Raw genomic sequence first — 54,593 nt, 5'->3', positions numbered from 1 at the left:
GGCGGAGGTGGAACCCGCGATTTTCGGGACGCTGTTCGAGCAGAGCCTGGACGCCGCGACCCGCAGTAAGCGCGGCGCGCACTACACGTCCGTCCCGGACATCCTGCGCGTCACGGACCCGGTCGTCATGCAGCCGCTGCGGCGCGAGTGGGCGAAGGTGAAGGCGGACGCGGAGGTGCTCGCTACGAAACGCGGCGGTCGACGTGCGGCGCTGGACGCCCTGCAGGCCTTCCATGCGCGCCTGGGGGACGTGACCGTCCTGGACCCCGCGTGCGGGAGTGGGAATTTCCTGGTCGTGACTCTGGGGCAGCTGCTTGACCTGGAGCACGAGGTGCGGCTGCTGGCGTTCGAACTGGGGGCGGGGCCGTTCGATCTGCCTCCGCGCGTTCACCCCCGGCAGTTGCGGGGCCTGGAGATCGAGCCGTTCGCGCATGAGCTGGCGAGCGTGTCCGTGTGGATTGCGTACTTTCAGTGGAAGTCCGCGCACGGCGGGGAGTGGGACACGCCGGTCCTGCAGCGCCTCCCGGAGATCCGCCAGGGGGACGCGCTGCTCACGGCGGTGGCAGGTGAGGACGGGCAGGTCGGGTACGTGGAGACGGTCTGGCCGGCAGCGGAGTTCATCGTGGGGAATCCACCCTTCCTGGGCGAGAAGAAGCAGGGTCCCCGCCTGGGCCTGCCGTACCTTCAGCAGCTGCGGGCCGCTTACCAGGGCCGCGTGGCGGCGAGCAGTGATCTGGTCTGCTACTGGTTCGAGAAGGCCCGCGCGGCGATTGAGGGGGGCGTGACCCGCCGGGCGGGGCTGATCAGCACGAACAGCATCAACATGCTCGGGAACCGGCAGGTGCTGGAGCGGATCGGTGAGACGGGAGCGATTTTCCGGGCGTGGCCGAACCTGCCGTGGTTGCAGGACGGCGCGGCGGTGCGGGTGGCAGCGGTGTGCTTCGACGGCGGGCAGGAACAGGAGCGGCTGCTGGGGCACCTTGAGGGGGAGCGGACGCCGCAGGAGCGAGAGGTGCTGGTGAGCGTCCCGGCGATCCACGCGAACCTGTCGGCCGGGGCGGATGTGACGCAGGCGGTGCGCCTGCCGGAGAACGCCGGGCTGAGTTTCCAGGGCGTGAAGCTGGCCGGGGCGTTCGACGTGACGGGGGACGTGGCGCGGGCGTGGCTGGCGCTGCCGAATCCGGGCGGGGTGAGCAACGCGGACGTGCTGCGGCCCCTGCTGAACGGGGATGACCTGATGGACGTGCGGGGCGACACGTGGGTGATCGACTTCGCGTCCCGGAGTGAGGAGGAAGCTGCGCAGTACCTTGTGCCGTTCGCGCATGTCGTTGAACACGTGAAGCCGGTGCGGGCGACCAATAACCGGAAATCCAGGCGTGAGCGGTACTGGCAGCTGGGGGAAGTGATGCCTGCCATGCGTCGTGCGCTGGCGCCACTCTCCCGGTACCTGGGAACATCGATCGTGGCGAAGCACCGGGCGTTCGTGTGGTGCGAGGCGCGGGACCTGCCGTCAGGGCGATTGGTGGTCGTGGCGAGTGATCAGGACTGGATGCATGGTCTGCTGAACAGCCGCGTGCATATTCTTTGGGCGCAGAAGGCAGGAAGTACCCATGAGGATCGACCGGTCTACACCTCGACGACATCCTTTGAGACGTTCCCGTTCCCCGTGTGGACGCCGGCGAGCCAGGAGGCGGTGGCGGCGGCCGGGCGGTTCGTGGAGACGGCCAGGGACGGGATGCGCGCGCAGGGGTACACGCTGACGGGGATGTACAACGCCCTGGGAGCGGTGGAGGGCACGACCAGTCCGGCCTACACGTTGAAGCTGGCTCATGAGCGGTTGGATCAGGCGGTGGCCGCCGCCTACGGCTGGGAGTGGCCGCTGAGCGAGGATGAGGTGCTCGCCCGACTGCTGGCGCTCAACCTGGAACGGGCAGGGCGCGCGCCCTGAGCGTGGGACGCACCCTGCCCGGATGACGTTTACCCCTGGCCGCCCCCTCCGTCCGACCCGCAGAGCACGCAGGAACGCACCCTGTAGCACGCGCCCATGTAATCCGGAGAGGTGGGGAAGCATGACCCGCGAGAGCGGTACGCGGCAATTGGCGGCAGCTGCGCGGGGAAGGGCCGGGTGCACACGACAGTGGCGGCTGGGATGACCCGCAGGCGTGGCTTCAGCGATGAACGCAGGACGGTCCGCACCGGGATCTCCGGGTATTCCGGCTGCCTCGTATCATTCAGAGGCGGTTGCTTTTCTGCAGGTTGCAGCGGCGGCAGAGGAGCTGAAGGTTGTTGACGGTACTCGCACCCCCCTTGCTGTGAGGGATGACGTGATCGAATTCCAGATAGTTGCTATCTCCACACTCGACGCATTTGCCCTGATCACGCTGCCAGACCTCAAGTTTGACCTTCTGAGGAATGCTGCGGCTGGCCCGCTCCGTCTGCGGCATCATCAGCAGGCGCTTGTTGATGCGGACCAGTGCGTCCAGGGTGGCCCCGAGCAGCACGGGTTGGCGCACCTCGTGGTAGTACCCGTTGCCTTTCTTCACGCCGAGCGCCAGATTGACTCCATCCGGTAGTTCCTCAATCTGCAGGACCTTTGCATACTGGATGTTCCAGCCTCCTTCAGTGGGACTGAGGAAGTGTACCTGCCTGTTTGTGACCACGAGCTTGCCGGGGATGTCTCGGGTGCGGGTGCTCGTAACGTGCCGGTACGTGGCAGTGCATTCCAGATGGGCAATTTCTCCTGCCTCAAGCATGATGCTGCTACGGATGGCGGGCAAGTTTCCGGCACGCAGCTGCGCGGCCTGCTTGAGTTCTTCCAGTTCCCGCTGCAGGTGGCTGACCATGGTAGTGGGCACTTCAAGGTGCTTGACCATCCAGTTAAATGTGGTTTCCTCTTCCTGGGTGATCTGTCCGTCTGCTCGGGCAAGCGCGAACATTCGCTCCAGGAAGCGCAGGGCGTCAGAGCGGACGAATTCCAGCGCCCGGTGGGCACTGAGGCGTTCCCGGTCGATAACAGCTTGCAGGTCCTGCCACTCGCTGTACTCCATGACGCTGTCGGCACAAGCATCAACGAACCTCAGACGGAATTGGCGTAGGCCTTCGGCCACTTCTCGCTGGCAGCGCCCGCAGATGCCCTGGGTGTCGAGTCGGTTCAGAAGATTACTTCTGACTTGGCAGCGGCGGCAGGTGGTGCCGGTAGGCGGGAAGAGGGGCACGGACTTGAGGGCAGGCCACTGCTGGATGGGCAGTGGGCTGCTGGATTGCGGAGGGACCGGAAGCCCAGGCGGTGTCGGGGGGTCATTGACCACCTCTCCGCCCATGGATTCGAGCAAGGCCTGTAAACCACCGTTGAAACCCTGTCCAACGGCCGCGACCCTCCATTCGCCCTGGTAACGGTAGAAATCCAGTAGGAGTACAGCTTTTTCTGCCTGGAAGACGTTGCCCTGTACTTTGAAGGTAGCTTTCACTCCCGCCGGATCACTCAGGTGCACTTCCCCTGCGCCCAGTGCTGCGAACGTCTGGTTATCCGAGGTGGCAGCCACCGTGAGTCGGTGAATGCTGGGGGGGAGACGGTCCAAATGAATATGGAATTCCGAGCGTCGCAGATCCAGGCTGAGAGCCCGTTCCGGACTGCTGAGCTGGTTGTAGAAGATGAAATATCGGTCGTCCGCTAGGCGACGCTGCTCGTTAATTCCGAACAGGCTGAGGTCCGCTTCATTCATGCCTGGCAGGTTGACCTGGACGGTCAGGCTGCGCTGCGCGGTGAGCGCGGCCAGGGGGATACGCTGCCCTCGCTGCAGGTGCTCAGGGATAGGTGCGGACATAGGTCAATAGTGTCAGCTCAATGCGGACTTTGTGCCGCACTTGCCTCGCGGCTCTGAGTTGCGCGTAGGTATGGATGAGCTGATACACGATCAAGGGGGTGGCAGGGGCCTGACAGCTGATGCCTCTCTGAATGGGTGGGGTCGCTGGGCACATCGGCTCATTTAACTGACCTGACCCTGTTCAGCCGAACCGAACGAGACCGTCTGAGACGGTCTTTTTTCGTTTCTTCTGACTTTACTTCGGATCGTCCGACGTTCAGACTGCAGACATCCGAGGAACGGGAAAACACCGTCCCAGACGATAAGGAGACGATTATGACCAAAGCAATGACGGCCGCCCAGAAAGACCAACTCCTCGCCGAAGCGAAGGCCGCGGGCCTGTACGTGACCCGCACCAGCACCGACTTCCACCTGACCACCAACGACGGCAAGACCCGCGTGACGCCCGGCGAGCTGCGCCGCCTGATCGCCCAGGCTGAGGAGATGGGCCGGGACGAGGCGTTCGAAGCGGCCGCCGAGATCCGCGCCGAACTGGGAGCGAACGCCGATCAGGGCGAGCCGGACACCCTGGAGGATGCCCTGGAAACGGCCCTGGACGGCGCAGCAGCCCCTGCCCCCGAGGGCGAAGTCGTGGAAGCGCCCGCCGCCCCCGCAGAGCCCGAGCAGACGACCGCAGAGCCCGCCCCGGCCAGAGAGGCGACGCCCGCCAAGGCCAAGCGCGCCGCGAAGCCCAAGGCCGACACGACCGACAAGCCCGCTCGCGCAGTGATCAAGTACGGCCCGCCCTGCGGCGGTGACGTCAGCGCCCTGGCGGTGGCCACCAGCGACGAGGCCCGCAACCCACTGATGCACCTCGACGCGAAACCCCAGGCCGTCTACGCGAGCAAGGATCTGGCCGCTGCCGCCGGGCGTGCACTGAGCAAGGGGACCGCGTGGCTGGCATTCCTGGCGGCCACGCCGGACGGCGAGACGTTCTGGGCACTGGTGACTGTCGAGGGCGGTCAGCTGGTGCTGGACGGGCAGGCGGTGACGGTCACGCTGCTGGACGGCGGGGCGGCGGACGACGCCCGTGCGCGGGTCGTGCAGGGCCGCCTGAAGGCCAAGGCGCAGTGGCAGGTGAGCCGGGCGGCGTGACCGACCAGACCAGCGGCGGGGGCTCAGGCCTCCCGCTTTTTTTTGTTCAGCCGAACCGAACGCGAACGTCTGGGACGGCATTTTCGGCCAAATCCGACTTTACTTCCCAGGGTCCGACCTTCAGACTGAGGGTAGCTAAAAACACCGTCCCAGACGATCAGGAGCGTACTTTATGACCGAATCCAGCATCCCCGCAACCCGCCCCGCCGCCCGCAGCTTCGACCTCACCCACTGGGGCGTCCTGGACTCGTTCCGGCGCGTGCAGGTCAGCGGTCCCCACAGCCTCACCAACGAGCTGGTCAAGGCGTACCCGCACCTGACCTACGGGCAGGCGCGTGAACTGGCTCAGGGCGCCTGGGACGGCGAGCAGCCCTGCGTCGCAGACGTGACCGCCGAGGTCAGCTGGGGGTGAGTCCCCGAACCGTAGCAGCAGCGCCCCCAGGACTGACCTAGGGGCGCTGCTCGTGGTGCGGTTACTCCGGAATCGGGCGGCCCTACAGGTCCTCGGCGTACTCGCAGGTCAGGCACTCCCGTCCCATCGACTCGCCGGTGAAGTCGTGCGACAGCAGCGGGAACGCGCCGCCGCAGCGGGGGCAGTCTGCCTCATGCGCGGCGTGCAGCGTCTCGCTGAGGTAGGCGTCAGGCGTCCCGGTCTGCGGGTGCCGGGCCGCCCACCTCTGCCGGTGGGCCCACGAGCTGGCAGGCGAGGAGGTGCAGGTCGAGTTGCGCGAGGGCGTGGTCGTGGCGGTCGAGGGCGTCTCGGGTCTGGTCATGGGTGCTCAACTCCTGCCGCAGCGCGGCGATCAGTTCTCGCTGGGTCTTGGTGGCGCTGGCCACCCGCTGCTCCAGGGCGAGCAGGCGGCCAACGACGGTCGCGGGGGTGCCGAGTTTCACTCCGGCTGCGGCTGCGGTTCAGTCCAGGGTTTGACCTCGTGGGGCGGCGCGGCCCACTGCCAGCCGACGGTCGCGCCGGTCAGCTGCTGGAGCTTCAGGTTGACGCGCCCCACGCTGACGACCTGGCACTTGCCCCAGCGCTTGTGCTGCACGATGTCGCCTTTCTTGTAGGCGGTCACCGGCGCGAACGGCTCGGGGTTCAGGCTGGCCAGCCTGCCCTCCTCGAACGCGATCCGCAGCGTCAGGTGCTCATGCCAGCGCCCGGCGTACCGGTTGTCCGGGGCCTGGGCGAGGGTCCGCTCGTGGACGCGCAACTGCTCCTGCAGGCGGCCAATCCGGCGGCGCACGACGCCAGGGTCAGACTTCTGCCGGGCGCGGCGTTCGGCCCCCAGGGCGCGGCCGCGCCAGTAGTCGGCCAGCTTGTCCTCCTCCAAGGCCTTGCGCATGTTCTGGTCGCTGCGTTCGATGGCGCGGCGGTGACGGCCCTCGCTGTGGTGGCCCACCTTGATCGGTTCGCCGCCGGGCGGGAGGCCCTGCGTGGCCGCCGTAACGCGCTGCTCGGACCTGCTCACCGCCGCCGCCGCGTGACCGGCGAAGCGCTGCACGCGGGCCTGCGGGTCATCCGGGTCCGCCTCGTGCGTGATCTCCTCCACGCGGGCCAGCAGGTGATCCTCGCGGCCGGGCGTCCAGGTGGCTACCCAGGCCCCGGTGCGGCCCCACCACTTGAATCCGGCGGCCTTGGCCAGGGCGTACTCGTTGGCGTCTAGGCGCTCGTCCGGGGTCCAGCGGAGCGTATCGTCATCGAGGTTGTAGACCGCCGTGCCGTTCGTGACCGGGCCGGTCACCGCTCCACCGCCACGGCCGCGAGCAGCAGCCCGCCCCCGCGGTCCACGGTGACGTTGATCCGGTGGCCCATGATCGACTGGAGGCTCACGGCCTCGCCGATCTGCAGGTCGGTTCCCTCAGCGGCCACCAGTTGCAGGACCTCGCCCTCGCGCGTGGTGACGGTGACTCCCCAGATCGGGGTCACGTTGGCGGGCGTGGCCAGCTGCACGTCGAGTAACTCCTCGCTGTCGCCTGTGTCGCGCGGGAGCTGCCGCCGGAGCACGACGACCAGCCCCGCCGCGTCGAGCGCAGCGAGGGTGTCGTCACCGTTCGGGCCGAGCGCCTCGACGGCGATCTGCCGGGCGCGGTACAGGTCGATCTTCATGCGCTCACCTCCAGCCCCTCACAGTGGAAGCACAGCTCGTCGGGCGTGCCGACGACGGGCGCCCCGCAGCCCGCGCAGGGCATGTCGCGGGGGCCACTGCGTTGCCGCTCAAGCAGAGCCAGATCCGCCTGGACGATGAACAGCGCCTCCGTGCCGGTGGTGGACGGTTCGAGCGGGTAGCAGTCGCCGTCGGTGCCAGTGATCGCGCTGTCCTCCGGGTGGACGGCGTGAACGGTCGCGCGGAAGTCGCGGCGGCCGCTGCGGGGCGTGAAGGTCACGCCCACCACCTCCCAGGTGACTTCGTCCATGCGGCGCAGTTCCCAGTGCTGCACGACGGGGTTCACTCGCGCCTCCGACCGGCGTTCTCAGACAGCCCGAACTGGTGCTCGGGGGCGAGGGCGGCGCGGTGGCCAGCCGTGATGGCGTCGAGTTGAGCGAGTTCGGCGGTGAGGACGGCGCGGCGCTGCTCGATGGCCTGGAGGGCGCGGGTGCGTTCCTCGGGCGTGAGGGGGGCGGCGGCGCAGCTGGCGGTGAGGTGTTCGAGGGCGGTCATGCGGCGGCCTTGATGCGGGGGAAGGTGAAGGTGAGAAAGTCCCACACGGCGCGGGCGTCGGGTTCGGTGAGGGCGGCGAGGCTGTGAACGGCGCGGTCGAGCGCGGCAGCGGCGAAGGCGTAGTGCTGGCCGCTGACGACGCCGGCGCGGGCCATGAGGCGGTGCAGGCGGGCGGCGCGGGCCTTGCCGATCGGCGCGGCTTCCAGGACTTCGTGGGTGACGGTGGTGGTCGTGGCGCCGCGCAGGATGTTGATGGCGTGGCGCAGGTCGCAGGTCTGGCCGTCCACGACGGCTTCGATGCCGGCGGCCGTGCGGGTCAGGGTGACGGTGTGCTTGCGGATCTGGATGACAGCGCCGTCCATGCGGTCGTGGGTGACGGTGTTCCAGGTGCGGGTGGTGGCGCGGGGTGCGGTATCTTGCATGGCGATCCTCTGTGATGGGGGATTTCAGGTGGGGGGCGCTCTTTCTTCGCGGGAGGTTGCGCCCCTTTTCTGATACCTCAGTGTATACACCTACCGTCTACATGTCAACACTTAACGCCTACGGTCTGCTACAGTAGTCGGCATGAGCGCCGACCCCACCCCTCACGCTGTTGAACTGGTCGAACAGGCCCTGAAGGAACAAGGTAAGACCCGCTCAGACCTCGCACGCGATCTGAACATCTCCCGCCAGCAGATCACGCGCACGCTCAACACCACCGCGCTGATCAATCCCAGGTCGGAACACTGGCTCCCCATCCTCGACGCCCTCGGCTTAGAGATCATCGTCAGGCACAAAGAAACCTGAAGCGGGACCACCTCGATCAGAGGTCAGTCCCGCTTCAGGGCGTATGGTCTCTCCTACTCAGCCAGCCTTACCCATCGGCCCATGGCGAGCAGCGCTCCTGGCGTCCTCGAGCGCACGGGCCAGGGCGCGCTGGTGCACCGCGAGGCGCAGGTGCCGGTCCGCCGTCGCCATCAGCGCGTCCCGCACCGCCGGGAAAGCATCCGCCTCACTCCCCGCCTGCGCACGCAGCGAGAAGGCGATGGTGTCGTTACGGCGGGCATCCGTCCGGAGCGCCTGCACGGCCTCAGGGGAAAAATCGAGTGTCACGTGTACATCCTGCCGCCGCATCAGCCTGGCCTGCCGTAGGAAACCTCATACCAGTAACGGAAGCGCGACATCCACCATCCAAGCCATGCCTACGAAAAAACCAGCGTGACTGAGTAACGGCTACGAGGCTGGCGGTCTTGACGCCCACGCCGGGCAGGTCCGTCAGCACCTTCAGGGCGTCCCTAACCGGCAGGTCGCGCAGGTGCTCCAGGTCGTACCCGCCGGGCGAGTCGCGCAGCGCGGCCAGGGTCGCCTGGATGCGCGGGGCCTTGCTCTCGGGGTAGTTGCTGCGGCGGATGGCGTGCGCCACGGCCTCCACGGGCGCGGCGATGATGGCGTCCCAGTCGCCCAGCGTCCGCAGTTCCCGGTACGCGGCCTCCTCGTCGGCGTGCGTGGTCCGCTGCGAGAGGATCGTGCTGATCAGCTCGTGCAGCGGCTCCCGCCGGGGGTTCAGGGGCCGCTCGCCGTACTCGGGCCGCAGGGTGTCTTTCATCCACACGAGCAGCGCGGCCCGCTCGTCGTCCGGGCGGGCCACATTCAGGGGGGCTTCTGTCGTCACAGCCTCAGGACTGGCTGGGGGCGCTGCCTTCCACCTCGTCCCGGCCCCCCTCGGCGGGTTCGGGTTTCGCGGCGGGGTCGATGTTCGGGTCCTTCCCTTTGGCCGCGTCGGGAATGGCGCGGCTCTGACCCTCGGCGGGACTGGTGTTCGCGGGGTCGTAACCGGTCTTCTGCTCGTCGCTCATGCCCTCAGCTTGCGCGTGTGGCGGCGCGGTTGGATGGCGCGCACATCAGGACGCCTTAACGCAGCCCCGGCACGCCTGCGCCTGAAACAAAAAATCCGCCCTGCGGGGCGGCTTCGGCGGTGTACCTTGATTTCTTTAATGTAGCGCGGAATGCACGGGGTGTCAATCCTATGCGGGCCCTCCGAAAAGCGCCCTCCAGCACAGCTTTTTACAGGCAAGCGCAGGGGAGGATCATGCAGTCGGGGGAGAGGCCCGCACCCGCCGGTCCCCTCCCCCACCCGCAGCCGGGTTCAGCTGTGCGTCATGTCGAGCGGCACGACCCACTCGTCGAACTCGGCGTCCGTGACGTACCCGAGGGCCAGCGCGGCCTCTTTCAGGCTCCTGCCTTCCTTGTGCGCCTTCTTGGCAATCGCGGCGGCCCTGTCGTACCCGATGTGCTTGTTCAGCGCCGTGACCTGCATCAGGTTCACCGAGAGGTTGTGCTCGATCTTCTCGATGTTCGGCTCGATCCCGACCGCGCAGTTGTCGTTGAAGGCCAGGCAGGCATCGGCAATGAGGCGGATGCTTTCCAGCACGGCGTGCACCATCACGGGCTTGAACACGTTCAGCTGGAAGTTCCCCTGAGACCCCGCGAACGCCACGGTCGCGTCGTTCCCGAACACGCGGGTGGCGACCATCGTCATCGCCTCGGACTGCGTGGGGTTCACCTTGCCGGGCATGATGGAACTGCCGGGCTCGTTCTCGGGAATGGTGATCTCGCCGATGCCGTTGCGGGGGCCGCTCGCCAGCCAGCGCACGTCGTTCGCCATCTTCATCAGCGCGCCCGCCAGGGTCCGCAGGGCCGCCGACGTCTGCACCAGCGCGTCGTGCGCGCTCAGGGCCGCGAACTTGTTCTGGGCGCTGCGGAACGCGAAGCCCGTCTCCTCGGCGTACTTCTTCGCGGCCAGATCACCGAACTGCGGGTGCGCGTTCAGGCCCGTCCCCACCGCCGTGCCACCGATCGCCAGTTCCAGCAGGCCCTCACCGGCGTGCCGCACCTGCTCCAGCGCGTAATCCAGCTGCGCCACCCAGCCGCCGATCTCCTGCCCCAGCGTGATGGGCGTCGCGTCCTGAAGGTGCGTGCGGCCCACCTTCACCAGCCCCGCATGCTCCTGCGCCTTGGCGTGCAGCGTGTCACGCAGCCTGCCCACGCTGCCGTACAGCCGCTCGTTCAGTTCCAGCACCACGGCGATGTGCATGGCGGTCGGGAAGGTGTCGTTGCTGCTCTGGCCGCGGTTCACGTGATCGTTCGGGTGCACCGGCTTCTTGCTGCCCATCTCGCCGCCCGCGATCTCGATGGCGCGGTTGCTGATCACCTCGTTCGCGTTCATGTTGCTCTGCGTGCCCGACCCCGTCTGGAACACCACCAGCGGGAAGTGGTCGTCCAGTTTCCCGGCGATCACCTCGTCCGCCGCCTGCACGATCAGGTCCGCCACGTCACGCGGCAGTTCGCCCAGGTCCGCGTTCGCCTGCGCCGCGCCCTTCTTCAGGATGCCCAGCGCCCGGATCACGGGCCGCCCCCACACGAACGTGTCCCGCCCGATCGGGAAGTTATGGATGCTGCGTTCCGTCTGCGCGCCCCAGTAACGGCTGGCGTCCACGTCCAGGGTGCCCATCGTGTCCGACTCTCTGCGAATGTTGGTCATAGCACCTGAGTCTAAAGGCCCAGCCCCGACCGGAGGCCTGTCACGAACCGGGGAACGGGACACCCGGCCCGCTGCGGCAACCCCGCACACACCTGACCGCCCGCACAGGTACGCTGGAGCGGTCCGCCCGCATCCTCATCCCCGCACCCCCGGAGGTCCGCATGAACGCCCGCATCATCCTCAGCACCCTGCTGCTCACCCTGCCCCTCGCCCCCACCGCCCAGGCGCAGACCGACACCGCCGCCAGAAAAGCCATCCAGACCGAACTGAAAAAAAGCACCACCTTCTACCTCGGCAAGGGCTACAAGACCGTCAACGCCGACATGCTCGACATCAACTTCCTCGACGAGGGCGACAGCGACACCGAACTCGTGTACACCCTGACCAGCGGCCGCGAGTACCTGATCTACGGCGTCTGCGACGACGACTGCAGCGACCTCGACATCAACGTCTACGACGCCAAGGGCAACCTGATCGCCACCGACGAGGAAGACGACGACGTTCCCGCCGTCAGCGTGAAAGTCACCAAAACCGCCGACTACACCGTCGAAGTCGTCATGGCCGCCTGCGACAACGACCCCTGCTACTACGCCGTCGACGTCCTCCAGAAGAAATAAACCCAGACCGCTGGCAACGGCCCTCCTTCCGAACTGGAGGGCCGTTCTATAATTCTTTCAGGCGCAGGCAACACGCCTCTCTCCGCGCACCTGGGACGCACAGCACCACCATGAAAGAAGACGGCCACCTCTGAAAGTCAGCCGTCCATGCCTTCACAACAGCGTTTTCAAGATCGCACTCCTTCCGACGGGAGCGCATTCCCTCACTATTGCCCACGCAATCTAAGCCTGCCTGCGCCAATTGAATGGGCATGGAGATACACGTACCCATGACCGACTCCGCTTCCCTGGCTCTCTTCGGCCTGCTGGCCTTCATGCTGTTGCTGCACTCACTGGGCATGAAACTCCCCTTCGCTCAGATCTTCGCGTTTCTCTCCGGTTCGGCACGCCAGCTCGCCGCTCTCGCTGCATTCACCGCGCTGCTGGCATACCTTCTGAAACTGTAATTTCTGCGTTCAGGGCGGCACTTTCTCAGACATGTGAGAGTGTCGCCCTGAGCGTTCTACACTGCTGTTGATGAAGCAGTACCTCGATCTGATGCGACATGTGCTGGAGAACGGCACCGTGAAAACCGACCGGACCGGCACCGGCACCCGCTCGGTGTTCGGCGCGCAGATGCGCTTCGACCTGCGCGACGGCTTCCCGCTCGTCACCACCAAGCGGGTGCACCTGAAAAGCGTGATCTACGAACTGCTGTGGTTCCTGCGCGGCGAGAGCAACGTCCGGTGGCTCCAGGAGCGCGGCGTGAGCATCTGGGACGAATGGGCCGCCCCGGACGGCGAGCTTGGCCCGGTGTACGGCGTGCAGTGGCGCAGCTGGCCCACCCCGGACGGCGGCAGCATCGACCAGATCGCGCAGGTCATCGAGCAGATCAAACGCACCCCGGACAGCCGCCGCCTGATCGTGAACGCCTGGAACGTCGCGCAGATTGACGACATGGCCCTGCCCCCCTGCCACACCATGTTCCAGTTCTACGTCGCCGACGGGCGGCTCAGCTGTCAGCTTTATCAGAGATCGGTCGATTGTGGCCTGGGTCTGCCGTTCAATATCGCCTCGTACGCCCTGTTGACGATGATGGTCGCGCAGGTCACGGGCCTTGAACCCGGTGAGTTCATTCACACGTCCGGGGACGCGCACATCTACCTGAATCACATTGATCAGGTGAAAGAACAGTTGACGCGCGAGCCGCACCCCCTCCCTGTGATGCATCTGAACCCGGAGGTCAAGGATATTTTCGATTTCAAGTACGAAGATTTCCGACTTGAAGGATACAAGGCGCATCCTCATATCAAGATGGCCGTTTCAGTCTGACATGAACGGGGAGAGTGACGTGACCGGAGGTATCTACGAAATTCGCCACCGTGAGAGCGGCCGGTATTACGTGGGGCGCACCGAGTGCTTCCGGAGTCGTTTTCGGCAGCACCGTTCTGATCTGCGGTGCGGGCGGCACCACTGCGTCTTTCTTCAACGCGCATGGAACAAGTACGGCGCGCAGGCCTTCTCGTTCCATATCGTGACGGTGTGCAGTCTCATTGAAGCGGTTGACATCGAGACGGCCCGACTGGCGCAGGAAGACCCACTGAGGTACAACGTCAGCCGGATGTCCAGCGGCGGGGACCTGTTACGGCACCATCCGGATCGGGAGGCGATCCTGACCCGCCGCAGGGCCTCCTCGGCGCGCTTCATGCGGAGCCTGAGTGCGCAGGAGCGGATTCGTCTCTATGGCTGCCCCGGTGAGAAGAACGGCATGTACGGCCGAACCCACAGTGAGGAGAGTCGGCGGAAAATGTCCGAGACGTCGCGCCTGACGGTGAAGAGGGGGAAGGACAGTCCGAATTACGGTCTGAAACGGTCCCCCGAGACTCGGGCGCGAATGTCGGAACTCGCCTCGGCCCGAACGGGCGAACGCAATTCATTCCACGGCCGCACCCACAGTGCAGAAACGAAGGAGAAACTGGCGATGGCCAACAGAGGACGAACACCGACGAATTCCCGTCCCGTTCAGGTGGAGGCCCAGCGGTTCCCCTCGGTCACTGCGGCGGCCCGGCACCTCGGGGTCACGCCTGCTCTGGTGATCTACCGGATCAAATCGCTGAAGTACGCGTACGCGTACGCCCTGCCGCAGCAGGATCACCGGGAGACCCTGTGACCCGCCCGACCTTCGATGAGCTGGGGCTGGCGACGGCGCGGCTGTGGGCGTCGCGGAGTGCGGACAGCAAGGTGCGGGTGGGCGCGTGCATTCTGGACCGGCATCACCGGGTGGTGGGGGTGGGGTACAACGGGCGCGCGGCGGGCGAACCGAACGAGCGCGAGAGTCTGGAGCAGGGTCAGAGCGGTTTCATTCACGCGGAGGTGAACGCCCTGCTGGCCGCGAACTGGAACGGGGAGGGGCACACGCTGTACGTGACGCACGAGCCGTGCGCGGCGTGTGCGCGGCTGATCGTGAACTCGCGGCGGGTGGGGCGCGTGATTTTCGAGTCGGCGTACCGGGAGTCGGTGCGGGTGGAGTCGGGCCTGCCGAGCGGTGAGCAGATCCTGCGGGACGCGGGGATCGAGGTGCGGCATGTTCCCGCACCCTGAGCCGGAGCGGGTGGGGCCTGAACGGCTGGGGCCTGAACTGGTGGGGATCGTGGCGGTCACGGAGAACGGCGTGATCGGACGTGACGGAGGGATGCCGTGGCACCTCCCGGCCGATCTGGCGCACTTCCGCTCGCTCAGCCGCGGGAAACCGAACGTCATGGGCCGCAAGGTGTGGGATTCGCTGGGCGGGCGGCCGCTGCCGGGGCGGGAGAACATCGTCCTGACCCGCAACGAGGCGTTCAGTGCGCCGGGCGCACGGGTGGCGCACTCGCCGCAGGGCGCACTGGCCCTCGCCGGGGACGCGCCGGAGGTGGCGATCATCGGCGGGGCGGAGGTGTACGCGCTGTTCCTGCCGCAGTTGACCCGCCTGGAACTGACCGTGATTCACGCGCGGCTGGACGGGGACACGTTCATGCCGGACCTGGGCAGCGGCTGGGTGGTGACGCAGGAGACGAGGCGCCCGGCGGACGCCGCGAACGCGTTCGACCTGACGTTCCGGACGTTACGGCGCCACTGATACGGATTCCGTTTGTTTCGCCGACAATCCGTAACTTCACCGGATTGCCAACTCCACGTCCGGAACCCGCCCAGCTCCCACTCTCATACGGACTCCGCCTGCACGGTTGACCAATACCGTTCAAGCCGTGCACTGTCAATGAAACAGCCGGAATCCGCATCAGGGCTCCCGCTGGGCGTGCCAGCCGTTCCGGCCTCCCTCCTTCACGCGGTACAGCGCGCGGTCGGCGCGGGCGATCAGGGTGGGCAGGGAGTCGGGCGGGAGGGTCCCGGCGGACAGGCCCGGGGCGTGGCGGGTGACGGTCACGCCGACACTGACGGTCACGCAGCCCACGCCGGGCCAGGCGTGCGAGGCGAAGGCGCGGCACAGCCGCGCGGCCTGCACCTGCGCGCCCAGGAGGTCGGTGCCGGGCAGGACCGCCATGAACTCCTCGCCCCCCCAGCGGCCGACCACGCCGGGCACTTCGAGGGTGGCCGTGATCAGCTGGCCCGCACCGATCAGGACACGGTCACCTGTCTGATGGCCGTGCCGGTCGTTCACGCGTTTGAAGTGGTCGAGGTCCAGCAGCAGGACCGCGCCGCCGGCACCGGGGTCCAGCAGGACCTCCACGGCCTGGTACAGGCCGCGCCGGTTGGGCAGTCCGGTCAGCTGGTCGGTGTGGGCCAGTTGCTGCGCGAGGTGCAGGCGGGCGCGCTGCGCCTCGAACTGCCCGCGGTACCACGCGAGGGTATGTACGAAGATCAGGGTGATGCTGACCGTGAGCTGCACGCGCAGCAGTTCGGCCGTGACGGGCCGCGCCTGCAGCAGCAGCGCTCCGAGCGGCAGGGCGCAGCTGACGATGTACGCGGCGGCGCTGTACAGCGCTGCCGTCCGGTGGCTGTAGATCAGGTGGGCGACCATGCAGACCGTGACGAGCATCCAGTACGGCGAGTCGTTCAGGGCCAGGCCGTTCGGGTCCGGTCCGAGCGACTGCTCGAGGATCTGCGCGAGGTGGGCGACGTTCATGCCGATGAACATGACCCGCTCGATGACCGTCACGGACCGCCGGGCCAGCAACCACCCGGCGCTGAACAGCGTCATGATCGTCAGTGCCGGAATGAACACGCCGGTGTACAGGTCCGTGCGGCCCTGCAGGTGTCCCACGGTGTACACGAGGGCCAGCACGATCAGCCCGGCTGCCAGGGCCAGCAGGTACGCGCGGCGACGCAGTTCCTCGGGCGTCACGAGCGGCCCGTCCCGGCTGGGCGGGGGAACGGGTCGGCGCTCGGGGGGGCCGGTCATGGTCCCCTCAGCTTAAGGGGCGGCGCGGCGTCCCGGTCAGACTCGCCTGCGGGCGGCGGGGGCGCAGGCTACACTGCCGGTCATGAGCCACATGCAACTCGTGCAGGAGCAGCGCGGGAACGGACTGACGCTGCGGATTCACGCCCTGACGCACGTGACGCGTTTCTCGCAGGGCAGTGACGGCCTGAACGAGACGCGCGAGATGGACGGCCGCTTCACGGTGGAGGCGGAACTGCACGGCAGTGGCGTGCTGATCGAGCCGGGTGCGTTCCAGTACTCGGTGGGGCAGGTGCAGGCGGCCGTGGAGCAGCAGCAGCAGGGCGGGTTCCTGCGCCGCGCCATGGCGACCGCCGGAACGGGCGAGGGTGCCTTCGCCACGCGCTTCACCGGGCAGGGGAAGGTCTGGACGGAACCCACGCGGCGGCACTTCATCATCGCGGAGTCCGCCGGGGACGCCGGGGACGACATGATCCTGGATGACCGGGCGTTCTATCTCGCGCAGGACACCATGCAGCTCGGCACGCACACCCACAGTTCCGTGGCGGGTGCGCTGTCCGGCAATGGGCTGCGACAACCGAAGCTGACCGGGCGGGGCATCTTCGTGGTCGAGTCGCCCGTGCCCGTGTCGGAGGTCGAGGTGATCGAACTGAACGGGCGGGACTCGGTGATCGTGGACGGCGACATGATCCTGATGTACTCCGCGTCGCTGCGGGTGGAACTGCGGCCGCTGGTGCGGGGCGTCCGGAACGCCATGCGCAGCGGCGAGGGGCTGGTGTTCGTGATCAGCGGGACCGGCACGGTGTTCCTGACGCCCACGCACCGGAACGTGTCGGTCGCGCACACCGGCCTGACCTGACCGGTCGGCGCCCACCGTGCCTGTCCCGCAGTCCGGGCCCGCCGGGACTGGCAGAATGCCGGGCATGAGTCTGGTTGATGTTGCCATTGTCGGGGCGGGTCCGGTGGGTCTGGCCGCCGCGATCGCCTGCAAACGTGCGGGCCTGAGTTACGTGGTGCTGGAGAAGGGCTGCGTCGTGAACGCCATCTTCGAGTACCCGACGTACATGTCGTTCTTCACGACCGCGCCGGAGCTGGAGATCGGGAATCACCCGATGGTGACCGGGCACGACAAGCCGGATCGGCGCGACGCGCTGATGTACTACCGGCTGGTCACGCAGCGGGAAGGATTGAACGTCGAGCAGTACACCGAGGTCACGCGCGTGCACGCCGCCCCGGCGGGCTTCACGCTGGCGGTCGAGAAGCGCGACGGAACGCCCGGCGTGGTCGAGGCGCGGCGCGTGGTGGTGGCGACCGGGTACTACGACAACCCCGTGCACCTGGGCATTCCCGGCGAGGACGGCGAGAACGTCAGCCACTACTACACCGAGGCGCACCCGTTCATGGGCCTGAACGTCACGGTGATCGGCGCGGGCAACAGTGCCGCTGACGCCGCGCTGGACCTGTGGCGCGGCGGGGCGAACGTGACCATGGTCGTGCGCGCCCCGGAACTGAAGAGCACCATCAAGTACTGGGTGCGCCCGGACCTGGAAAACCGCATCCGGGAGGGCAGCATCGCGGCGCACTTCAACTCGCAGGTCGTGCAGATCGACGAGGACCGGGTGCAGGTGCGCGGCCCGGACGGGCAGCTGTTCGCGCTGCCCACGCACTTCACGTTCGCGCTGACCGGGTACCGGCCGGACCTGTCGTTCCTGTCGGACCTGAACCTCGCGGCGCAGCCGGACGAGTGCCTGGTCCTCGACGATCACTACCAGAGCAGCGTGCCGGGCCTGTTCGTGGTGGGCAGCGCGGGCTTCGCCGGGAAGACCAACCAGGTGTTCATCGAGAACGGCCGTCACCACGCGGTCGCGGCGGTTGCCGAGATCGAGCGGCAACTGGCCGGCCAGCGGGACCTGCAGCCCGGCTGAACCGCCGCTCATGGCAGCTTCGCCGGTGCGTGAAATACTGCCGGGCATGACCCTGTCCCGTCGGTCCTGGCTTCTGAGTGCGCTGCTGCTGGCTGGGCCCGGCGGCGCGGCGCAGACGATCCCTGCGCAGACAACCCCCGCGCAGACGACCCCCGCGCAGGCGGCGCCCGGCATCCCGGCGCTTCCGCCCGCCCCGGCGCCCGCGCCCCCACCGCCCGGCCCTCCACCGACTGAGCCCTCCCCGGCCGAGCCCTCCCCGCCGGTGCCTGCTCCCCCCGTCCCCTCCCCTGTCCCGGCGCCGGCCACGCCGACCCCCGAGGTCACGGTGCCGGCCCCCAGGATCACGGCCCCGCTGCTGATCAACGTGGAAACCCAGTGGCCGGCACTCGTGAACGGCAGGAAGACCACCGTGCCGTTCACGCGGACCCTGACCATCCCCGGCAAGCGCGTGGAGCTGCTGCGGCAGCGCGGCGTGATCACCGAGAGTCTGGAAGCCGACCTGCAACGGTTCCTGCGTGACCTGCCCACCACGCCGCAGGACGCTCGATTCGAGGAACTGTGGGACGGCTGGGCGGTCGTGCAGCGCAACGGCCTTCAGGTGAACATCGACAAGACCCGCGCCAACCTGCTCGCGGCCCTGAAGGACCCGCGTGGCGTGAAGGTGAACGTGGTCCTGGGTGCGCAGAGCGCGCCGAGACGCACGCTGGATTACTTCCTGTCGCGCGGCGTCACGGCGCACCTGGGAACCGGCGAGACGAATTACTACGGCAGCAGCCCGGCGCGCGTCACGAACATTCACGTGGGTGCCAGCCGCTTTCAGGACCGGCTGGTCGAGGGGGGGACCGTGTCGTTCAACGAACTGGTCGGTCCGATCACCCTGAACGCCGGTTTCGTGACCGGGCTGGTCATCGCGGGGGAACGCACCGCGAACGGTGTGGGCGGCGGCATCTGTCAGGTGAGTACCACGGTGTTCCGCGCGCTGTACGGTGCGGGCCTGCCGGTCACGCAGCGGCAGAACCACTCGTACCAGGTGCATTACTACGATCCGCAGGGTCTGGACGCCACCATCTACCAGCCCAGCCTGGACCTGCGGTTCGCCAATGACACGGGCGGCGCGCTGTGGTTCCAGACCACCTGGGACGATCAGGAATCCCGCCTGAGTGTCAGCGTGTTCGGGAAGGCGCGGGACTTCACGGTGCAGGTGGGCGCTCCACGCACCCTGAAAACCACACCCGCTCCCGCTGACCGCCTGATTCCCGACGCCAGCGTGCCAGCCGGGCAGCGCCGTCAGGTGGACTGGGCCGCGCCGGGCGCGGTGATCGAGGTGCAGCGGTCCTTCCTGCGCGGCGGGAAGGTCTTCAAGCAGGACACCCTGAAAAGCACGTACCGGCCCTGGCCGAACATCTTCCTCGTGGGTCGCTGACCAGCCGCAACCGGAAGAGGCCGCCATATGACGCGGCCCCTTCCCTGTTCACCACCCGGCCTATTCCTCGGCGTAGCCCAGCAGGTTCAGCAGGCGGTCGAGTTCCTCGCGGGACCCGAAGTTCAGTTCGACACGCCCCTTATCCTCGCCCGTGATGCGCACGCGGGTGCCGGTGCGGCGGCTCAGGTCCAGTTCCAGCTGCCGGTACGCGCGCGGCGGGTTCACCCTGACGGGCGTGTCGGCGCGGCGTTCGCGTTTCAGGGCCTCGGCGTCGCGGACGCTCAGGTTGCGGCTGGTGATCTGCTCGAGGGCCCAGGCACGGTCCGTGTCGGGTTGCGAGAGGATCGCGCGGGCGTGCCCGGCGCTGATCTGCCCGGCGTCCAGCGCCCGCAGCGCGGCCTCGGGCAGGGTCAGGAGGCGCAGGGCGTTCGACACGGCGCTGCGGCTCTTGCCGACCGCCTGCGCCACGCCCTCCTGGTTCAGGCCCTGTTCCATCAGGGTCTGGTACGCGCGGGCCTCTTCCAGCGGGCCGAGGTCCTCGCGCTGGAGGTTCTCGACAATGGCGATTTCCAGCGCCTCTCGGTCTCCGAGGTCGCGGATGATGACGGGCAGTTCGGTCAGTCCGGCCAGCTGGCTGGCGCGCCAGCGGCGTTCCCCGGCGACGATCTCGAAGTGCTCGGCACGCGGGCGGACCAGCAGGGGTTGCAGCACGCCCTTGTCGCGGATGCTCTGGGCGAGTTCCGCGAGGGCCTCCGGCGCGAACACCTGCCGGGGCTGGTAGGCGGCCTGCACGATCTGCTCGATCTTCAGGGTCTGCACCTGCGGGCCGCCCGCCTCGGGTTGCGGCTCGGCGGGGCGGGCCAGCAGGGCGTCCAGGCCGCGTCCGAGGCTAGATTTTCTCGACACGTTGCATCACCTCCTCGCTCAGGCGTTTGTAGGCCGCCGCGCCCGCCGACAGCGGCGCGAAGGCGTTGATGGGTTTGGCGTAACTGGGCGCCTCCGACAGGCGCACGTTGCGCGGCACGACCGACCAGAACACCAGTTCCCCGAAGTGCTGCCGGACCATGCTCTCGACTTCCTGCGAGAGGTTCGTCCGGCCGTCGAACATGGTCAGCACGACGCCCAGCACCTTCAGGCGGGGGTTCAGGCCGCCCTGCACGCGCTCGACGGTTTCCATCATGCCGGCCAGACCCTCCAGGGCGTAGTACTCGGCCTGCAGGGGAATCAGCAGCGCGTCCGAGGCGGCCAGGACGTTCACGGTCAGCGGGCCCAGGCTGGGCGGCGCGTCGATCAGGACCACGTCGTAGCCGCTCACGCTGGCGAGCAGGCGGCTCAGGGCGTCGGGGTCCTCGGCGAGTTCCACACCGGCCCCGGCCAGGTCGGGCGTGGCGGGCAGGACCCGCAGGCCCGCCTGGGCGGTGTCCAGCGTGAATTCCCCGGCGCGGGCCGGTTCGCCCAGCGCCTCGTACAGGCCCTGGGTCGCGCCGCGCAGGCCCAGGCCGCTGGTGGCGTTGCCCTGTGGGTCCATGTCGAGCAGCAGCACCCGCTTGCCCCCGGCGGCGAGGTACGCGGCGAGGTTCACGGCGGTGGTGGTCTTGCCGACCCCGCCTTTCTGGTTGACCACGCCGAGAACCTTCATGCGTCCGTCCGGGTGCATGGGGCCGCCGCAGCGTGGGTAGGGTTGTCCGGAAGTCGCATGCGTGTCACCGTGCCGTCCAGAATAGCGGTTGCTGGTTGGGCACGCCCTCACGCCTGGGGTACTTCGCGGGGGTGGGGCCGGTCTTCTCGATCACGACCAGGGTGCGGGCGTCGCCCAGCACGGGCAGCGTGAAGGCGTCCACGACGGTCAGGCGGCCCCCGACTTCCCCGGCGGCGCGGCGGCCGGCGCGCAGTTCGTCCTCGCTGATGGGTCCTTTTTGCGCGACCAGTCGTCCGCCCGCCTTCAGCAGGGGCAGGCCCAGTTCCGCCAGGATGGGCAGGGCGGCCACGGCGCGGCACACCACCCGGTCGTAGCGCTCGCGGTGGTCGGGGTCGCGGCCCAGCGTCTCGGCGCGGCCCACCTGTGGGGTGACGTTGGTCAGGTTCAGGGCGGCGGCGGCGGCCCGCACGAAGTCGATCTTCTTGCGGATGGAGTCCAGCGGCGTGAAGTCCGTCTGCAGGTTCATGATCGCCAGCGGCAGCGTCGGGAAGCCCGCTCCGGTGCCGATGTCCAGCACGCGCAGGTCCGCGCCGTCCAGGTGTCCGCCGCGCAGGCAGCTGAGCGAATCCACGAAGTGCTTCAGGATGATGTCCGGCTCGGTTTTCAGGGCGGTCAGGTTCACGCGGCTGTTCGCGTCGACCAGCAGGTCGAGCAGCGCGGCGAAGGCCGGCACCTGCGCGTCCACGTTCAGGCCCAGTTCGGCGGCGCCCTGGCGCAGCAGCGCCTCGCCTTCGGGGGTCACAGGCTGTACCTGAGTTTCATTTCCTGGTACCTCTCGTATACGTATTCATCGGTGTCCTCCAGCGGCAGGGCGTCCAGCATGGGCAGCAGCGTGTCGCGCAGCACCTGTCCGCGTGCCATCCACTGAAAATACCGTCTGCCGCCGTGGTCATACGGCCCGTACAGTTTCGAGCCGGGCACCAGTTCCAGCAGGCGCTCGAACAGCCGCTGGTGGCGGGTGTGCATCCGCAGCGTGATCTGCGGCTGCTTGCCGTCCCCGCCGAAGGAGCCCTCGCCGATCAGGATGCCCAGCAGCAGGCCCTGGTGAAAGGCGTTCAGGGAGCCGGGCGGTGTGGTCGTGGGGGTGGAATGCGTGTCTGTGATGGGAACCTCCAGCCGGGCCTGCCTGCCTCTCAACAGCGCGCCCCTGTTTCACCGTCAAGTTTCCCGTGAAACATCCGGGGCGTCAAGCAGGAACACGCCGGGCGGGGCGCCCCCTTCGGTGCGCCCCGCCCGGCGTGTTTCACCGTCAGGTTTCCCGTGAAACACCCCGCCCCTTCAGGTGCACCAGCAGCGCACTGATGTCGGCGTGGCGCACCCCGGAGATACGGCTGGCCTGCTCGACTGTCTGCGGCTGCAGGCGCACCAGCTTCTCACGCGCCTCGTTCGACAGCGACGCGATGGCCGCAAAATCCACGCCGCCCAGGCTCAGGTCGCGTGAGCGGTCCTCGGCCCGCAGCTGAATCTCGGCGCGGCGGATGTAGCCGGCGTACTTCACGCGGATCTCGACCGCCTCACGCTCGGCGGCCGAGAGCTCCGGCAGGGTCACGCCCAGCGCCTCCACGTCCGGCAGCGTGAATTCCGGGCGGCGCAGCCACGCGTCCCCGGTCTGCCCCTGCGCCCGCTGCGCGGCGAGCGCGTCGATCCCGGCCTGCACGCGGGCGTACTTCGCCTCGACCCGCGCGACCTCGGCGGCGTCCACCAGTCCCAGCGCGTGCCCGATGGGCGTCATGCGCTCGTCGGCGTTGTCCTGCCGCACCAGCAGGCGGTGCTCGACGCGACTGGTCATCATGCGGTACGGCTCGTTGCTGCCCTTGAACACCAGTTCGTCCAGCAGCACCCCGATGTACCCGGTCTCCCGCCCGATGAACTGCTCAGCCTCTCCCCTGGCGCGGCGGGCGGCGGCGGTCCCGGCGATCAATCCCTGCGCGGCCGCCTCCTCGTAGCCGCTCGTGCCGTTGATCTGCCCGGCCGTGAACACGCCCGGCATCCGCTTCGATTCCAGGTTCAGGGTCAGTTCCAGGGAATCCACCACGTCGTACTCGACGGCGTAGGCGTAGCGCTGGATCACGGCCCGCTCGAACCCCGGCAGCGTGCGCACCAGCGCGTCCTGCAGGTGCGGCGGCAGCGAGGAGCTGAAGCCCTGGAGGTACACCTCGCTGGTCTGCACGCCATCCGGCTCCACGAACAGTAGGTGCCGGTCGTGGTGGGCGAAGCGCACGACCTTGTCCTCGATGCTGGGGCAGTAACGCGGCCCCAGGCCCTCGATGTCCCCGGCGTACATGGGCGACTCGTGGATGTTCTCGTGAATCAGGCGGTGCGTCTCGGCGGTCGTGTGGGTCTGCCAGGTGGGCGACTCGGCGGCGCGCGGGCCGGGCGTACCCGTGAAACCGCGCGGGCTGGGGTCGGCAGGAATTTCCAGCAGCTCGGCGAAGTTCACGGCGTCGGCACGCACGCGGGGCGGTGTGCCGGTCTTGAAGCGTTTCAGGACGTGCCCGGCGCGGGCCAGCGGCGCGGACAGGAAGCGCGAGGGTGGCTCGCCCTGACGGCCCTCGGCGCGGGACTGCCGCCCGTACCAGGTGACGCCGCGCATGAAGGTCCCGGCCGCCACGACCACGCTGCGGGCCGCGAGCCGGCGCCCGTCGGTGGTGACGACCAGCCAGCCGCCCCGCCCGTCGCTTTCCAGGTCGGCGGCCTCGCCGCGCAGGATGTCGATGTTCGGGTGACCGAAGATCACGTCCTGCGCCCGCTCGGCGTAGGCGTCCCGTTCGTTCTGCACGCGCAGGGACTGCACGGCCGGGCCCTTGCTGGCGTTCAGCACGCGGGTGTGGATGGCGGTCTCGTCGGCCAGCCGGCCCATCAGGCCGCCCATGGCCTGCAGCTCGAACACCAGCTGGCTCTTGCCGGGGCCGCCCACCGCCGGGTTGCAGGGCATGCGGCCCACCGTGGCGGGGTTGCCGATCAGCAGGGCCACGCGGGAGAACTTCGCGGCGGCCCACGCCGCTTCCAGGCCCGCGTGTCCACCACCGATCACGATCACATTCCAGCCACTCATCTCAACTGAGCAGTGTACCGGGCGGCCGGGTCGGGCAGGGTGACCCGCATTCCCGAACGCGGCGCGGCCGCGTGGGCACAATGAGCCGCATGAAGGTCCCTTAAGATGGGGCATGGATTTTGCTGCGCTGCGCGCTGACCTGATCGGTACCGACGTCCTGATCGACACGCCGTTCGGGGAGCGGCGCGTGACGTACGCCGATTACGTCGCCTCGGGCCGGGCGCTGCACTCGGTCGAGCGCCGCCTGGAGACGCTGGCCCTGCCGCTGTACGCGAACACCCACACCGAGGACAGCGCGACCGGCGCGCACCTGACGCACCTGACGCATCAGGCGGCCGGGTACATCAAGGAGCAGCTGGGCGCGGACAGCAGCTGCAAACTGGTGTTCTGCGGGTCCGGCAGCACGGCGGCCGTGCGCCGCATGCAGGACATCCTGGGACTGGTCGTGGGCGGCCCGCACCGCCAGACCGTGCTGGAGGCCCTGCCGGACTCGCAGCGGCCCGTGGTGTTCGTCGGGCCGTACGAGCACCACAGCAACGAGATCAGCTGGCGCGAGACGCTGGCCGAGGTCGTCGAGGTTCCGCTGTGCGAACGCGGCAACCTGGACCTCGGCGCGCTGGTCGGCGCACTGAAGGACCCCCACTACGCCGGGCGGCCCAAGATCGGGTCGTTCAGCGCCGCCAGCAACGTGACCGGCCTGCTGACCGATACGCGCTCGGTGGCGCGGCTGCTGCACGCGCACGGGGCGTTCGCGTTCTTCGATTTCGCGGCCAGCGGCCCGTACGTGAAGATCGACATGAAACCCGGCCGCCCCGACGGGTACGACGCGGTGTTCCTCAGTCCGCACAAGTTCGCGGGCGGGCCGGGCACGCCGGGCCTGCTGTGCTTCCGCCAGGAGCTGTACCACCTGAGCGTGCCCAGCACGCCGGGCGGCGGCACGGTGCGTTTCGTGAACCGCACGGCGCAGCTGTACGTGGAGGACATCGAGGCCCGCGAGGACGCCGGGACGCCCGCGATTTTGGGCAAGCTGCGCACGGCGCTGGCGTTCCGGGTCAAGGAGGCGCTGGGCACCGAGGCCCTGACCGCCCGTGAGCACGAGCTGTACGCCCGCGCCCTGGGCAGGCTGCGTGGGAACCCGCGTCTGAAACTGCTCGGGAACCTGGATGCGCCCCGGCTGGCGTTCCTCTCGTTCCTGACCTTCACGTCGGCGGGTACGCAACTGCACCCCAGGCTGGTGGTGCGGCTGCTGAACGACCTGTTCGGCATTCAGGCGCGCGGCGGCTGCGCCTGCGCCGGGCCGTACGGGCACGCGCTGCTGGAGATCGACGACCGGCGCAGCGAGCAGTTCATGCAGTGCGCCGTGAATCACCTGGACGGCGTGAAGCCCGGCTGGACCCGCCTGAACCTCGCGCCGTGGGCGACCGACGAGGAGGTGGAGTTCCTGCTGGACGCCATGGAGTTCGTGGCCGAGTACGGCGAGCGCTTCGTGGCGCTGTACGACTTCGACTGGGCCAGCGGGGCCTGGACGCACCCGGCGGACCGCGCGCCGATGAGTCTGTTCGGGGACGCCCGTCCGAAACGGCAGGCGGGCCCGGTGCCGTTCGCGGCGTACCTGCAGGAGGCGCGGGAACGGGCGGCCGGGCTGGCAGTGGCAGGGGAGGGGAGACCCGTCCCGGCGGGCGTGCCCGAGGGACTGGTGTTCTTCGTCCATTGAGGCAAGGCGTGGCGGGCGGGGGGCCGGGAGCGCGGGCAGGGTGGGTCCGGCTGCCCCCCTGCCAGGCCCACGCCGTCCATTCCATCCGGACAGCGTGGGCCTGGCAGGGCCCTCCGGGTGGGACCGGCACGCGCTGGGCAGAGCCGCGCACGCCCTGCGGGACGGGCGGGTTTCCCGCGCGGGGGTCAAACCGTCTAAAATGCCTAACGAGCGTTAGATAGACAGATCGATCAGGGGAGGAGCCGGCCACCACGCCGCGCGCCCTGCCCCCTGTCAGGAGGCCCCAGCCCATGATTCAGCCCTTCACCCCTGAACCCATCCGCTTCGTGGCGGAGGACGGCACGCCGGTCCAGCCGCTGCCCGAACGGTTCACGCCCGCCCTCCTCCGCGAGCTGCACGCCCTGATGCTGCGCGCCCGCGAATTCGACCGCAAACTCATCACGCTGCTCCGCCAGGGGCGCACCACCTTCTACGCGCAGTCCAGCGGCATGGAAGCCACCCAGGTGGGCCTGGCCCGCTCGATCCGGGTGGGTCACGACTGGGTCTGGCCGTACTACCGCGACCACACCCTGGGTCTCGCCATGGGCGTCCCGATGGCCGAACTGCTCAGCCAGTGCCTCGGCACGAACAGCGACCCGTCGCGCGGCCGCCAGATGCCGCACCACTTCGCCGCGCAGGCCCAGAACTTCGTGAGCATCAGTTCCTCCATCGCCTCGCAGGTGCCCCCCGCCGCCGGGAACGCCATGGCGCAGAAGTACCTGGGTGTGGACGAGATCACGGTCTGCACCTTCGGGGACGGCGCGACCAGCGAGGGCGACTGGCACGCCGGACTGAACATGGCCGGCGCCGCGAAGGCCCCCGCGATGTTCGTCTGCGAGAACAACCAGTGGGCGATCAGCACCTCCATCCGCGAGCAGACCGCCAGCGAGACCATTCACATCAAGGCCAAAGCGTACGGGATGCCGGGTTACTACGTGGACGGCAACGACATCGTGGCGGTCATGGAGGTCTGCGCGCAGGTCGCCGGCCAGATCCGCGCCGGGGAGGGCCCCGCGCTCGTCGAGTGCCTGACCTACCGCGTGGGCTCGCACAGCAACGCCGACGCCGACGCCGAGAAGCACTACCGCACCCGCGAGGAGGTCGAGGAGTGGCTGGGCCGCGACCCGATCACCCGCGTCGAGAAGCTGCTGGAAAAACTGGGGCACCCGGTCAGCGCCGAGGAACGCGCCGACCTGATCGCCCAGACGCACCGCGAGGTGGACGAGCAGGTCCTGAAGGCCGAGGCGACCGGGCAACCCGACTGGCGCATCATCTTCGAGGACGTGTACGCCGACCTGCCGGGCCACCTGCGCGACCAGGAAGCCTTCCTGCGCGCCGAGCAGACCGCACAGGCCGGTCAGGGAGGACGGGCATGACCGCCACGCAGGAACGCCACACGGACGCCGCGGCCACCCGCACCATCAACCTGATCCAGGCCGTGACCGAGACCATCGCCGAGGAGATGGAACGCGACAGCCGCGTCGTGCTGTTCGGCGAGGACGTCGGCGCGCGCGGCGGCGTGTTCATGGCGACCGCCGGCCTGCAGGAACGCTTCGGGCCGCGCCGGGTGTTCGACACGCCCCTGAGCGAGGCCAGCATCGTGGGGGCCGCCGTGGGCATGGCCGTGCGCGGCCTGCGCCCCATCGCGGAAATCCAGTTCGCGGACTACATGGGGCCCGGCTTCGACCAGATCATCTCGCAGGCCGCCAAGATCCGTTACCGGTCGGGCGGGCAGTTCACGGCGCCCCTGGTGATCCGCACGCCGTCGGGCGGCGGCGTCAAAGGCGGGCACCACCACAGCCAGAGCCCCGAGAGCTACTACACGCACACGCCGGGCCTGAAGGTCGTGATGCCCAGCACCCCCTACGACGCCAAGGGCCTGCTGCGCAGCGCCGTGCGCGGCGAGGACCCCGTGATCTTCTTCGAGCCCAAACGCCTGTACCGCGCCTCCAAGGGTGAAGTGCCCGCCCACGACTACGTCGTGAAGTTCGGCGAGGCCGCCGTGCGCCGCGAGGGCACGGACCTGTCCCTGATCGGCTACGGGGGCGTCATGCCGGACCTGGAGAAGGCTGCCGACGCGCTGGCCGCCGAGGGCGTCAGCGTGGAGGTCATCGACCTGCGCTCGCTGGTGCCGTGGGACAAGGACCGCGTGCTCGCCAGCGTCGAGAAGACCGGCCGCGCCGTGCTGGTCAGCGAGGCGCCGCGCATCAGCAACTTCATGGGCGAGGTCGCGTACGTCATCCAGGAGCAGGTCTTCGACTCGCTGCTCGCCCCGGTGGGGCAGGTGGCGGGCTTCGACACGCCGTACCCGTACGTGCAGGACAAGGTGTACCTGCCCGGAGCCAACCGCATCGTGGCCGCCTGCGTCCGCGCCCTGAACTACTGAGCCCCCTGAAAGCCCCTACCCTGAAGTCCATGAAACCCGACCTGCTTCGTCCCCTGCTGGGCTCCATCGGCCTGGGCATCGGTTTTGCACTGTACGCCCTGGCCGGCCGGCTGGCCGAACCGTGGCAGAGCGCCGCGATCGGCGGCATGTTCGCCCTGCTGGGGGCCAGCGCCTGGGTGTACGCCCGCGGCGAACGCTGGATTCAGGTGCTGGGTTCCGTTCTGATCATCTATGGCCTGCTGCGCGCCCTCGTGCTGCGCTGAGCGGCAGCGGCCCACTCCCGAGGTTCCCCATGAAAGAAGTCCTGCTGCCCGAACTCGCTGAAAGTGTCGTCGAGGGTGAAATCCTCAAGTGGCTGGTGTCCGAGGGCGACACCATCGTGCTCGAACAACCGCTGTGCGAGGTCATGACCGACAAGGTCACGGTGGAACTCCCCAGTCCCGTCGCGGGCGTGCTGCACCGGCGACTGGCCGGCGAGGGCGACGTGGTGGCCGTGCACGCCGCCATCGCCCTGATCGACGAGACCGGCGGGGCGGCCCCGGCCGCGACCCCGGCGCCCTCGCTGCAGGCGCAGGAGGAACGCGAGCAGATCGCGCCGTCCCAGGAGGACCGGGGCGGCAGCATCGTGGAGGCCGGGCACCTGGCCAGCAAGACCGACGACGACGGCAGCCTGTTCAAGGCCTTCGCCTCGGACGAGCGGGTGCAGGTGCAGGGCCTCGGCACGCGCGGCGCGGCCGCGCTCCAGGCGGCCGCGCCGGCCCAGCCCGCCCGTGCGGACGGCCGGGTGCTGGCCGTGCCCGCCGCGCGGCAACTGGCCCGTGAACTGAACGTCGCGCTGACCGACGTCCGTGGCAGCGGCCCGAACGGCCGTATCCGCGTTGGGGACGTGCTCGCCCACCACCAGGGGACCTCCGCTGCGCCCGTCGCCGCTGCGGCCAGCGCGGCTGCGGCCCCGGCCCCGGCCGCCCCGACGGCCGCTCCGGCCGCGAAGGGTGCCGGCGGCCTGCCGGTCGCGCCCGTGCAGTACCGCACGCCGAAGGGGTACGAGCATCTGGAAGAGCGCGTGCCGCTGCGCGGCATGCGCCGCGCCATCAGCAACCAGATGCAGGCCAGCCACCTGTACACCGTGCGGACCCTGACGGTGGACGAGGTGAACCTGACCAAGCTCGTGGAGTTCCGCGGGCGCGTGAAGGACGACGCGGCGGCGGCCGGCGTGAAACTGTCGTACCTGCCGTTCATCTTCCGGGCGGTCGCGGCGGCGCTGCGCAAGTACCCCAGCCTGAACACGTCCTTCGACGAGGCCACGCAGGAGATCGTGCAGAAGCGCTACTACAACATCGGCATGGCGGTCGCCACGGACGCGGGCCTGACCGTGCCGGTCATCCGGGACGTGAACCACAAGAGCGTGTTCGAACTGGCGCGCGAGGTCACGGACATCGCCGGGCGCGCGCAGGCCGGTAAACTCCAGGCGGACGAGCTGGCGGGCAGCACCTTCAGTGTCACGAACATCGGGTCCATCGGGGCGCTGTTCTCCTTCCCGATCATCAACGTGCCGGACGCCGCGATCCTGGGGGTGCACTCCATCGTGAAACGCCCCATCGTGGACGAATTCGACAACATCGTCGTGGCGCACATGATGTACCTGAGCCTGTCGTTCGATCACCGCCTCGTGGACGGCGCCGAGGCCGCGCGCTTCTGCAAGGAAGTGATCCGCCTGCTGGAAAACCCGGACCGGCTGCTGCTCGAAGCGCTGTGATACGGACTCCGATTGAATGGGCTGCAAAGCCCGCTGGGTCCGAGCGGATGCGACTCGCAGAGCTGCTGTGCAGAGCAGGAGAGAGGCGGGTTCCGGACGTGGAGCTGGCAATCCGGTGAAGTTCCGGATTGTCGGCGAAACAAACGGCAGTCCGTATGAGACGGACCCGGTAGAACAGCCAGGGGGAGGCCGGACATCGCAGCTCCGGCCTCCCCCTGGCCCCGGTGGTCAGGGGCGGCCCTTGCCTTCAGGGTCCGTGGGCAATTGAGGCCGGGATTTCAGCGGGGCGTCAGGTCCAGGCGGTACGCTGGGCAATCACAGGTCGGGGCTGTTCCTGACCTGCCGCCCCCACTGGCCCGCCGCGGCCTGCCCCGCCCCTGGAGAGACCCCGACTGCCATGCCCAAGTTCCCTGCCCTGCTGCTGTCCGCCCTGCTGCTGTCCACGCCCGCGCACGCCCTGAAGATCAGCGTGTGGGACAGTGAACTGCAGACCAAACTGGGAGACGGCGAGAGCGGCGGCGGGCAGCTGAAGGTGCGGCTGGTGGGTGATTACAGCGGACCGGTCGTGGTGCTGTTCGCGCCGAGCGAGGAGGAACGCAACCGCAACACCTTCCCCGGACTGAAAAGCCGTTACGCCGGGGTCCTGACCGGCGGGCAGCTGAACGTGCAGGCCGAGAACGGCCCGCTGCCGCTGACGCGTTTCCTGAGCGGCTTCAAGCTCAGCCTCAGCCTGTCCGCGCCGGCCGGGTCGGTCAGCCTGCCGGGCCTGCGGGCCGCGCCGGCCGGCAAGAAGTGATACGGACTCCGTTTGTTTCGTTAACAGATCGGAACACCACCGATCTGTTAACTGCACGTCCGGAACCCGGTTTTCTCCCACTCGCTTCGCTCGGATTGAACGGCTTTGTAAGCCATTCAATCGGAGTCCGTATGAGAGGGGCTCGGGTTGAGAGGTTGGCAACCTCTTTCAACCCGAGCGGGCTCGCAGAGTGAGCAGGACAGAAACGCCCCTCCGGGCGTGGCGTTGACGGATCGGTGGTGTTCCCCGGTCTGTTCACGAAACGGACGGCAGTCCGTATGACCGCAAGACCCGGCGCGTCCGCGCTAGCATCACTGGCAGCGCCCACACTTCATTTCCCGTCAAGGAGACTTCCATGCTGGCCCAGATTCTTGTTGTTGAAGACGACCCGCACCTCGGGCCGCTGCTCAAGGAGTACCTGTCCGGGGACTACCAGGTGCAGCACGCCGCGACCCTCAAAGACGCGCAGGCCTGGCTGGGCACCCACACCGCCCAGCTGATCCTGCTGGACCTCAACCTGCCCGACGGTGACGGCCTGGACCTCGTGCAGGCGCTGCGGCAGTACTCCAGCACGCCGGTGCTGGTGCTCTCGGCGCGCAGCGGCGTGCAGGAGCGCGTGGCGGGCCTGAACGCCGGCGCGGACGATTACCTGACCAAACCGTTCGCCATGCCGGAACTCGACGCGCGCATCACGGCGCTGCTGCGGCGCACGGCGGCCGGGTCGGGCGTGAACCTGGGCAACACCAGCCTGTCCACCAGCAGTCTGCTGCTGACCGTCGACGACAAGCACGCCAACCTGACCGAGCACGAGGCCCGCATCCTGGAACTCATGATGCGCACGCCGGAACGGGTGTTCTCACGCGCGGACATCGAGTCGCACCTGTACGGCTGGGAGACGCCGAACAGCAACAGCGTGGAGGTCCGCATCTCGCAGCTGCGCAAGAAGCTGGAGCAGGCGGGCAGCGACCTGCGCATCCGCACGATCCGGAACGTCGGGTACGTGCTGCAGGCCTGATGCTCCCGTCGGCGCGGCCCGCACCGTCCCATGACGGGTCGCGGGCCGCGCGGCTCGGGCGCGGGGCGGGCCTGTACTCGGCGCGGGTGGCGTGGCGGCACAGCCTGCGTTTCCGGCTGGCCCTGACGTACAGCCTGCTGGCCCTGGCGCTGATCCTGCTGACCAGTCTGGGCGTGGTGACGCTGCTGCTCTCCCGCATGGACCAGCAGTTCACGGACCGCCTGAACGAACGGGCCGACACGCTGGCCGAGGCGTTCACGGGCGCCCAGCGGGGCCTGGGGCGCACGGCCGGCAGCGCCAGTGCGTACACCATGCTGATCGACCCGGACGGCGTGGTGTACGCGACCAGTCCCATCCTGCGGGAGTTCAACGAGGCCCCGTATGCCTTCGGCCGCCAGCCGCGGGTGACGGTGCAGGACACCACGGTGCGCGCCGTGCAGCGCCCGGTGGGGGATTTCGGGACGCTGTGGGTGGGCCTGCCGGAGGTGGACCTGATCGCCGCGCGGCAGAGTGCCCTGAGCGCGCTGCTGCTGGCGCTGATCGTGGCGCCACTGCTGCTGCTGCTGACCGGCTGGTGGGTGGGCCGCCGCGCCCTGAGCGGTCTGGAGCACGCCGCGAACCTCGCGGACCGCATCGACCCGACCCGCAGTCTGGCCACGCTGCCGCTGCCGGCGCAGGAGGACGAGGTTCACCGCCTGCTGACCGCCATCAACCGCCTGCTGGTCCGCATCGAGGACGGGCAGGTCCGCGAGAAGCAGCTGCTGGGGCAGATCGTGCATGAACTGGGCGCGCCGCTGACGGTCCTGAAGGCCAGCCTGCAACGCGCCGAGGAACGCACGAACGACCCGGAAGTGCAGCGGGCCTCGCTGGTCGCGGACGAACTGACCTTCACCACACAGGACCTGATGCAGCTGGCACGCGGGGAACTGGAGATGAAACTCGCGTGGCATTACATTCCGGCCCGGACGCTGCGGGGCCGCGTGGACCGGCTGGTGCCCGGCACGGCCTTCACGGGCGACTGGACCGGCGGCATCCTGTGCGATCCGGACCGGCTGACGCAGGCGCTGCGCAACCTGCTGGCGAACGCCCGCCGCGCCGCCGGAGCGGACGGCACCGTGACCCTGAACCTGACCGAGACGCCCGAGTGGCTGACCTTCACGGTGCGGGACAGCGGGCCGGGCCTGCCGCCGGAACTGGGCGAGCAGATCTTCCAGCCGTTCGTGAGCGGGTCGGGCAGCAGCGGCCTGGGCCTGAGCGTGGCGCGGCAGATCGCGCTGATGCACGGCGGCACCCTGACCGGCGAGAATCACCCGGAGGGGGGTGCGCTGTTCACGCTGGCGGTTCCCGGCGCGGCGCTGGGCGACGAGAGCGACGAACCGGACGACGTGGAGGAGAACGAACCGCTGAACGAACCGCCCCTGCCCGCCCGCTCCTGACGGCCCGCCGGGCGCAGCGGGGGGCGGCCCCCCCGCCGGGCGGAGCGCATTCCGGCCCCGCGCCGCCCGGCCCGGACCGTATGCTGACCGGGTGACCAGCCGTCCCCTGTTCGCCGACCTGCACGTTCCGTCCGCGCCGGAGGAACTGCTGGCGCTGCTGACCCTGCGCTTCACGCCGGGGCTGGGGCCGCGCCGCACCGAGAGCCTGCGCGTGCACTTCGGGTCGGCGCACGCGGCGCTGCGCGCCCCCCGCAGCGAACTGCGCGGCGTGCCGGGCCTGGACGCCCGCAGTCTGGCCGCCATCGGCACCCCGAAGGCCGCCGAGCAGGCCCAGGCGGAACTGACCGAGGCCGCGCGGCTGGGCGTGACCCTGCTGGGACGCGGCCTGGACGGTTACCCGCCCGCCCTGGACGCCCTGGAGGACGCCCCGGCGGTCCTGTGGGTGCTGGGCGACCTGCCGGACCTGCCGGTCGTGCCGCGCGCCATCGGGATCGTGGGCACGCGCGCCGCCAGTCCTCACGCGGTGTCGCTGACCCGCACGGTCGCGGCGGACCTGGCCCGCGCGGACGTGGTCGTGGTCAGCGGACTGGCGCGCGGCGTGGACACGGCGGCGCACGGCGCGGCGGTCGAGGCGGGCGGCCTCAGCGTGGGCGTGCTGGGCAGCGCCGTGAACGTCATCTACCCCCGCGAGAACGAGCGGCTGGCCGAACGGCTCACGCTGGTCAGCGAGTACCCGCTCGGGACCGGCCCCGCGCAGCATCACTTCCCGACCCGCAACCGCCTGATCGCCGCGCTGAGCGCCGGGACGCTGGTCGTCGAGGGCGAACGCAGGAGCGGGTCGCTGATCACCGCCACGCACGCGCTGGAGTGCGGGCGCACCGTGTTCGCCGTGCCGGGCCGCGCCGGGGATGCGCGCGCCGCCGGGCCGCACGCCCTGATCCGCGACGGCGCGGTCCTGACCGAGTCGGCCGCCGACATCCTGACCGAACTGGGCTGGGGCAGCGTGCCGCAGCAACCCGCGCTGAACCTCCCGCCCGAGCAGGCGCAGGTGCTGGCCGTCATCGCCGCGCCCTCCACCCTGGACGACCTTCAGGCCCGCACGCGCCTGCCGCTGGCAGATGTGCAGACCGCGCTGGTCATGCTGCAACTCGCCGGACTGGTCGAGGAGGTCGGGGGCCGCTGGAGCCGACGCTGACCCAGCCGGCACGGCCCCTGGCAGGATCAGCCGTGCTGCGGGCCGAAGTCCTTTTCCACCGTCACGCGCGGCGGGCCATTCAGGGTCACGCCTTCCTGCGCGGGGTCCAGCAGCTCCGGCAGGCGGGCACGCAGGCCCACGCGCAGGTGCCCGGCGTCCCCGCTCAGCGTGTCTCCGTGCGGGTCGAGGGTCAGCACCCAGCCTCCGCCGGGCCACTCGACGCGGGTCTCGAGGGACTCGCCGCGCGTCAGGGCCGCGAGTTCCAGATCGTCGATGCGGGCGCGGACGCGGCCCGGCGTGAACCTCACCTTCATGGGTGACAGGATAGACGCATGGACATCCTGATTCTGGGCGGTACGCAGTTCGTGGGCCGGCACATCGTGCTGGCGTTCCTGGCGGGCGGGCACCGCGTGAGCATCCTGACGCGCGGGCAGTCCCCGGACGAACTGCCACAGAATGTCGAGCGGCTGCGTGGCGACCGGACCGGGACCGGTGGTCTGGACGCCCTGGCGGGCCGAGCCTGGGACGCCTGCGTGGATGTCAGCGGGTACACGCCAGGGGCCGTGCGGGCGAGTGCCGCGGAGCTGCGGGACCGGGTGGGCCGCTACGTGTTCGTCAGCACGGTCAGCGTGTACGCCGAGCCGGGGCGGCACCCGGTCCGGGAGGACGACCCGCTGCTGCCGCCCGCGCCCGAGGATCAGACCGAGGTGACGGGCGCCAGTTACGGCCCGCTGAAGGTCGCCTGCGAGCAGGTCGTGCAGGAGGTGTTCGGGGACCGCGCGACGGTCCTGCGGCCGCAGATCGTGGCGGGGCCGTTCGATCACACGGCCCGCTACCCGTACTGGCCGGACCGGGCCGGTGGGGGAGGGGAGACCCTGCTGCCCGGCAGCGGCGAGGATCACGTGCAGGTGATCGACGCGCGGGACCTCGCCGCGTTCACGGTGCGGGTCGCAGAGAAGAACCTGGGAGGCGTGTTCAACGTGGCCGGGCCGCGCCTGAGCTGGGCGCACTTCGCGGGTGTGCTGGGCATCCGGCGGCCGGTGTGGGTGCCGGCGGACGCACTTGAGGGTCTGGGCCTGGGGTTCCGGGAGGTGCCGCTGTTCATTCCGGAACACGCGGAGCAGGCAGGCCTGATGGACGTGGATGCCGGGCGTGCCCTCGCGGCGGGTCTGACCCTGCGCGGCCCGGAGGTGACGGCCCGTGACACCCGCGCCTGGAGTGCCGGGGCCGGACTGACCTACGCCCTGACGCCAGCGCGCGAGGCGCAGGCCCTGGCCCGGTGGAGAGAAGAACAGGCCCGGTAGAACAGCGGCCGCCCGCGCTTCTCTCCTGGGTGGCCCCGAGAGAAGGCGGGGCGGGTGGTATGCTGACTCCCGCTTCAAGAGTGCCTTAAGGGAGGTGCGCCTTATCTCGCAGGAAATCTGGGCGGACGTGCTTGGGTACGTCCGCAAGAACATTTCAGAGGTGGAATACCACACGTGGTTCGCCCCCGTGAAGAACCTGGGCGTTCAGGAGGGGTCGCTGGTGCTGGGCGTGCGGAACTCGTTCGCGCAGGAGTGGTTCCGCAAGCATTACCTGGAGTTGCTGGAGGATGCGCTGCGCAGTCTGGGCGCGCAGAACCCGCAGGTGAGTTTCCAGGTGCTGCCCGCCGCGCAGGACGCCCTGCTGCTGCCCAGCGATCCGCCACCGCCGCCGCCGACCCCGGCCGGGCGGGCCGTCCCGGCGTCCGCGCCGGTCGAGAACCGCAAGGTCCTGAACCCCAAGTACACCTTCGAGAACTTCGTGGTGGGCCCGAACAACAACCTGGCGCATGCGGCGGCGCTGGCCGTCGCGGAGTCCCCCGGCAAGGCGTACAACCCGCTGTTCATCTACGGGGACGTCGGGCTGGGCAAGACCCACCTGATGCACGCGGTCGGGCATTACATGACCGAGCGTTTTCCGGGCAAGCGGATCGAGTACGTCTCGACCGAGTCGTTCACGAACGACCTGATCAACGCGATCCGCGAGGACCGCATGACGCAGTTCCGCAACCGGTACCGCTCGGTGGACCTGCTGCTGGTCGACGACATCCAGTTCCTGGCGGGGAAGGAGCGCACGCAGGAGGAGTTCTTCCACACCTTCAACGCGCTGTACGAGAACCACAAGCAGATCATCCTGAGTTCCGACCGGCCGCCGAAGGACATCCAGACGCTGGAGGGACGGCTGCGCAGCCGGTTCGAGTGGGGTCTGATCACGGACATCCAGTCGCCGGAGTACGAGACGCGCGTGGCGATCCTGAAGATGAATGCCGAGCACAACCGCATCGACATTCCGCAGGAGGTGCTCGAACTGATCGCGCGGCAGGTGACGACCAACATCCGGGAACTGGAGGGCGCGCTGATGCGGGTGGTGGCGTTTTCGAGCCTGAACAACGTGCCGTTCAGCCGGGCGGTGGCGGCCAAGGCGCTGAGCAACGTGTTCACGCCGCAGGAAGTCAAGGTCGAGATGATGGACGTGCTCAAGCAGGTGGCGGCGCACTACAACATGCCGCCGGACGTGATCCGGGGCTCCGGCCGGGTGCGTGAGGTGGTGTTGCCACGTCAGGTGGCGCAGTACCTGATCCGTGAGTTGACGGACCATTCACTGCCGGAAATCGGGCAGTTCTTCGGGCGGGATCACTCGACGGTCATGCACGCCATCAACAAGGTGACGGAGCAGGTGGGCCGGGAGCCGGAGATCACGGCGGCCGTGGAGACCCTGCGCCGCAAGATGCAGGGCCTGGAAGACGACGAGAATGAGGCATAATGCCGTGGGTCTTTTCGCGTTCTGGCAGAATAAGTTCCAAATTCCGTTCCAAAACCGTGTGCACAGTTTCACGAGCTGTGGATAACCCTGTGGATAAGCTGTGGATAACCCCGTTTTTTCTGTGGATAAAATTGTGGATAACCCGGGCCTTCCGGGAGCCTGTGGATAACCGCCCTTTTTGTCCACAGGTTATCCACAGGAAAGCGTCACTTATCCACAATTTTGTCCACAGGTCAAACGCGCGCTGGGCGCACCCCTAGCCCACTTTTCCACAGTTTCCACAGGCCCTATTACTACTACTACTATCTTTTTTTTAAATAAGAACAGATAAAAGATAGGACCCAGACAGAGAGGCAAGCCATGAACGTACACGTCACCAAGAAAATTCTCAGTGAGGGACTCGGTCTCCTCGAACGCGTGGTTCCCAGCCGCAGCAGCAACCCCCTGCTCACGGCACTGAAGGTCGAGGCCACCGAGGCAGGCCTGACCCTCAGCGGCACCAACCTCGAGATCGACCTGTCCTGCTTCGTCCCGGCCGAGGTCCGGGATCCGCAGAACTTCGTGGTCCCCGCGCACCTGTTCGCGCAGATCGTCCGTAACCTGGGCGGCGAACTCGTCGAACTGGAACTCAGCGGCGCGGAACTGGCCGTCCGGGCCGGCGGCTCGGACTTCAAACTCCAGACCGGCGATCTCGACGCCTACCCGCCCCTGAGTTTTCCCTCGCAGGCCGATGTCAGCCTGGACGCCACGGAACTGGCCCGCGCCTTTTCCAGCGTCCGCTACGCCGCCAGCAACGAGGCCTTCCAGGCCGTGTTCCGCGGCATCAAGCTCGAGCACCGGCCCGAGGGCGCGCGCGTGGTCGCCTCGGACGGCTACCGCGTGGCGATCCGTGATTTCCCGGCCAGCGGGGACGGCCGCAACCTGATCATTCCGGCCCGCAGCGTCGACGAACTGATCCGGGTGCTCAAGGACGGCGAGGCCCGCTTCACGTACGGCGACGGGATGCTGAGCGTCACGACCGACCGCGTGCACATGAACCTGAAACTGCTCGACGGGGACTTCCCGGACTACGAGCGCGTGATTCCCAAGGACATCAAGCTGCAGGTCACGTTGCCTGCCACTGCCCTGAAGGAAGCCGTGAACCGCGTGGCCGTGCTGGCCGACAAGAACGCCAATAACCGCGTGGAATTCCTGGTGTCCGAGGGCAAGCTGCGGCTGGCGGCCGAGGGCGACTACGGCCGCGCGCAGGACACCCTGGACGTGGTGCAGGGCGGCACCGAGCCCGCCATGAGCCTCGCGTTCAACGCCCGGCATGTTCTGGACGCCCTGGGTCCGATCGAGGGTGAGGCGGAACTGCTGTTCAGCGGCTCCACCAGCCCCGCGATCTTCCGCGCGGCGGGTGGGGGCGGGTACATGGCCGTCATGGTCACGCTGCGCGTCTGAGGGTCCTTACAGCGCCGGCACGGGCCGCGCCCCGGTCAGGGCCGGCGTCACTTAGACCGGGTGTACCGTTCCATGACCTGCGCCGCTTATAGTGTCTGAAGTACACCTACTCGCCCGGTGGCGCTGCCCTGGGGCGGTCGCATGGCGGGGGGCACCCCAACTCCGGAGGAATGAGCGATGAAGATTGAGAAAGTGATGGCCCGTGAAGTGCTGGACTCGCGCGGGAACCCCACCGTGGAAGCCGAAGTGCACCTCGACAGCGGTTTTTCCGGCCGCGCGATCGTCCCCTCGGGCGCCAGCACCGGCACCCACGAGGCCCTCGAACTGCGTGACGGCGGCAGCCGCTACCTCGGCAAGGGCGTCCTGAAGGCCGTCCAGAACGTCAACGAGGCCCTCGGGCCGGCCGTGGTCGGCATGGACGCCACCGAACAGGCCGCCATCGACGCCGCCATGATGGCCGTCGACGGCACCCCCAACAAGGGCAGCATGGGCGGCAACGCCATCCTGGCCGTCAGCCTCGCCACCGCCCGCGCCGCCGCCGCCGAACTGGACATCCCGCTCTACCGTTACCTGGGCGGCAGCAACGCCAAGACCCTCCCGGTCCCGATGATGAACGTCATCAACGGCGGCGCGCACGCCGACAACTCCGTGGACTTCCAGGAATTCATGGTCATGCCGGTCGGCGCGCCCTCCTTCCGCGAGGCGCTGCGCTACGGCGCCGAGACCTTCCACAGCCTCAAGAAGGTCCTGTCCGCCAAGGGCTACAACACCAACGTCGGGGACGAGGGCGGCTTCGCGCCCGACCTGAAAAGCAACGAGGAGGCGCTGGACGTGCTGCTCGAGGCGATCGAGAAGGCCGGCTACGAGCCCGGCAAGGACATCGCCATCGCGCTCGACCCGGCCGTGACCGAACTGTTCCGGGACGGCAAGTACCACCTGGAATCCGAGGGCCGCGTGCTCAGCACCGCCGAGATGGTGGACTTCTGGGCCGACTGGGCGCAGCGCTACCCGATCGTGAGCATCGAGGACGGCCTCGCCGAGGACGACTGGGACGGCTGGGCCGCCCTGACCGCCAGGATCGGGGACCGCGTGCAACTCGTCGGTGACGACCTGTTCGTGACCAACCCCGAACGCCTGCAGCGCGGCATCGATTCCAAGGTCGGCAACGCCATCCTGGTGAAGGTCAACCAGATCGGCAGCCTCACCGAGAGCATGGACGCCATCGAACTCGCCAAGCGTCACCACTACGGCACGATCATCAGCCACCGCAGCGGCGAGTCCGAGGACGCCTTCATCGCCGACCTGGCGGTCGCCACGAACGCCGGGCAGATCAAGACCGGCTCGGCCAGCCGCTCGGACCGCATCGCGAAGTACAACCAGCTGCTGCGCATCGAGCATGCGCTGGGTGACCGGGCCGTGTACCCGGGCCGTAAAGCGCTGCGCTGAGGTCGTTGCCGGGCGGTGGGGGCAGCCTCACCGCCCGGCCTTTCAGGTGTTTGGAAAGGATTCCATATGAAACAGATTGACCGCGCTACCAAGATCGTGGCGACCGTCGGCCCCGCCAGCCGCAGCCCGGAAGTCCTGAGCCGCATGATCGACGCCGGCCTGAACGTCGTCCGCATGAACTTCAGCCACGGTGACCGCGAGGACCACCGCCAGACCCTGCAGATGGTCCGTGAACTCGCCGCCAAGAAGGGCGTCACCATCGGCATCCTGCAGGACCTGCAGGGCCCCAAGATCCGCGTGGCCCGCTTCAAGGACGGCAGCGTGACCCTGGCGCCCGGCGACAAGTTCACCATCACCATGGACGACGTCGAGGGCGACGAGACCCGCGTGGGCACCACCTACAAGGACCTCGCCCGTGACGTTCACGCCGGCATGACCCTGCTGCTCGACGACGGCAACATGTCGCTGCGCGTCGAGGGCGTACGCGGCAACGACGTCATGACGACCGTCGTGATCGGCGGCGTCCTGAAGAACAACAAGGGCATCAACGTGCCAGAGGCCGACCTGAGCGTGCCCGCGCTGTCCGAGAAGGACGTGCAGGACATGGAGTTCGGCGCGGAACTGGGCGTGGACTGGGTGGCGCTGAGCTTCGTGCGTTCCCGCGACGACCTGCTGCTGGCCCGGCACTACATGTCCCGTTTCGGCAGCCGCGCCAAGCTGATGGCCAAGATCGAGAAACCGCAGGCGGTGGACCGCTTCGAGGACATCCTCAAGGAAGTGGACGGCATCATGGTCGCCCGCGGTGACCTGGGCGTCGAGATGCGCCCCGAGCAGGTGCCGACCATCCAGAAACGCATCATCCGCATGTGCCGCGAGGCGGGCAAGCCCGTGATCACGGCCACGCAGATGCTCGAGAGCATGATCGGCCTGCCCCGCCCCACCCGCGCCGAGGCCTCCGACGTGGCGAACGCCATCTACGACGGCACGGACGCCGTCATGCTGTCGGCCGAATCCGCCGCCGGGCTGTACCCGGTCGAGTCGGTTGCCATGATGGACGCCATCGCCCGTGAAGCCGAGGGCAGCGAGCACTACAAGATGCTGCAGCGCCAGCTGGTGATCGACACGGAACTCGCGCAGGATTCCATCGCGTACGCCGCGTGCAACATCGGCGAGAAGCTGGATTCCCCGGCCATCGTGACCTTCACGAGCACGGGCGGCGCGGCGTCCCGTATCGCCAAGAACCGCCCCCCGCTGGCGATCCTGGCCCTGACGCCCAACGAGCAGACCCGCAACCAGCTGGCACTCTCGTGGGGCGTCGTGCCGGTCCTGAGCGAGGATCCCCGCAACACCGACGACATGGTCCGCATCGCGAACGACGAGCTGCGTCGCAGCGGCCTGGCCGAGATGGGGGACCGGTACGTGATCACGGCGGGGGTGCCGTTCGGCGTGCGCGGCACGACCAACATGCTGCGCGTGGAACGTCTGCGCGAGCAGTAAGACGGATTCCGTTTATTTCGTTGACAGATCGGCACACCACCGATCTGTTAATTCCACGTCCGGAGGGGCGTTTCTCTCCTCCTCTGCGGCGCAGCTCTCCGAGTCGCATCCGCTTGGATTAAATGGCTTATAAAGCCGTTCAATCCGAGTCGACTTGCAGGGCTGCGCCGCAGAGCGGGGGGGAGAAGAGCTGCCGGGCGTGGAGTTGGCCACCCGGTGCGTTGCCGGGGTGTGAACGGAACAGACGGCCGTCCGTGTAGGTCCGGGCTCCCGGTCGGCTGTCACGCGCACCTGTCCGGCCTGTGGGGCGGGGAGCGCCGGTCGGTGGAGTGTCAGGGGCGTGTGATGGGCGGGTCAGATTTTTATCCACAGGGACGGGGTTTTTCCACACCTTCCCTGTGGATAAGTGTTGGCGGTCAGTTGGGTTTTCCTGCCGCTGCACACGGTCCACAGGCCACGGTGCTTGTCCACAGCGGCCTGTGCATAACTTTTCCGGCCGGTCAGGTCCGGCGGCCCTGCCGGCCGGTGGAGCCGCCGGCCCTGAGAGCCACGTAAAGCCCCCGTGAAGGCCCCGGGTGGGTCAGGACCCCAGGACCAGCCGCGCGAACTTGTCCTTGCCCTTCTGGATGACCGCGCCGCCCTCTGCCGCGAGCTGCTCGCGGGTCAGGGTGCCCTGCGGGTCCGTGAACGGCTCCCCGTTCAGTTTCAGGCCCCGGTTCTGCATCAGTTTGCGGGCCGCGCCGTTGCTGGGCTCCAGTCCCGCCAGCACCACCAGCCGCGCCATGCTGATCCGCCCGGTATCCACGCTGTCGTCCAGGTCGGCCGCAGGGACGGTCACGGTCGGGATGTTCTCGGGAATGCCGCCCTTGGCGACCGAGCGGAAGCGGGCCTCGGCGGCGTCCAGGTCCGCGCCGGGGTGCAGGGCCGCCACGACCTCGCGCGCCAGTTCGCGGTGCGCGGCGACCGGGTGACCGGCCAGCAGTTCCTCGATGCGGGGGCGGGGCAGGTCGGTCAGCAGCGTGAAGTAGTTGTCCAGCAGCGGGTCGGGCACCTTCATCAGTTTGGCGAACATCTCGTGCGGTTCGTCGGTCAGGCCGATGTAGTTGTCCAGGCTCTTGGACATCTTCTCGGTGCCGTCCAGGCCGACCAGCAGCGGCAGGGTCATGACGACCTGCGATTCCTGCCCGTAATCGCGTTGCAGGGCGCGGCCCACCAGGTTGTTGAACAGCTGATCGGTGCCGCCCAGTTCCACGTCCGCCTGCAGCGCCACGGAGTCGTAGCCCTGCGTGAGCGGGTACAGCAGTTCGTGGACGGCGATGGGCACGCCACCCTCGAAGCGCCTGCGGAAGTCGTCGCGTTCCATGATCCGCGCGACCGTGTAGCGGCTGGCAAGGCGGATCACGTCGGCGTACCCCATGGGTTCGAGCCACTCGCCGTTGTAGCGGATTTCCAGCACCTCGGGCTCCTGGCGCAGGATCAGGCGGCACTGCTCCAGGTAGCTCTTGGCGTTCTCGCGGGTCTGCTCCAGGGTCAGCGGGGGGCGGGTCTTGCTCTTGCCGCTGGGGTCGCCGATCATGGCCGTGAAGTCCCCGATCAGCATGATCACCTTGTGGCCCAGGTCCTGGAACTGCCGCATCTTGCGCAGGATCACGGCGTGCCCCAGGTGCAGGTCCGGGCGGGTCGGGTCGGCGCCCAGCTTCACGCGCAGCGGCGCGCCCTTCTGCAGTTTGCGGCGCAGGTCGTCCTCGGACACCAGGTCCACCACGCCGCGCCTGAGCAGCTCGATCTGCTCGTCGATCGGTACGTTCCAGCGGATTTCACTCATAGGTCACTCCATGAAGGGAGCGGCGCACTTGCTGCTCGCAGGTGCGCCGCTCGGGGTTGGATTTCAGACTGTCACTGACCCTCCTACCGCTGGCGGCAGGGGAGATACGCACGTCGGGTCAGGTGCCTCACGCCTCCCAGCATAGCAGGCGCGCGGGCGGGCGCTCTAGCATGACCGGCATGAAGACCATCCATGAACTGCGCGCCACCTTCCCCCGGCCAGGGCGGGTCGAGTGGATCGGGCTGCGGCCCGCCCGCCGCGCCCCGCTGCTGCCGGTGGCGCAGGTCGAGGCGCACCCGCTCGTCGGACTGATCGGGGATCACGGGAAACTGGCCCCGCCCCGCCTGACCGCCCTGACCGGCGAGGCGGGCGAGACCGGGGTGCGTGCGCCCGCGCCGCCGGTACCGGGCGGGCCGGGGCGGCGGCAGGTGACCCTCATCCAGGCCGAGCACCTGCCGGTCATCGCGGCGCTGTGCGGGCGCACGGAGGTCACGCCGGAGGCGCTGCGGCGCAACCTCGTGATCAGCGGCATCCCCCTGCTGGCCCTCAAGGACGCCCGCTTCCAGATCGGTGAGGTGATCCTGGAGGGCACCGGCGAGTGCCACCCCTGCTCGCGCATGGAAGAGACCCTGGGCGAGGGGGGCTACAACGCCGTGCGCGGCCACGGCGGCCTGACCGCCCGCGTGATCCGGGGCGGCCTGATCCGCAAGGGTGACACCCTCATCCCGCTCTGACGCCCGGCGTGTGGGGCGCGCCCGCTATGCTGGGCGGCATGGCGAAACGTTCCCCCCCGGCCCCCCTGAGCGCCACGCGGCGCCGCACGCTGGCGGGCGCGTTCGGGTTCACGCGCCTGATCGTGGAACTGGGGGTCCTGAGTTCCTTCGCGTTCAGTCTGGCGCTGTTCGTCGCGGCCATCGCGCAGGCGTACGTGAAGATCCGGGCCGCGCTGGGCGAACTGGGCGAGGCGCACACCGCCAAGACCCTGATCGTATCGGCGGTCGAGCAGGCCGACACGCTGCTGGTCGGCATGGCCCTGCTGATCATCTCGTTCGGGCTGCAGGCGCTGTTCGTGGGGCGCCTGCAGAACGTCCCGGCGTGGCTGCACATCGACTCCTTCGACGACCTCAAGCAGAAACTGATCGGGATCGTGATCGTGGCGCTCGCCGTGAACTTCTTCAGTGTGGCGCTGGAATGGAAGGGCGGGTCGGACATCCTGGTGTACGGCGCGGCCATCGCCGCCGTGATTCTCGCGGTGGGCGCGTACTCGGTCATCCTGACCCGTCAGGGCGACAGCCGCAGCCACGCGCCGGACAGCCCGTCCGGTCAGCCGTGACGCTGCCCGCGCTGGACGCCCGGCTGGAGGCCGTGCTGCGCCTGATCCGCGCCGACATCCACGCGGACATCGGCAGCGACCACGCGCACCTGCCGGTCGCGCTGCTGCGGCGCGGTCACATCCGGCGGGGCGTGATCGTGGAACTGAACCCCGGCCCGCTGGCACACGCCCGCCGGAACGTGGCGCTCGCGGGGCTCTGCGGGCAGCTCGAGGTCCGGCATGGCAACGGCCTGGACCCGCTGGCGCCCGGCGAGGTGCCCAGCGTCAGCATGACCGGGATGGGGGCGCTGACCATGCGCGGCATCCTGGAGCGGGGCGCGGCCCGGCAGGTGCGGCCCGACGCGGTGACCGTGCAGCCGAACGATGATCCCCGGTCACTGCGGGACTGGGCGCTGGGCGCGGGGTATCACCTGCGGGCCGAGCGGCTGGCCAGCGGGCACTGGACCTACCCGGTCCTGCGGTTCGAGCGGGCCGAAGGGCCGGACCCCGCCTACGAGGGGTTGCCGCGTGACGCGGCGCGGCGCTACGGACCGCTGCTGCTGCGGGAGGGGGACGCGCTGCTGCGCCGGCAGGTGCACGCGGACGTGACCCGCCTGACCCCGCTGGCCGCGCCGGGCCGCCCGGCCGCGCTGGAACTCGCCACGGCGCAAGCGGCGCTCACGTGGCTGGAAGCGCAGCCCTCCCTGGACGCTGGTGTAGAGCGGTAAAACAAAAAACCCGCCCTTCTCGGACGGTGATAAGAAAAGAATAGCGCGGAATCCAGGGGGCGTCAACTCCATGCAGGCGCTCCCGGAAACAGCGTCCAGGAGAGTGTTTTTTACGTCGCTTCTATTCAGGGGTGCATAGCCGCAGCGTGGCGTCCAGGGATAAAAACAAAAAATCCGCCTCTCGGGCGGTTATATCTTCAAGATAGCGCGGTATGCGGCGCTGGTCAAACCCATGCGGGACGGCCGGAAAATGCTGTCTGGAACGGGCGTCTCGATACCGACAAACAGGCACGGATGAATAGGGAAGGAGGTGGCCCGCCCGCCGCCACCCCCTGTTCCGCGCCGCGCTGCGTTAGCGGGCGACTTCCACGGCGCGGCTTTCACGCACGACGGTGACCTGCACCTGCCCGGGGTACTCCATGTCCTGCTCGACCCGGCCGGCGATCTCGCGGGCCAGCAGGGTCGCCTGGGCGTCCGTGACCTTCTCGGGCTGCACGATCACGCGCACCTCGCGCCCGGCCTGGATGGCGTAGGCCTGCTGCACGCCGGGGAACGACACGGCGATCTGCTCGAGTTGCTCCAGGCGGCGCACGTACGATTCGAGTTCCTCGCGCCGGGCGCCGGGCCTCGCGGCGCTGATGGCGTCGGCGGCGGCGACCAGCACGGAGTACAGCGTCTCGCCGTTCTCCGGGTCGTGGTGGTGCGCGATGGCGTCGATGACCTCGTGCGGCTCGCCGAAGCGCTTGGCGAGGTTGATGCCGATGTCCACGTGCGTGCCGTCAATCTCGCGGTCGATGCTCTTGCCCACGTCGTGCATCAGCCCGGCGCGGCGGGCCAGGCCGGCGTCCAGGCCCAGTTCACCGGCCATGATGCCGGTCAGGTGCGCGACCTGAATGGAGTGCTTCAGGACGTTCTGCCCGTAACTGGTGCGGAAGTACATGCGGCCCAGCAGCTGCACCAGGCCCGGCTTGATGCCCACCACGCCGGCCTCGATGGCGGCTTCCTCCCCCTGGGCGTGCATGAAGACCTTCATCTCCTCCTGCGCCTTGTGCACCATCTCCTCGATGCGGGTGGGGTGGATGCGGCCGTCGGCGACCAGGGCGTCCAGCACGTGCCGGGCGACCTCGCGCCGCACCGGGTTGAAGCTCGACAGGATCACCGCTTCCGGCGTGTCGTCGATGATCAGGTCCACGCCGGTCAGGGCCTCGAAGGCGCGGATGTTGCGGCCCTCACGGCCGATCAGGCGGCCCTTCATGGCGTCGTTCGGGATGGGCACCACCGACACGCTCAGTGCCGCGCTGGTCTCGGAGGCGCTGCGCTGGATGGCCTGCGCGATCACGTGCCGCGCCGTGCGGCGGGCCTCGGCGGTCGCGCGTTCCTGCATGGCCTTCACGCGGATGGCCTTCTCCTCTTCCAGTTCGGCGTCCAGGCGACCCAGGATCTCCTCGCGGGCCGCCTCGGGCGACAGGTTCGCCACCTCGAACAGTTTCAGTTCTGCCTGATGCAGCCGCGCCGTGATCTCGGCCTCGTGTTCGGCCAGGGTGCGGCTGCGGTCCTCCAGGCGTTCCTCGAGCGCGTCGAGTTTCTCACCGCGCGCGTCGAGCTGCTCGGCGCGGCGGTTGAGGCGTTCGATCTCGCGTTTGAGTTCCTCGCGCTCCCGGCGGGTTTCCTGGCGGTCACTGCTCAGGGCCTCGCGTTCCCGCGCGGCGTCCTGTTTCACCTGGGTGCGCTCGGCTTCAACCTGGGCGCGCAGGGCCGCGATCTGCTCGCGCTGCCCCTCGAGCTGTTCGCGTTGCCCCTCGAGCTGCGCGAGCTGCACGCCGGCCTGCGCCTCGCGCTCGGCGGCCTCCTGCGTTCTTCTTCCGGCGTCCTGTCTGGCCTGGTCGGCCTGTTCCCTGAGGCGCTGCGCGTCCGCTTCCGCCTGCGTGCGGATGCGTTCCGCCTCGCTGCGGGCCTCCCGCTGGAGCCGGTCATCCACCTCGGCCCGCTGACGCGCGCCGCGTGACTGCCCTCCCAGGAATCCTCCGACCAGACCCAGCAGGAGCGCCACAATGATCCAGATCACTGTCACGTTCAGCTCCTTTGCGGGTTGTTTCATGGGACGCGGCTGCTGTCACGGCCGCTTCCCGGATTCGGTGTTGAAAAACGAACGCCACCCGGACAGGGACGTTCGACCCGCAGTGTAGCTCCAAAGCCCACCCAGCGGGGGAGGGGCCGGCTGGCACGCGGCACCTGGAATGAAGAACCCCCGCCGGGAAGGCGGGGGCCAATCACACGGGGTGTGATTACTTCGCGGCGTGCACCACGAGTTTCATGGGGATGGTGACTTCGGGGTGGGCGCGGTAGGCGATGTCGTACTCGCCGATTTCCTTGACGGTCTTCGGCATGTCGATCTTGCGCTTGTCCACGTCGAAGCCCAGCTTGTCCAGGCTGCCGGCCACGTCGGCGTGGGTCACGGCGCCGTAGATCTTGCCTTCGCCGGCGCGCACGCTGAGTTCAACGGCGACGCCGTTCAGGCGGCTGGCGAGGTCTTCAGCGGCGGCCTTTTCCTGGGCCAGGATCTTCTGGCGGGCACGGACGCGCGCTTCGAGGCTTTTCATGTTGCTGCTGGTGGCAGGGGCGACGATGCCCTGGGGGATCAGCCAGTTACGGGCGTAGCCGTCCTTGACGTTCACGATGTCGCCGGTCTTGCCGAGCTTGCCGGGTTCAAGAAGAATCACTTGCATGCGTATTCTCCTTATTTCCGGACGAGCTTCTCGGTGTAGGGCAGCAGGGCCAGCTGGCGGGCGATCTTGATCGTCTGCGCAATGCGGCGCTGGTGCTTGGCCGAGAGGCCCGTGCGGCGGCGAGGGAGGATCTTGCCCGTGTCACTGACGAAACGGCGCAGCATCTTCACGTCTTTGTAATCGGTGATCTCCAGTTCTCCGATGGAGAAAGGATCGACCTTCGGCTTGCGGGGACGCTTGGGTCCCTTGCCGCGCGGTTTGCGCTCGGCGTTGCTGGATTGGGTCATGTTGGTGTCCTTAAATCTGCGTTCTCACGCCCGGGAAAGGCCCCTTGCGGGGGTGGGGTCAGAACGGCAGGTCTTCTTCTTCCGGTGGGAAATCGTCGAGACCTTGGTCAATATCTAAGCCGCCCGAACGGGTCCCCGTGTTCGCCGCCCGGCTGGGAGCGTAGCCGCTCTGCTGGGGGCGCGCCGCACTGCTCGCGGTCTGCGTGCGAGGTCCGGCGGGGGTGGCTGCAGGGTTACCGGTTCCTGCGCCTCGGGACAGGGCTTCGACTCGCGTCGCCTCTACTTTGGTGGAGTTGCGTTTGTTACCGTCGCGGTCGGTCCACGCTTCGTTGACCAGTCTTCCCTGCACGAGCACGGGGTCCCCCTTGCGGAGTTCTTTCATGCTCTCGGCCAGTTCACGCCACAGCGTGACATCAATCCAGTGGGTTTTCTCCTGCTTCTGTCCCTGACGGTCGTTCCAGGTCTCGTTCACGGCCAGGCCGAGTCCGAGCACGGCGTCGCCGGCGGGGGTGTAGCGCAGTTCGGGGTCACGGGTGACGTTCCCGATGAGAATCACTTCGTTCATACCGCTGCCCATGCGTACGCCGCCTCCGGCGTCCTGCACGAGTTCCGGGGCGTAGCCGAGCTGCTCCATGCGGAGCGACTTGACGCGCACCATGCTGCGTTTGCCGCCTTCGGGCGCTTCCCACTGGCTGTATTCCAGGCTGCCTTCGACCATCACGGCGTCGCCGCCTTTCAGGTTTCGTTCGGCCTGCCACTCGGCGGGTTTGCCGAGAATGGACACGCGGTGATACCAGGGGAGTTTGCGTTCACGTCCGTCGTTGCCGACGATGTGGTCTTCTCCGGCCACGGTGGCCTCGAACACGGCGGTCCCGTTGGGGGTGTAGCGCAGTTCGGGGTCGCGGGCGAGTGCGCCGATCAGGTAAACGTGGTTCATGCCTCGGGCCATGACTGGGTCTCCTTTGCTGCTGGCTGAATCCCGGAACGTCGGGTTCCTGGGGTTCGTACTGGGGGCTTGGTGGATTGCTGGCGTGGGGCCCTTGCGGGTTGACCGTACTGTAACAAAGCCGATCCCGTTACGTCAATGGCGTAAAAGGATCAGGCCTTCTTGGTCTTCCATTCCGGGCGGTCCTTGACCACCAGGACGCGGCGCACGTGGTCACGCAGACGCAGCGTGGAAGCGATGTCCTTCTCCGGGTTGCCGCTGCCCTTGATGGTGTACATCAGGTAGTAGCCCTCGCGGTCCTTGTTCACGGCGTAGGCGAGGCGGCGGTTGCCGAGCTCGTCGAGGCCAGCGATCTCGCTCCCGGCGTTCTTCACGGTGTTCTCGATGTATTCCTTCTCGATGCTCACCTGCTCGGCGCTGAGGTTGGGGTTCAGGATCAGGTTCAGGTCGTACTGGTTCATAATTCACCTCCCTTGTCGCCGCTCGCAGGCAGGGTTTCCTGACAGGGTCAGGCCTCGCCGGGCAGCGCAACTCACCACACTACCAGAGTCCACGCGGGGTTTCCAGGGGTCAGGTGGCGTATCCCCCGGCCGGGGCCGGACCGGTACGCTGAACGCCATGACCGACACCCCGCAGCACCCCCTGGACGGCATTCTGGACATCCTGCGCGAGGCCGTGGAAGGCGGACGGCCCGGCCAGGGCACCGCCTTCCTGGACGGCACGAACGCCGACGGCACGGGCAACCACGGCCTGCTGGCCACCCTGGACGCCCTGAGCGCCGCGCAGGCCAGCCGCGACATTCACGGCGCGACCGTGGCCGGACAGGCTCGGCACACGGCGTTTCACATGGAGGTCGTGGTGCGCTGGGAGGGGGGCGAACGCGGTCCCTTCGACTGGCAGGGCAGCTTCCAGCCCGCACAGGTCACGCCATTGGAATGGGACGCCCTGCGCGCCCGCGTCCGGGCCGCCTACGAGGGACTGGTGGCCTTCGTGAACACGCAGCGCGACCAGCCCGTCACGGGCGACGCGACCGGCGGCCTGAGCGGCGCGGCCGCGCACGTCGCCTACCACCTGGGGGCCATCCGGCAGCTCGTGAAGGCCCTCGCGTGACGCACCTGCGCCCCTTCACCCCGGCCGACGCGGACGCCTTCGCCGCCCTGCAACTCGCGGCGCTGGGCCGCGCCGGAAGCGGCGAGGACCTGCTGGCCGCCGACGCCCGCCGCCCGGCCACCGACCTGCTGCGCCGGCAGCTGCTCGTCTCTGCGGACGGTGAGGTGCTGGGCGGCACGCAGCTCCAGACCTGGGCCTTCTCGCCGCCCGGCTTCCTGCACGCCCAGCTGATGGTCCACCCGCACGCCCGCACCCGGGGCCACGGCAGGGCGCTGTGGCAGGACCTGCTGACGGCCGCGCGCCACGCCGGAGCGCGTGGGCTGCACGCGGACGTGCCCGACCCGGACCCCGCCGACCGTGACTGGGCCGCGCGCCGGGGATTCACCGTGCACGCCCACCGCTTCGCCTCGCAGCTGGACCTGACCCGCTTCGATCCCGCCGCCTTCGCGCCGCAGCGGCAGGCGGCGCAGGCGCAGGGCGTGACCTTCACAGACCTGCACAGTGCAGACGAGGCCACCCTGGACCGCTACCTGAACTTCGTGGCCGACCGCCTGATCGAAACCCCGGACCTCGCCGGGCACCCCCGCTGGCCGCTGGGCCAGATGCGCGGGATCCTGCGCCTGGACCACGACCCCCGCCCGGACTGGCTGGTGCTGGCCGTCGGTCCGGACGGCGGGTGGCTGGGCACCACCGCCATGATCCGCTTTCGCAGCCTGCCGTTCGCGTACAACGAACTGACCGCCCTGCACCCGCAGGCGCGCGGGCGCGGGCTGGCGCTGCCGCTGAAACTCCAGGTGATCGAACGGGCGCGGCGCGAGGGCTTCACGACCATGCGCACCAACAACCACTCCCGGAACGCGCCGATGCTGGCCGTCAACCGCCGCCTGGGATTCGTTCAGCAGGCCGGACGCTTCGAGATGCACCGCCCCCTGCCCTGAAGGCGGGGTTCCGTTCCAGGCAGGAGCAACAAGGACAGTCCCTCAACTGCATTTCCGGCCGCCGCGGCGTTCCGTCACTTGCGGCGGCGGAAGGGATTCCAGCGCGACCCGCCCTCCTCGCGCACCGGTTCCGGCGGGACGGAAGCCGGTCCGGGCGGCGCGGCGCGGCCCACACCACTCCCGTGACGGCCCACCAGACGGCCGGCCGCTTCCGGCAGGGGCGCCTCTGCCTCGTACACCTCGTCGGCGGGCGTCTCACCCAGCGCGGTCAGCAGGGCGCGGCGCATCGCGTCGGCACTCGGGCGTTCACCCGTGCGTTTGGCCAGGGCCAGTTCCGCCAGCCGGGCCACGTTGCGCGGCACCTGCGGGTTCAGGTGCGCCAGCGGCGGCGGGAAGCGCGTCAGGTGCGCCACCATCAGTTCCTCGTACGTGTGGCCGTGGTAGGGACGCTCGCCGCTCAGCAGCTCGTACGCCAGGATGCCCAGGCTGTACACGTCACTGGCGGCGCTGCTGCTCTCACCGTGGTAGATCTCCGGCGCCATGTAGTACGGACTGCCGCTGATCTTGCCGCCCTGCGCGATGAAGTATGTGTTGCCCAGGTCGCCCAGGGCGGCGCGGCCCTCGCTGTTCACGTACACATTCTGCGTTTTCACGTCCTGATGCACCGCGCCCAGGTGGTGAAGGTACGACAGGGCCGACGCCACGTCCGCCAGGATCCGCAGCGCGCCGTTCATGGACAGCGGCGTACCGTCCCGCTGCAGCTGCTCGCTGAGCGCGCCGCCCGGGTAGAACTGCACGGCCAGGAACGCCTGGGGCCCGAAAGGCGTGCCGCCGAAGCCCTGCACGAGGTGAGGATGACGGAACTGCAGGGTCAGGCGGACCTCGTTCCCGAACAGTTCCGCGGAGTCCTGGACGGCCAGCGTCTCGGCGTGCGGGATCTTCACGGCGACCTGCTGCCCCCGGCTGTCGGTGGCGAGCCGCACGAGCGACGTGTTCCCGCGACCGATCACACGGTGCAGGGTGTAGGTGGACAGGGTGTTCTGATCAGGCATGGGGGGGAGGCTCACAGGAAAAGAGGACCGGGCTGCGCCGCGTCATGCTTGACGCGGCCTTCCGCTGTCTACAGGGTAAACGCGCGGCGCTGATCTGAGGCTGACATAAAAACTGCCTGAACGTTGTATGAAATCCGGACCGCCTCGGCCGGCCGTCCGCGTGACATCCCCCCACCGCCCCAGAAAGGGGGCACCCCGATCCGCGGATCGGGGTGCGGTCAGTCGGCGGGGTCAGCCGGCGGACGCTGCGGACGGCCGGGCGCGGCGCTGGTAACCCGGTGTCGTTGCGGGTGGAGGGCGAAGCGGACGGCCGTCCGTATGATACGGACTCCGATTGAATGGCTTGTAAAGCGGTTCAATCCGAGCGGATGCGACTCGGAGAGCTGCTCCGCAGAGGAGGAGCTGGGCGGGTTCCGGACGTGGCGTTGACAGATCGGTGGTGTTCCGATCTGTCAACGAAACAAACGGCAGTCCGTATTACTCGTCGTCGCCGCTCTCCTCGGCGACGCGCTTGCCGGCCAGCCATTCCAGGCCCGCCCACATCAGGTCGTCGAGGTCACCGTCGAGCACGTCGGCCGGGTTGTGCTTCATGACGCCCGTGCGGTGGTCCTTGATGTACTGCTTGTCCAGCACGTACGAGCGGATCTGCGAGCCCCACTCGATCTTCTTCTGCTCGCCCCGCGCCTTGGCTTCCTCGTCCTCGCGTTTCTTGACCTCGATGTCGTACAGACGCTGCTTGAGGATCTGCAGGGCGATCTCGTGGTTCTTGATCTGCGAACGGGTCTGCTGCGACGCCACGGCCAGACCGGTCGGCAGGTGGGTCAGGCGCACGGCCGAGTCGGTCGTGTTCACGCCCTGGCCGCCGGCACCCTGCGAACGGAACACGTCGCGGCGCAGGTCGCTGTCCGGGATGTGAATGTTGATCTCTTCTTCCGGCACTTCCGGCACCACGTCCACCGACGCGAACGAGGTGTGGCGGCGGTTATTGCTGTCGAACGGCGACACGCGCACCAGGCGGTGAACGCCATGCTCGGGCAGCATCATGCCGAAGGCCTTGTCACCGCGAATGATGAACTCGCTGCTGATCACGCCCGCCTGCTCGCCGTCCACCTGATCGATCAGGTCGACCTTGTAACCGCGCCGCTCGGCCCAGCGCATGAACATGCGGGTCAGCATTCCGGCCCAGTCCATGCTTTCCGTGCCGCCCGCGCCGCTCTTGACGCGCACGATGGCGGACGTCTCGGCGTGCTTCATGGTGAACAGCGTCTCGCGGTACAGGTCGTCCACGCGCTTCTGGATGCTCTGCTGTTCCTCGGCGAGCATTTCCCGCTCGTCGGCGTCCGCCATTTCCAGCATCTCGCTCAGGCCCTGCGCGTCGGATTCCAGGCTGGTGTAGCCCTCGACGATCCGGCGGACCGTCCCGGCCTCCTGCGTGACCTGGCGGGCGCGGCCTGCGTTGTTCCACAGTTCCGGATCGCTGAGTTCGCGGTCCAGTTCGTTCAGTCTGCGTGCTTTGCCGGGAATGTCAAAGGTACTCCCGGAGCGACGCCAGTTTTTCCAGTAGTTCCTGCATGGACGTGCCTCCCTTCCGCCGCGGCCCGTTGAGCGGGGGGCGGGTTCGTATACCAAGAGAACAGTATACGGAGGATACCCAGCAGGCAGGGGGAGGAGAACCCAGGGAGTGGAATGTGGGCGAGGTGGCCGGCCCTGGGTGGGGAAGAGGCGGGTCGGGGCGATGGGTTCTGGCGTTCGCGGGACGTGTTCCTGATGCCGGGGCCAGCCGCTTCCCGCTCCTCGCTTCCCACTTGCACAGGAGTCTCAAGCGAGTCTCTGGAGTGGGGTGTTGACAGATTCAGCTGGGGCCTGTATCTTTTCTGAGCCTCAAGCGAGGCGGGAAGCATGACAGGCGAAGAGATGTGAGAACAGGCCAGTC

At 68.6% G+C, this 54,593-nt stretch carries 57 protein-coding genes and 1 pseudogene (1 of these 58 running past the window's edge); 32 read left to right on the top strand and 26 right to left on the bottom strand.

Annotation, left to right across the window (positions count from 1 at the left end; genetic code table 11):
- Positions 1-1,948: the 3' portion of a class I SAM-dependent DNA methyltransferase gene (locus ABDZ66_RS07450; RefSeq protein WP_343757433.1), read on the top strand. Its footprint begins 854 nt before the window's first position; 1,948 of the gene's 2,802 nt are visible here — the last part of the coding sequence; its start codon lies off the left edge, out of view; it ends in the stop codon at positions 1,946-1,948.
- 283 nt (positions 1,949-2,231) lie between these two features.
- On the opposite strand, the gene ABDZ66_RS07445 is transcribed toward ABDZ66_RS07450, so the two are convergent.
- On the bottom strand, positions 2,232-3,824 hold the full coding sequence (locus ABDZ66_RS07445) for a TerD family protein (protein WP_343757432.1): 1,593 nt from the start codon (positions 3,822-3,824) through the stop codon (positions 2,232-2,234).
- A 315-nt stretch (positions 3,825-4,139) separates the two neighbouring features.
- Between ABDZ66_RS07445 and ABDZ66_RS07440 the strand changes: the two genes are divergently transcribed.
- On the top strand, positions 4,140-4,958 hold the full coding sequence (locus ABDZ66_RS07440) for a hypothetical protein (protein ID WP_343757431.1): 819 nt from the start codon (positions 4,140-4,142) through the stop codon (positions 4,956-4,958).
- A gap of 172 nt (positions 4,959-5,130) precedes the next feature.
- Positions 5,131-5,370: a hypothetical protein gene (locus tag ABDZ66_RS07435; RefSeq protein WP_343757430.1), complete on the top strand. Its 240-nt coding sequence runs from the start codon at positions 5,131-5,133 to the stop codon at positions 5,368-5,370.
- A 227-nt stretch (positions 5,371-5,597) separates the two neighbouring features.
- Here the strand turns inward: ABDZ66_RS07435 and ABDZ66_RS07430 are convergent, their stop codons facing one another.
- Genes ABDZ66_RS07430 through ABDZ66_RS07405 form a run of 6 tightly spaced genes read right to left on the bottom strand, consistent with a single transcriptional unit; the run spans position 5,598 to position 8,037 of the window.
- Positions 5,598-5,852, bottom strand: coding sequence for a hypothetical protein (locus ABDZ66_RS07430; protein WP_343757429.1), 255 nt, complete (start codon positions 5,850-5,852; stop codon positions 5,598-5,600).
- A complete protein-coding gene (locus ABDZ66_RS07425) occupies positions 5,849-6,697 on the bottom strand; it encodes a DUF3560 domain-containing protein (protein WP_343757428.1) in 849 nt (282 codons plus the stop codon). The genes ABDZ66_RS07430 and ABDZ66_RS07425 overlap by 4 nt, the downstream gene beginning before the upstream one ends.
- The gene (locus ABDZ66_RS07420) at positions 6,694-7,062 is read right to left on the bottom strand and encodes a hypothetical protein (RefSeq protein WP_343757427.1); all 369 of its coding nucleotides are present in this window, start codon (positions 7,060-7,062) and stop codon (positions 6,694-6,696) included. The genes ABDZ66_RS07425 and ABDZ66_RS07420 overlap by 4 nt, the downstream gene beginning before the upstream one ends.
- Complete coding sequence (locus ABDZ66_RS07415) at positions 7,059-7,406, bottom strand: hypothetical protein (protein WP_343757426.1); 348 nt, start codon at positions 7,404-7,406, stop codon at positions 7,059-7,061. The genes ABDZ66_RS07420 and ABDZ66_RS07415 overlap by 4 nt, the downstream gene beginning before the upstream one ends.
- Positions 7,403-7,615 carry a hypothetical protein gene (locus tag ABDZ66_RS07410; RefSeq protein WP_343757425.1) on the bottom strand — a complete coding sequence of 71 codons (213 nt, stop codon included), beginning with the start codon at positions 7,613-7,615 and terminating at the stop codon, positions 7,403-7,405. The genes ABDZ66_RS07415 and ABDZ66_RS07410 overlap by 4 nt, the downstream gene beginning before the upstream one ends.
- Entirely contained in the window at positions 7,612-8,037 is a 426-nt protein-coding gene (locus ABDZ66_RS07405) for a hypothetical protein (protein ID WP_343757424.1), read from the bottom strand. Before ABDZ66_RS07405 ends, ABDZ66_RS07410 begins: the two co-directional genes overlap by 4 nt.
- Positions 8,038-8,179: 142 nt before the next feature.
- Here ABDZ66_RS07405 and ABDZ66_RS07400 point away from each other — a divergent pair, with 142 nt between their 5' ends.
- Entirely contained in the window at positions 8,180-8,401 is a 222-nt protein-coding gene (locus tag ABDZ66_RS07400; protein WP_343757423.1) for a helix-turn-helix domain-containing protein, read from the top strand.
- Between the two features lie 57 nt (positions 8,402-8,458).
- Here ABDZ66_RS07400 and ABDZ66_RS07395 read toward each other — a convergent pair whose 3' ends face one another.
- The 4 genes and pseudogenes from ABDZ66_RS07395 to fumC all read right to left on the bottom strand — a co-directional run bounded on the left by ABDZ66_RS07395 (position 8,459) and on the right by fumC (position 11,135).
- Entirely contained in the window at positions 8,459-8,707 is a 249-nt protein-coding gene (locus tag ABDZ66_RS07395) for a hypothetical protein (RefSeq protein ID WP_343757422.1), read from the bottom strand.
- A 121-nt stretch (positions 8,708-8,828) separates the two neighbouring features.
- Positions 8,829-9,200: pseudogene (locus ABDZ66_RS07390) on the bottom strand (endonuclease III domain-containing protein); the annotation flags it as partial.
- Between the two features lie 70 nt (positions 9,201-9,270).
- Positions 9,271-9,450 (bottom strand): hypothetical protein, encoded by a 180-nt coding sequence (locus ABDZ66_RS07385; RefSeq protein ID WP_088248993.1) that lies wholly within the window; start codon positions 9,448-9,450, stop codon positions 9,271-9,273.
- A gap of 290 nt (positions 9,451-9,740) precedes the next feature.
- Positions 9,741-11,135 carry a class II fumarate hydratase gene (gene fumC, locus ABDZ66_RS07380; RefSeq protein ID WP_343757421.1) on the bottom strand — a complete coding sequence of 465 codons (1,395 nt, stop codon included), beginning with the start codon at positions 11,133-11,135 and terminating at the stop codon, positions 9,741-9,743.
- A gap of 161 nt (positions 11,136-11,296) precedes the next feature.
- On the opposite strand from fumC, the gene ABDZ66_RS07375 reads away from it, so the two are divergent.
- From ABDZ66_RS07375 to ABDZ66_RS07350, 6 genes are all read left to right on the top strand, one after another.
- Complete coding sequence (locus tag ABDZ66_RS07375) at positions 11,297-11,752, top strand: hypothetical protein (protein ID WP_343757420.1); 456 nt, start codon at positions 11,297-11,299, stop codon at positions 11,750-11,752.
- Positions 11,753-12,021: 269 nt separating this feature from the next.
- Positions 12,022-12,198 (top strand): hypothetical protein, encoded by a 177-nt coding sequence (locus ABDZ66_RS07370; protein WP_343757419.1) that lies wholly within the window; start codon positions 12,022-12,024, stop codon positions 12,196-12,198.
- Between the two features lie 70 nt (positions 12,199-12,268).
- Entirely contained in the window at positions 12,269-13,063 is a 795-nt protein-coding gene (locus ABDZ66_RS07365) for a thymidylate synthase (protein ID WP_343757418.1), read from the top strand.
- Positions 13,064-13,082: 19 nt separating this feature from the next.
- Positions 13,083-13,901: an NUMOD3 domain-containing DNA-binding protein gene (locus ABDZ66_RS07360; RefSeq protein ID WP_343757417.1), complete on the top strand. Its 819-nt coding sequence runs from the start codon at positions 13,083-13,085 to the stop codon at positions 13,899-13,901.
- Complete coding sequence (locus ABDZ66_RS07355) at positions 13,898-14,332, top strand: deaminase (protein WP_343757416.1); 435 nt, start codon at positions 13,898-13,900, stop codon at positions 14,330-14,332. The genes ABDZ66_RS07360 and ABDZ66_RS07355 overlap by 4 nt, the downstream gene beginning before the upstream one ends.
- Positions 14,316-14,849: a dihydrofolate reductase gene (locus tag ABDZ66_RS07350; protein WP_343757414.1), complete on the top strand. Its 534-nt coding sequence runs from the start codon at positions 14,316-14,318 to the stop codon at positions 14,847-14,849. Before ABDZ66_RS07355 ends, ABDZ66_RS07350 begins: the two co-directional genes overlap by 17 nt.
- A gap of 159 nt (positions 14,850-15,008) precedes the next feature.
- On the opposite strand, the gene ABDZ66_RS07345 is transcribed toward ABDZ66_RS07350, so the two are convergent.
- The gene (locus ABDZ66_RS07345; RefSeq protein WP_343757413.1) at positions 15,009-16,130 is read right to left on the bottom strand and encodes a GGDEF domain-containing protein; all 1,122 of its coding nucleotides are present in this window, start codon (positions 16,128-16,130) and stop codon (positions 15,009-15,011) included.
- 82 nt (positions 16,131-16,212) lie between these two features.
- On the opposite strand from ABDZ66_RS07345, the gene ABDZ66_RS07340 reads away from it, so the two are divergent.
- The 3 genes from ABDZ66_RS07340 to ABDZ66_RS07330 all read left to right on the top strand — a co-directional run bounded on the left by ABDZ66_RS07340 (position 16,213) and on the right by ABDZ66_RS07330 (position 19,475).
- Positions 16,213-16,986: an AIM24 family protein gene (locus ABDZ66_RS07340; RefSeq protein ID WP_343757412.1), complete on the top strand. Its 774-nt coding sequence runs from the start codon at positions 16,213-16,215 to the stop codon at positions 16,984-16,986.
- A gap of 64 nt (positions 16,987-17,050) precedes the next feature.
- A complete protein-coding gene (locus tag ABDZ66_RS07335; protein ID WP_343757411.1) occupies positions 17,051-18,052 on the top strand; it encodes a YpdA family putative bacillithiol disulfide reductase in 1,002 nt (333 codons plus the stop codon).
- Between the two features lie 46 nt (positions 18,053-18,098).
- Entirely contained in the window at positions 18,099-19,475 is a 1,377-nt protein-coding gene (locus ABDZ66_RS07330) for a VanW family protein (RefSeq protein WP_343757410.1), read from the top strand.
- A gap of 60 nt (positions 19,476-19,535) precedes the next feature.
- On the opposite strand, the gene ABDZ66_RS07325 is transcribed toward ABDZ66_RS07330, so the two are convergent.
- The 5 genes from ABDZ66_RS07325 to mnmG form a co-directional block, all read right to left on the bottom strand.
- Positions 19,536-20,381, bottom strand: coding sequence for a ParB/RepB/Spo0J family partition protein (locus ABDZ66_RS07325; RefSeq protein WP_343757409.1), 846 nt, complete (start codon positions 20,379-20,381; stop codon positions 19,536-19,538).
- Complete coding sequence (locus ABDZ66_RS07320; protein WP_273990116.1) at positions 20,365-21,114, bottom strand: ParA family protein; 750 nt, start codon at positions 21,112-21,114, stop codon at positions 20,365-20,367. The genes ABDZ66_RS07325 and ABDZ66_RS07320 overlap by 17 nt, the downstream gene beginning before the upstream one ends.
- A gap of 64 nt (positions 21,115-21,178) precedes the next feature.
- A complete protein-coding gene (gene rsmG, locus ABDZ66_RS07315; protein ID WP_343757408.1) occupies positions 21,179-21,916 on the bottom strand; it encodes a 16S rRNA (guanine(527)-N(7))-methyltransferase RsmG in 738 nt (245 codons plus the stop codon).
- A complete protein-coding gene (locus ABDZ66_RS07310; RefSeq protein ID WP_343757407.1) occupies positions 21,913-22,311 on the bottom strand; it encodes a hypothetical protein in 399 nt (132 codons plus the stop codon). The genes rsmG and ABDZ66_RS07310 overlap by 4 nt, the downstream gene beginning before the upstream one ends.
- Before the next feature lie 112 nt (positions 22,312-22,423).
- Positions 22,424-24,229 carry a tRNA uridine-5-carboxymethylaminomethyl(34) synthesis enzyme MnmG gene (mnmG, locus tag ABDZ66_RS07305; protein ID WP_343757406.1) on the bottom strand — a complete coding sequence of 602 codons (1,806 nt, stop codon included), beginning with the start codon at positions 24,227-24,229 and terminating at the stop codon, positions 22,424-22,426.
- A gap of 112 nt (positions 24,230-24,341) precedes the next feature.
- Between mnmG and ABDZ66_RS07300 the strand changes: the two genes are divergently transcribed.
- The 9 genes from ABDZ66_RS07300 (at position 24,342) to dprA (ending at position 34,566) form a co-directional block, all read left to right on the top strand.
- A complete protein-coding gene (locus tag ABDZ66_RS07300; protein WP_343757405.1) occupies positions 24,342-25,943 on the top strand; it encodes an aminotransferase class V-fold PLP-dependent enzyme in 1,602 nt (533 codons plus the stop codon).
- A gap of 290 nt (positions 25,944-26,233) precedes the next feature.
- Positions 26,234-27,358 (top strand): thiamine pyrophosphate-dependent dehydrogenase E1 component subunit alpha, encoded by a 1,125-nt coding sequence (locus ABDZ66_RS07295; RefSeq protein ID WP_343757404.1) that lies wholly within the window; start codon positions 26,234-26,236, stop codon positions 27,356-27,358.
- Positions 27,355-28,368: an alpha-ketoacid dehydrogenase subunit beta gene (locus tag ABDZ66_RS07290; protein ID WP_343757403.1), complete on the top strand. Its 1,014-nt coding sequence runs from the start codon at positions 27,355-27,357 to the stop codon at positions 28,366-28,368. Before ABDZ66_RS07295 ends, ABDZ66_RS07290 begins: the two co-directional genes overlap by 4 nt.
- A 29-nt stretch (positions 28,369-28,397) precedes the next feature.
- A complete protein-coding gene (locus ABDZ66_RS07285; RefSeq protein ID WP_343757402.1) occupies positions 28,398-28,631 on the top strand; it encodes a hypothetical protein in 234 nt (77 codons plus the stop codon).
- Positions 28,632-28,660: 29 nt separating this feature from the next.
- Positions 28,661-30,124, top strand: a complete 1,464-nt coding sequence (locus ABDZ66_RS07280) for a dihydrolipoamide acetyltransferase family protein (RefSeq protein WP_343757401.1) — start codon at positions 28,661-28,663, stop codon at positions 30,122-30,124.
- Between the two features lie 397 nt (positions 30,125-30,521).
- The gene (locus ABDZ66_RS07275) at positions 30,522-30,920 is read left to right on the top strand and encodes a hypothetical protein (RefSeq protein ID WP_343757400.1); all 399 of its coding nucleotides are present in this window, start codon (positions 30,522-30,524) and stop codon (positions 30,918-30,920) included.
- 355 nt (positions 30,921-31,275) lie between these two features.
- Positions 31,276-31,935: a response regulator transcription factor gene (locus ABDZ66_RS07270; protein WP_343757399.1), complete on the top strand. Its 660-nt coding sequence runs from the start codon at positions 31,276-31,278 to the stop codon at positions 31,933-31,935.
- Positions 31,935-33,371, top strand: a complete 1,437-nt coding sequence (locus ABDZ66_RS07265; protein WP_343757398.1) for a sensor histidine kinase — start codon at positions 31,935-31,937, stop codon at positions 33,369-33,371. The genes ABDZ66_RS07270 and ABDZ66_RS07265 overlap by 1 nt, the downstream gene beginning before the upstream one ends.
- Before the next feature lie 91 nt (positions 33,372-33,462).
- Complete coding sequence (gene dprA / locus ABDZ66_RS07260) at positions 33,463-34,566, top strand: DNA-processing protein DprA (RefSeq protein WP_343757397.1); 1,104 nt, start codon at positions 33,463-33,465, stop codon at positions 34,564-34,566.
- A gap of 26 nt (positions 34,567-34,592) precedes the next feature.
- Here dprA and ABDZ66_RS07255 read toward each other — a convergent pair whose 3' ends face one another.
- Positions 34,593-34,880 carry a hypothetical protein gene (locus tag ABDZ66_RS07255; protein ID WP_343757396.1) on the bottom strand — a complete coding sequence of 96 codons (288 nt, stop codon included), beginning with the start codon at positions 34,878-34,880 and terminating at the stop codon, positions 34,593-34,595.
- A gap of 18 nt (positions 34,881-34,898) precedes the next feature.
- Between ABDZ66_RS07255 and ABDZ66_RS07250 the strand changes: the two genes are divergently transcribed.
- The 5 genes from ABDZ66_RS07250 (at position 34,899) to pyk (ending at position 41,736) form a co-directional block, all read left to right on the top strand.
- Positions 34,899-35,870, top strand: a complete 972-nt coding sequence (locus ABDZ66_RS07250; RefSeq protein WP_343757395.1) for an NAD-dependent epimerase/dehydratase family protein — start codon at positions 34,899-34,901, stop codon at positions 35,868-35,870.
- Between the two features lie 103 nt (positions 35,871-35,973).
- The gene (gene dnaA / locus ABDZ66_RS07245) at positions 35,974-37,350 is read left to right on the top strand and encodes a chromosomal replication initiator protein DnaA (protein ID WP_343757771.1); all 1,377 of its coding nucleotides are present in this window, start codon (positions 35,974-35,976) and stop codon (positions 37,348-37,350) included.
- A gap of 360 nt (positions 37,351-37,710) precedes the next feature.
- Positions 37,711-38,793 carry a DNA polymerase III subunit beta gene (dnaN, locus tag ABDZ66_RS07240; protein WP_343757394.1) on the top strand — a complete coding sequence of 361 codons (1,083 nt, stop codon included), beginning with the start codon at positions 37,711-37,713 and terminating at the stop codon, positions 38,791-38,793.
- 177 nt (positions 38,794-38,970) lie between these two features.
- Entirely contained in the window at positions 38,971-40,239 is a 1,269-nt protein-coding gene (gene eno, locus ABDZ66_RS07235; protein WP_343757393.1) for a phosphopyruvate hydratase, read from the top strand.
- 66 nt (positions 40,240-40,305) lie between these two features.
- Complete coding sequence (gene pyk / locus ABDZ66_RS07230) at positions 40,306-41,736, top strand: pyruvate kinase (protein ID WP_343757392.1); 1,431 nt, start codon at positions 40,306-40,308, stop codon at positions 41,734-41,736.
- Positions 41,737-42,316: 580 nt separating this feature from the next.
- Here pyk and tyrS read toward each other — a convergent pair.
- Positions 42,317-43,561, bottom strand: coding sequence for a tyrosine--tRNA ligase (tyrS, locus tag ABDZ66_RS07225; RefSeq protein WP_343757391.1), 1,245 nt, complete (start codon positions 43,559-43,561; stop codon positions 42,317-42,319).
- Between the two features lie 179 nt (positions 43,562-43,740).
- Between tyrS and ABDZ66_RS07220 the strand changes: the two genes are divergently transcribed.
- The 3 genes from ABDZ66_RS07220 to ABDZ66_RS07210 are packed head-to-tail and all read left to right on the top strand — an operon-like array spanning position 43,741 to position 45,601.
- The gene (locus tag ABDZ66_RS07220) at positions 43,741-44,295 is read left to right on the top strand and encodes an MOSC domain-containing protein (protein ID WP_343757390.1); all 555 of its coding nucleotides are present in this window, start codon (positions 43,741-43,743) and stop codon (positions 44,293-44,295) included.
- Between the two features lie 38 nt (positions 44,296-44,333).
- Positions 44,334-44,894: a YqhA family protein gene (locus ABDZ66_RS07215; protein ID WP_343757389.1), complete on the top strand. Its 561-nt coding sequence runs from the start codon at positions 44,334-44,336 to the stop codon at positions 44,892-44,894.
- Positions 44,891-45,601, top strand: a complete 711-nt coding sequence (locus tag ABDZ66_RS07210) for a tRNA (adenine(22)-N(1))-methyltransferase TrmK (protein WP_343757388.1) — start codon at positions 44,891-44,893, stop codon at positions 45,599-45,601. The genes ABDZ66_RS07215 and ABDZ66_RS07210 overlap by 4 nt, the downstream gene beginning before the upstream one ends.
- Positions 45,602-45,953: 352 nt before the next feature.
- Here ABDZ66_RS07210 and rny read toward each other — a convergent pair whose 3' ends face one another.
- The 5 genes from rny to rpsF all read right to left on the bottom strand — a co-directional run bounded on the left by rny (position 45,954) and on the right by rpsF (position 50,021).
- Positions 45,954-47,699 carry a ribonuclease Y gene (gene rny, locus ABDZ66_RS07205; RefSeq protein ID WP_425544413.1) on the bottom strand — a complete coding sequence of 582 codons (1,746 nt, stop codon included), beginning with the start codon at positions 47,697-47,699 and terminating at the stop codon, positions 45,954-45,956.
- Positions 47,700-47,886: 187 nt separating this feature from the next.
- Positions 47,887-48,327 carry a 50S ribosomal protein L9 gene (rplI, locus tag ABDZ66_RS07200; RefSeq protein WP_343757387.1) on the bottom strand — a complete coding sequence of 147 codons (441 nt, stop codon included), beginning with the start codon at positions 48,325-48,327 and terminating at the stop codon, positions 47,887-47,889.
- Positions 48,328-48,338: 11 nt separating this feature from the next.
- Positions 48,339-48,614, bottom strand: coding sequence for a 30S ribosomal protein S18 (rpsR, locus tag ABDZ66_RS07195; RefSeq protein WP_055362092.1), 276 nt, complete (start codon positions 48,612-48,614; stop codon positions 48,339-48,341).
- A gap of 58 nt (positions 48,615-48,672) precedes the next feature.
- Positions 48,673-49,563, bottom strand: a complete 891-nt coding sequence (locus ABDZ66_RS07190) for a single-stranded DNA-binding protein (RefSeq protein WP_343757385.1) — start codon at positions 49,561-49,563, stop codon at positions 48,673-48,675.
- A gap of 149 nt (positions 49,564-49,712) precedes the next feature.
- A complete protein-coding gene (rpsF, locus tag ABDZ66_RS07185) occupies positions 49,713-50,021 on the bottom strand; it encodes a 30S ribosomal protein S6 (RefSeq protein WP_273990147.1) in 309 nt (102 codons plus the stop codon).
- Between the two features lie 157 nt (positions 50,022-50,178).
- Here rpsF and ABDZ66_RS07180 point away from each other — a divergent pair, with 157 nt between their 5' ends.
- Positions 50,179-50,670: a DinB family protein gene (locus ABDZ66_RS07180; protein WP_343757384.1), complete on the top strand. Its 492-nt coding sequence runs from the start codon at positions 50,179-50,181 to the stop codon at positions 50,668-50,670.
- Positions 50,667-51,608 (top strand): GNAT family N-acetyltransferase, encoded by a 942-nt coding sequence (locus ABDZ66_RS07175; protein ID WP_343757383.1) that lies wholly within the window; start codon positions 50,667-50,669, stop codon positions 51,606-51,608. The genes ABDZ66_RS07180 and ABDZ66_RS07175 overlap by 4 nt, the downstream gene beginning before the upstream one ends.
- Positions 51,609-51,682: 74 nt before the next feature.
- Here the strand turns inward: ABDZ66_RS07175 and ABDZ66_RS07170 are convergent, their stop codons facing one another.
- Both ABDZ66_RS07170 and prfB read right to left on the bottom strand, forming a co-directional pair.
- Complete coding sequence (locus ABDZ66_RS07170; protein WP_343757382.1) at positions 51,683-52,660, bottom strand: serine/threonine-protein kinase; 978 nt, start codon at positions 52,658-52,660, stop codon at positions 51,683-51,685.
- Positions 52,661-53,137: 477 nt separating this feature from the next.
- Positions 53,138-54,233, bottom strand: a protein-coding gene (gene prfB / locus ABDZ66_RS07165; protein WP_343757381.1) for a peptide chain release factor 2 whose coding sequence is annotated in 2 segments (ribosomal slippage) — positions 53,138-54,187 and positions 54,189-54,233 — 1,095 coding nt in all. Because the reading frame shifts where the segments join, the coding sequence is not laid out codon by codon here.
- Between the last annotated feature and the right edge of the window lie 360 nt (positions 54,234-54,593).

The organism is Deinococcus depolymerans (assembly GCF_039522025.1).
Classification (GTDB): domain Bacteria; phylum Deinococcota; class Deinococci; order Deinococcales; family Deinococcaceae; genus Deinococcus; species Deinococcus depolymerans.
Note: the sequence above shows the minus strand (reverse complement) of the source record. Positions and strands in the feature narration are given on the sequence as shown.

What these genes read in the sequence shown, in the direction of transcription:
- ABDZ66_RS07445 (WP_343757432.1), bottom strand. Translation starts at nt 3,824, where the DNA reads ATGTCCGCACCTATCCCTGAGCACCTGCAGCGAGGGCAGCGTATCCCC.
- ABDZ66_RS07440 (WP_343757431.1), top strand. Translation starts at nt 4,140, where the DNA reads ATGACCAAAGCAATGACGGCCGCCCAGAAAGACCAACTCCTCGCCGAA.
- ABDZ66_RS07435 (WP_343757430.1), top strand. Translation starts at nt 5,131, where the DNA reads ATGACCGAATCCAGCATCCCCGCAACCCGCCCCGCCGCCCGCAGCTTC.
- ABDZ66_RS07420 (WP_343757427.1), bottom strand. Translation starts at nt 7,062, where the DNA reads ATGAAGATCGACCTGTACCGCGCCCGGCAGATCGCCGTCGAGGCGCTC.
- ABDZ66_RS07410 (WP_343757425.1), bottom strand. Translation starts at nt 7,615, where the DNA reads ATGACCGCCCTCGAACACCTCACCGCCAGCTGCGCCGCCGCCCCCCTC.
- ABDZ66_RS07405 (WP_343757424.1), bottom strand. Translation starts at nt 8,037, where the DNA reads ATGCAAGATACCGCACCCCGCGCCACCACCCGCACCTGGAACACCGTC.
- ABDZ66_RS07400 (WP_343757423.1), top strand. Translation starts at nt 8,180, where the DNA reads ATGAGCGCCGACCCCACCCCTCACGCTGTTGAACTGGTCGAACAGGCC.
- ABDZ66_RS07385 (WP_088248993.1), bottom strand. Translation starts at nt 9,450, where the DNA reads ATGAGCGACGAGCAGAAGACCGGTTACGACCCCGCGAACACCAGTCCC.
- fumC (WP_343757421.1), bottom strand. Translation starts at nt 11,135, where the DNA reads ATGACCAACATTCGCAGAGAGTCGGACACGATGGGCACCCTGGACGTG.
- ABDZ66_RS07375 (WP_343757420.1), top strand. Translation starts at nt 11,297, where the DNA reads ATGAACGCCCGCATCATCCTCAGCACCCTGCTGCTCACCCTGCCCCTC.
- ABDZ66_RS07370 (WP_343757419.1), top strand. Translation starts at nt 12,022, where the DNA reads ATGACCGACTCCGCTTCCCTGGCTCTCTTCGGCCTGCTGGCCTTCATG.
- ABDZ66_RS07365 (WP_343757418.1), top strand. Translation starts at nt 12,269, where the DNA reads ATGAAGCAGTACCTCGATCTGATGCGACATGTGCTGGAGAACGGCACC.
- ABDZ66_RS07350 (WP_343757414.1), top strand. Translation starts at nt 14,316, where the DNA reads ATGTTCCCGCACCCTGAGCCGGAGCGGGTGGGGCCTGAACGGCTGGGG.
- ABDZ66_RS07345 (WP_343757413.1), bottom strand. Translation starts at nt 16,130, where the DNA reads ATGACCGGCCCCCCCGAGCGCCGACCCGTTCCCCCGCCCAGCCGGGAC.
- ABDZ66_RS07340 (WP_343757412.1), top strand. Translation starts at nt 16,213, where the DNA reads ATGAGCCACATGCAACTCGTGCAGGAGCAGCGCGGGAACGGACTGACG.
- ABDZ66_RS07335 (WP_343757411.1), top strand. Translation starts at nt 17,051, where the DNA reads ATGAGTCTGGTTGATGTTGCCATTGTCGGGGCGGGTCCGGTGGGTCTG.
- ABDZ66_RS07330 (WP_343757410.1), top strand. Translation starts at nt 18,099, where the DNA reads ATGACCCTGTCCCGTCGGTCCTGGCTTCTGAGTGCGCTGCTGCTGGCT.
- ABDZ66_RS07320 (WP_273990116.1), bottom strand. Translation starts at nt 21,114, where the DNA reads ATGAAGGTTCTCGGCGTGGTCAACCAGAAAGGCGGGGTCGGCAAGACC.
- mnmG (WP_343757406.1), bottom strand. Translation starts at nt 24,229, where the DNA reads ATGAGTGGCTGGAATGTGATCGTGATCGGTGGTGGACACGCGGGCCTG.
- ABDZ66_RS07300 (WP_343757405.1), top strand. Translation starts at nt 24,342, where the DNA reads ATGGATTTTGCTGCGCTGCGCGCTGACCTGATCGGTACCGACGTCCTG.
- ABDZ66_RS07295 (WP_343757404.1), top strand. Translation starts at nt 26,234, where the DNA reads ATGATTCAGCCCTTCACCCCTGAACCCATCCGCTTCGTGGCGGAGGAC.
- ABDZ66_RS07290 (WP_343757403.1), top strand. Translation starts at nt 27,355, where the DNA reads ATGACCGCCACGCAGGAACGCCACACGGACGCCGCGGCCACCCGCACC.
- ABDZ66_RS07285 (WP_343757402.1), top strand. Translation starts at nt 28,398, where the DNA reads ATGAAACCCGACCTGCTTCGTCCCCTGCTGGGCTCCATCGGCCTGGGC.
- ABDZ66_RS07280 (WP_343757401.1), top strand. Translation starts at nt 28,661, where the DNA reads ATGAAAGAAGTCCTGCTGCCCGAACTCGCTGAAAGTGTCGTCGAGGGT.
- ABDZ66_RS07275 (WP_343757400.1), top strand. Translation starts at nt 30,522, where the DNA reads ATGCCCAAGTTCCCTGCCCTGCTGCTGTCCGCCCTGCTGCTGTCCACG.
- ABDZ66_RS07270 (WP_343757399.1), top strand. Translation starts at nt 31,276, where the DNA reads ATGCTGGCCCAGATTCTTGTTGTTGAAGACGACCCGCACCTCGGGCCG.
- ABDZ66_RS07265 (WP_343757398.1), top strand. Translation starts at nt 31,935, where the DNA reads ATGCTCCCGTCGGCGCGGCCCGCACCGTCCCATGACGGGTCGCGGGCC.
- ABDZ66_RS07255 (WP_343757396.1), bottom strand. Translation starts at nt 34,880, where the DNA reads ATGAAGGTGAGGTTCACGCCGGGCCGCGTCCGCGCCCGCATCGACGAT.
- ABDZ66_RS07250 (WP_343757395.1), top strand. Translation starts at nt 34,899, where the DNA reads ATGGACATCCTGATTCTGGGCGGTACGCAGTTCGTGGGCCGGCACATC.
- dnaN (WP_343757394.1), top strand. Translation starts at nt 37,711, where the DNA reads ATGAACGTACACGTCACCAAGAAAATTCTCAGTGAGGGACTCGGTCTC.
- eno (WP_343757393.1), top strand. Translation starts at nt 38,971, where the DNA reads ATGAAGATTGAGAAAGTGATGGCCCGTGAAGTGCTGGACTCGCGCGGG.
- pyk (WP_343757392.1), top strand. Translation starts at nt 40,306, where the DNA reads ATGAAACAGATTGACCGCGCTACCAAGATCGTGGCGACCGTCGGCCCC.
- tyrS (WP_343757391.1), bottom strand. Translation starts at nt 43,561, where the DNA reads ATGAGTGAAATCCGCTGGAACGTACCGATCGACGAGCAGATCGAGCTG.
- ABDZ66_RS07220 (WP_343757390.1), top strand. Translation starts at nt 43,741, where the DNA reads ATGAAGACCATCCATGAACTGCGCGCCACCTTCCCCCGGCCAGGGCGG.
- ABDZ66_RS07215 (WP_343757389.1), top strand. Translation starts at nt 44,334, where the DNA reads ATGGCGAAACGTTCCCCCCCGGCCCCCCTGAGCGCCACGCGGCGCCGC.
- rny (WP_425544413.1), bottom strand. Translation starts at nt 47,699, where the DNA reads ATGAAACAACCCGCAAAGGAGCTGAACGTGACAGTGATCTGGATCATT.
- rplI (WP_343757387.1), bottom strand. Translation starts at nt 48,327, where the DNA reads ATGCAAGTGATTCTTCTTGAACCCGGCAAGCTCGGCAAGACCGGCGAC.
- rpsR (WP_055362092.1), bottom strand. Translation starts at nt 48,614, where the DNA reads ATGACCCAATCCAGCAACGCCGAGCGCAAACCGCGCGGCAAGGGACCC.
- ABDZ66_RS07190 (WP_343757385.1), bottom strand. Translation starts at nt 49,563, where the DNA reads ATGGCCCGAGGCATGAACCACGTTTACCTGATCGGCGCACTCGCCCGC.
- rpsF (WP_273990147.1), bottom strand. Translation starts at nt 50,021, where the DNA reads ATGAACCAGTACGACCTGAACCTGATCCTGAACCCCAACCTCAGCGCC.
- ABDZ66_RS07180 (WP_343757384.1), top strand. Translation starts at nt 50,179, where the DNA reads ATGACCGACACCCCGCAGCACCCCCTGGACGGCATTCTGGACATCCTG.
- ABDZ66_RS07170 (WP_343757382.1), bottom strand. Translation starts at nt 52,660, where the DNA reads ATGCCTGATCAGAACACCCTGTCCACCTACACCCTGCACCGTGTGATC.